Source organism: Acinetobacter sp. 1130196 (assembly GCF_000588095.1).
GTDB classification, from domain to species: Bacteria; Pseudomonadota; Gammaproteobacteria; order Pseudomonadales; family Moraxellaceae; genus Acinetobacter; species Acinetobacter nosocomialis.
In genome coordinates this window covers 1-45,247 of record NZ_JFWX01000034.1, presented here as the reverse complement: position 1 = coordinate 45,247, position 45,247 = coordinate 1, and the positions used below count along the sequence as shown (strand labels likewise).

General features: G+C 39.0%; 40 protein-coding genes, 2 tRNA genes, 1 other RNA gene and 2 pseudogenes. 28 read left to right on the top strand and 17 right to left on the bottom strand.

The window, feature by feature from the left end; genetic code table 11:
• Together J671_RS19260 and tpgA are read left to right on the top strand one after the other, a co-directional pair.
• Positions 1–2,876, top strand: a 2,876-nt coding sequence (locus J671_RS19260; protein ID WP_031983116.1) for a YadA-like family protein, incomplete at its 5' end; no start/stop codon positions are given.
• Between the two features lie 57 nt (positions 2,877–2,933).
• Entirely contained in the window at positions 2,934–3,716 is a 783-nt protein-coding gene (tpgA, locus tag J671_RS19255) for a trimeric autotransporter adhesin/peptidogylcan-associated protein TpgA (protein WP_004888180.1), read from the top strand.
• A 98-nt stretch (positions 3,717–3,814) separates the two neighbouring features.
• Here the strand turns inward: tpgA and J671_RS0104875 are convergent, their stop codons facing one another.
• Positions 3,815–4,399 (bottom strand): 5-formyltetrahydrofolate cyclo-ligase, encoded by a 585-nt coding sequence (locus J671_RS0104875; protein WP_002049562.1) that lies wholly within the window; start codon positions 4,397–4,399, stop codon positions 3,815–3,817.
• A 233-nt stretch (positions 4,400–4,632) separates the two neighbouring features.
• On the opposite strand from J671_RS0104875, the gene J671_RS19250 reads away from it, so the two are divergent.
• The 3 genes from J671_RS19250 (at position 4,633) to J671_RS19245 (ending at position 5,548) form a co-directional block, all read left to right on the top strand.
• Positions 4,633–4,974 carry a hypothetical protein gene (locus J671_RS19250; RefSeq protein ID WP_004710011.1) on the top strand — a complete coding sequence of 114 codons (342 nt, stop codon included), beginning with the start codon at positions 4,633–4,635 and terminating at the stop codon, positions 4,972–4,974.
• A gap of 107 nt (positions 4,975–5,081) precedes the next feature.
• Positions 5,082–5,195, top strand: coding sequence for a hypothetical protein (locus tag J671_RS26185; protein ID WP_099143572.1), 114 nt, complete (start codon positions 5,082–5,084; stop codon positions 5,193–5,195).
• 32 nt (positions 5,196–5,227) lie between these two features.
• On the top strand, positions 5,228–5,548 hold the full coding sequence (locus J671_RS19245) for a hypothetical protein (protein WP_004710010.1): 321 nt from the start codon (positions 5,228–5,230) through the stop codon (positions 5,546–5,548).
• A 110-nt stretch (positions 5,549–5,658) separates the two neighbouring features.
• Here the strand turns inward: J671_RS19245 and ssrS are convergent.
• The 3 genes from ssrS to J671_RS19235 all read right to left on the bottom strand — a co-directional run bounded on the left by ssrS (position 5,659) and on the right by J671_RS19235 (position 6,876).
• Positions 5,659–5,843: non-coding RNA, 6S RNA (gene ssrS, locus J671_RS24850), on the bottom strand.
• A 191-nt stretch (positions 5,844–6,034) separates the two neighbouring features.
• Positions 6,035–6,319 carry a cell division protein ZapA gene (locus J671_RS19240; protein ID WP_002049540.1) on the bottom strand — a complete coding sequence of 95 codons (285 nt, stop codon included), beginning with the start codon at positions 6,317–6,319 and terminating at the stop codon, positions 6,035–6,037.
• Complete coding sequence (locus J671_RS19235) at positions 6,316–6,876, bottom strand: hypothetical protein (RefSeq protein ID WP_004710008.1); 561 nt, start codon at positions 6,874–6,876, stop codon at positions 6,316–6,318. Before J671_RS19235 ends, J671_RS19240 begins: the two co-directional genes overlap by 4 nt.
• A gap of 64 nt (positions 6,877–6,940) precedes the next feature.
• On the opposite strand from J671_RS19235, the gene J671_RS19230 reads away from it, so the two are divergent.
• The 5 genes from J671_RS19230 (at position 6,941) to J671_RS19210 (ending at position 11,893) form a co-directional block, all read left to right on the top strand.
• Positions 6,941–7,573, top strand: coding sequence for a UPF0149 family protein (locus J671_RS19230; RefSeq protein ID WP_002049531.1), 633 nt, complete (start codon positions 6,941–6,943; stop codon positions 7,571–7,573).
• 67 nt (positions 7,574–7,640) lie between these two features.
• On the top strand, positions 7,641–8,963 hold the full coding sequence (gene pepP, locus J671_RS19225; RefSeq protein WP_004888177.1) for a Xaa-Pro aminopeptidase: 1,323 nt from the start codon (positions 7,641–7,643) through the stop codon (positions 8,961–8,963).
• Between the two features lie 31 nt (positions 8,964–8,994).
• On the top strand, positions 8,995–10,203 hold the full coding sequence (locus J671_RS19220; protein WP_004888175.1) for an FAD-dependent monooxygenase: 1,209 nt from the start codon (positions 8,995–8,997) through the stop codon (positions 10,201–10,203).
• The gene (locus J671_RS19215; protein WP_004888173.1) at positions 10,200–11,432 is read left to right on the top strand and encodes an FAD-dependent monooxygenase; all 1,233 of its coding nucleotides are present in this window, start codon (positions 10,200–10,202) and stop codon (positions 11,430–11,432) included. The genes J671_RS19220 and J671_RS19215 overlap by 4 nt, the downstream gene beginning before the upstream one ends.
• Before the next feature lie 209 nt (positions 11,433–11,641).
• The gene (locus J671_RS19210) at positions 11,642–11,893 is read left to right on the top strand and encodes a hypothetical protein (protein WP_002049530.1); all 252 of its coding nucleotides are present in this window, start codon (positions 11,642–11,644) and stop codon (positions 11,891–11,893) included.
• A gap of 52 nt (positions 11,894–11,945) precedes the next feature.
• Here J671_RS19210 and J671_RS19205 read toward each other — a convergent pair whose 3' ends face one another.
• Positions 11,946–12,347 carry a MerR family transcriptional regulator gene (locus J671_RS19205; protein ID WP_004888171.1) on the bottom strand — a complete coding sequence of 134 codons (402 nt, stop codon included), beginning with the start codon at positions 12,345–12,347 and terminating at the stop codon, positions 11,946–11,948.
• A 65-nt stretch (positions 12,348–12,412) separates the two neighbouring features.
• On the opposite strand from J671_RS19205, the gene J671_RS19200 reads away from it, so the two are divergent.
• Positions 12,413–13,054, top strand: coding sequence for a cation transporter (locus J671_RS19200; RefSeq protein WP_004888170.1), 642 nt, complete (start codon positions 12,413–12,415; stop codon positions 13,052–13,054).
• A 60-nt stretch (positions 13,055–13,114) separates the two neighbouring features.
• Here the strand turns inward: J671_RS19200 and J671_RS19195 are convergent, their stop codons facing one another.
• Positions 13,115–13,717 carry a LysE/ArgO family amino acid transporter gene (locus J671_RS19195; protein WP_004709994.1) on the bottom strand — a complete coding sequence of 201 codons (603 nt, stop codon included), beginning with the start codon at positions 13,715–13,717 and terminating at the stop codon, positions 13,115–13,117.
• A 106-nt stretch (positions 13,718–13,823) separates the two neighbouring features.
• Between J671_RS19195 and J671_RS19190 the strand changes: the two genes are divergently transcribed.
• On the top strand, positions 13,824–14,714 hold the full coding sequence (locus J671_RS19190) for a LysR family transcriptional regulator ArgP (protein ID WP_004888167.1): 891 nt from the start codon (positions 13,824–13,826) through the stop codon (positions 14,712–14,714).
• 2 nt (positions 14,715–14,716) lie between these two features.
• On the opposite strand, the gene J671_RS19185 is transcribed toward J671_RS19190, so the two are convergent.
• Together J671_RS19185 and rsmI are read right to left on the bottom strand one after the other, a co-directional pair.
• Positions 14,717–15,103, bottom strand: a complete 387-nt coding sequence (locus tag J671_RS19185; RefSeq protein ID WP_004888165.1) for a hypothetical protein — start codon at positions 15,101–15,103, stop codon at positions 14,717–14,719.
• 92 nt (positions 15,104–15,195) lie between these two features.
• Positions 15,196–16,032 (bottom strand): 16S rRNA (cytidine(1402)-2'-O)-methyltransferase, encoded by an 837-nt coding sequence (gene rsmI, locus J671_RS19180; RefSeq protein WP_001275992.1) that lies wholly within the window; start codon positions 16,030–16,032, stop codon positions 15,196–15,198.
• 193 nt (positions 16,033–16,225) lie between these two features.
• Between rsmI and J671_RS19175 the strand changes: the two genes are divergently transcribed.
• From J671_RS19175 to J671_RS19165, 3 genes are all read left to right on the top strand, one after another.
• Complete coding sequence (locus J671_RS19175; RefSeq protein ID WP_000959396.1) at positions 16,226–16,627, top strand: YraN family protein; 402 nt, start codon at positions 16,226–16,228, stop codon at positions 16,625–16,627.
• Between the two features lie 78 nt (positions 16,628–16,705).
• A complete protein-coding gene (locus J671_RS19170; RefSeq protein ID WP_004709989.1) occupies positions 16,706–17,416 on the top strand; it encodes a BON domain-containing protein in 711 nt (236 codons plus the stop codon).
• A 3-nt stretch (positions 17,417–17,419) separates the two neighbouring features.
• Positions 17,420–18,283, top strand: coding sequence for an alpha/beta hydrolase (locus J671_RS19165; RefSeq protein WP_004888162.1), 864 nt, complete (start codon positions 17,420–17,422; stop codon positions 18,281–18,283).
• Positions 18,284–18,307: 24 nt separating this feature from the next.
• Here J671_RS19165 and nudC read toward each other — a convergent pair whose 3' ends face one another.
• The 3 genes from nudC to dnaQ form a co-directional block, all read right to left on the bottom strand.
• Positions 18,308–19,051: an NAD(+) diphosphatase gene (gene nudC / locus J671_RS19160; RefSeq protein WP_004709985.1), complete on the bottom strand. Its 744-nt coding sequence runs from the start codon at positions 19,049–19,051 to the stop codon at positions 18,308–18,310.
• Positions 19,051–20,694: a hypothetical protein gene (locus tag J671_RS19155; protein ID WP_004888161.1), complete on the bottom strand. Its 1,644-nt coding sequence runs from the start codon at positions 20,692–20,694 to the stop codon at positions 19,051–19,053. Before J671_RS19155 ends, nudC begins: the two co-directional genes overlap by 1 nt.
• 133 nt (positions 20,695–20,827) lie before the next feature.
• Positions 20,828–22,207, bottom strand: coding sequence for a DNA polymerase III subunit epsilon (gene dnaQ, locus J671_RS19150; RefSeq protein WP_031983115.1), 1,380 nt, complete (start codon positions 22,205–22,207; stop codon positions 20,828–20,830).
• A 232-nt stretch (positions 22,208–22,439) separates the two neighbouring features.
• Between dnaQ and J671_RS19145 the strand changes: the two genes are divergently transcribed.
• From J671_RS19145 to J671_RS19120, 6 genes are all read left to right on the top strand, one after another.
• Positions 22,440–25,664, top strand: a complete 3,225-nt coding sequence (locus tag J671_RS19145; RefSeq protein WP_004888159.1) for a lytic transglycosylase — start codon at positions 22,440–22,442, stop codon at positions 25,662–25,664.
• Between the two features lie 15 nt (positions 25,665–25,679).
• Positions 25,680–27,515, top strand: coding sequence for an extracellular solute-binding protein (locus J671_RS19140; RefSeq protein WP_004888157.1), 1,836 nt, complete (start codon positions 25,680–25,682; stop codon positions 27,513–27,515).
• Positions 27,516–27,544: 29 nt separating this feature from the next.
• On the top strand, positions 27,545–28,597 hold the full coding sequence (gene yejB / locus J671_RS19135) for a microcin C ABC transporter permease YejB (RefSeq protein WP_004888156.1): 1,053 nt from the start codon (positions 27,545–27,547) through the stop codon (positions 28,595–28,597).
• Positions 28,597–29,607 carry an ABC transporter permease gene (locus J671_RS19130; protein WP_004888153.1) on the top strand — a complete coding sequence of 337 codons (1,011 nt, stop codon included), beginning with the start codon at positions 28,597–28,599 and terminating at the stop codon, positions 29,605–29,607. Before yejB ends, J671_RS19130 begins: the two co-directional genes overlap by 1 nt.
• Positions 29,585–31,174, top strand: a complete 1,590-nt coding sequence (locus tag J671_RS19125; protein ID WP_004888152.1) for an ABC transporter ATP-binding protein — start codon at positions 29,585–29,587, stop codon at positions 31,172–31,174. Before J671_RS19130 ends, J671_RS19125 begins: the two co-directional genes overlap by 23 nt.
• Positions 31,175–31,359: 185 nt before the next feature.
• The gene (locus tag J671_RS19120; protein ID WP_004888149.1) at positions 31,360–32,604 is read left to right on the top strand and encodes an NADH:flavin oxidoreductase/NADH oxidase family protein; all 1,245 of its coding nucleotides are present in this window, start codon (positions 31,360–31,362) and stop codon (positions 32,602–32,604) included.
• A 5-nt stretch (positions 32,605–32,609) separates the two neighbouring features.
• On the opposite strand, the gene J671_RS19115 is transcribed toward J671_RS19120, so the two are convergent.
• Together J671_RS19115 and J671_RS19110 are read right to left on the bottom strand one after the other, a co-directional pair.
• Positions 32,610–33,293 (bottom strand): glutathione S-transferase N-terminal domain-containing protein, encoded by a 684-nt coding sequence (locus tag J671_RS19115; protein ID WP_031983114.1) that lies wholly within the window; start codon positions 33,291–33,293, stop codon positions 32,610–32,612.
• A gap of 205 nt (positions 33,294–33,498) precedes the next feature.
• A pseudogene (locus J671_RS19110) lies at positions 33,499–34,911 on the bottom strand (TonB-dependent receptor); the annotation flags it as partial.
• Here J671_RS19110 and J671_RS26180 point away from each other — a divergent pair.
• Positions 34,902–35,120: pseudogene (locus J671_RS26180) on the top strand (hypothetical protein); the annotation flags it as partial. The pseudogenes J671_RS19110 and J671_RS26180 sit on opposite strands and share 10 nt — an antisense overlap.
• A gap of 85 nt (positions 35,121–35,205) precedes the next feature.
• Here J671_RS26180 and J671_RS19105 read toward each other — a convergent pair.
• The 3 genes from J671_RS19105 to pyrC form a co-directional block, all read right to left on the bottom strand.
• Positions 35,206–35,281 (bottom strand) — tRNA-Glu (locus tag J671_RS19105).
• 18 nt (positions 35,282–35,299) lie between these two features.
• Positions 35,300–35,962: a ribonuclease T gene (rnt, locus tag J671_RS19100; protein WP_001982681.1), complete on the bottom strand. Its 663-nt coding sequence runs from the start codon at positions 35,960–35,962 to the stop codon at positions 35,300–35,302.
• Positions 35,947–36,981 carry a dihydroorotase gene (gene pyrC, locus J671_RS19095; RefSeq protein ID WP_001084867.1) on the bottom strand — a complete coding sequence of 345 codons (1,035 nt, stop codon included), beginning with the start codon at positions 36,979–36,981 and terminating at the stop codon, positions 35,947–35,949. The genes rnt and pyrC overlap by 16 nt, the downstream gene beginning before the upstream one ends.
• Before the next feature lie 149 nt (positions 36,982–37,130).
• On the opposite strand from pyrC, the gene J671_RS19090 reads away from it, so the two are divergent.
• Positions 37,131–38,393, top strand: a complete 1,263-nt coding sequence (locus J671_RS19090) for a GGDEF domain-containing protein (RefSeq protein ID WP_004888139.1) — start codon at positions 37,131–37,133, stop codon at positions 38,391–38,393.
• 60 nt (positions 38,394–38,453) lie between these two features.
• Here the strand turns inward: J671_RS19090 and argG are convergent, their stop codons facing one another.
• A complete protein-coding gene (argG, locus tag J671_RS19085; RefSeq protein ID WP_002049558.1) occupies positions 38,454–39,797 on the bottom strand; it encodes an argininosuccinate synthase in 1,344 nt (447 codons plus the stop codon).
• A 218-nt stretch (positions 39,798–40,015) separates the two neighbouring features.
• On the opposite strand from argG, the gene J671_RS19080 reads away from it, so the two are divergent.
• The 5 genes from J671_RS19080 (at position 40,016) to J671_RS19060 (ending at position 45,220) form a co-directional block, all read left to right on the top strand.
• Positions 40,016–40,354, top strand: coding sequence for a hypothetical protein (locus J671_RS19080; RefSeq protein WP_004888134.1), 339 nt, complete (start codon positions 40,016–40,018; stop codon positions 40,352–40,354).
• Positions 40,355–40,481: 127 nt separating this feature from the next.
• Positions 40,482–42,512 (top strand): NADPH-dependent 2,4-dienoyl-CoA reductase, encoded by a 2,031-nt coding sequence (locus J671_RS19075; protein WP_004888131.1) that lies wholly within the window; start codon positions 40,482–40,484, stop codon positions 42,510–42,512.
• Positions 42,513–42,597: 85 nt separating this feature from the next.
• A tRNA-Ser gene (locus tag J671_RS19070) sits at positions 42,598–42,687 on the top strand.
• A 423-nt stretch (positions 42,688–43,110) separates the two neighbouring features.
• Positions 43,111–43,989, top strand: a complete 879-nt coding sequence (locus tag J671_RS19065; protein ID WP_004888128.1) for a MetQ/NlpA family ABC transporter substrate-binding protein — start codon at positions 43,111–43,113, stop codon at positions 43,987–43,989.
• A gap of 298 nt (positions 43,990–44,287) precedes the next feature.
• Positions 44,288–45,220 carry an IS5-like element ISAha3 family transposase gene (locus J671_RS19060; RefSeq protein WP_004812228.1) on the top strand — a complete coding sequence of 311 codons (933 nt, stop codon included), beginning with the start codon at positions 44,288–44,290 and terminating at the stop codon, positions 45,218–45,220.
• Positions 45,221–45,247: the final 27 nt, after the last annotated feature.

Here is a 45,247-nt window from a genome sequence, read left to right as displayed (position 1 = left end):
ATGCTTTGGGTAACAGCACGGCCAACAATCTGGGTGGTGGGGCAAGCTATGACAGTACAACAGGTGCGGTAAGCTCACCGACCTATACCGTAAATGGCAACAATGTGAATAACGTGGGCGATGCGATCACTGCATTAGACAAAGGCTGGACACTACAAAGCAATGGTACCAATGCGGCTGCAGTAAAAGCTGGAGATACGGTTGATATTGGTACGGTTGCAGGTGAAAGCAACCTGAAAGTGAGCAAGACCGGCAATACGATTCAGTATGGCTTAAATCGTGATCTGAATATTGATAGTGTAACGGCAGGGGACAGTAAGCTGGATACGAATGGTTTAACCATCACTGGTGGACCAAGTGTGACCAAGACAGGTATTGATGCTGCTGGCAACACCATCAGTAACGTAGCAGCGGGCACCAATGCCACTGATGCAGTAAACAAAGGCCAGCTTGATGCATTAAGTACCTCAAGCAATAACAAGACTGATGCCTTGGGCAACAGCACCGCCAATAATCTGGGTGGTGGGTCAAGCTATGACAGCACTACAGGTGCAGTAAGTTCACCAACCTATGTCACTACTAAAACTGATGGTACGACCGTTAATGCCAACAATGTCGGTGATGCCTTAACTAACCTGAACAATGAAGTGGTTAAACCGATTACCTTTGCGGGTAACAGCGGCAGTGTTGACCGTAAATTGGGTGAAACCTTAAATATCACAGGTGGCCTGACAGCATCTGGCTCGAACTCGAATGTGAAGACGGTCATCAGTGGCAATACCGTTGACATTCAACTTGCAGATGCACCTGTGTTTGCAGGGAAGTTGACAGCGAATGGACTGGATGCGAATGGCGAGAAAGTTACCAATGTCGGTGCGGGTACAGCAGCTACCGATGCAGTAAACAAAGGCCAGCTTGATGCATTAAGCACCTCAAGCAATAACAAGACCGATGCCTTAGGTAACAGCACCGCCAATAATCTGGGTGGTGGGCCAAGCTATGACAGTACAACAGGTGCGGTAAGCTCACCAACCTATACTGTGAATGGCAACAACGTGAATAACGTGGGCGATGCGATCACGGCATTAGACAAAGGCTGGACACTACAAAGCAATGGTGCCAATGCCGCTGCAGTAAAAGCTGGAGATACAGTTGATATTGGTACGGTTGCAGGTGAAAGCAACCTGAAAGTGACCAAGACCGGCAATACGATTCAGTATGGCTTAAACCGTGATCTGAATATTGACAGTGTAACAGCAGGTGACAGCAAGCTGGATAGCAATGGTTTAACCATTGCAGGTGGCCCAAGTGTAACCAAGACTGGTATTGATGCGGCAGGGAACACGATCACTAATGTAGCAGCGGGCACCAATGCTACCGATGCAGTAAACAAAGGCCAGCTTGATCATGTAGATAATCGTGTAACACAGGTTACAAATACAACTGCAAGTATCTTTGGTGGTGGTGCTAAAGCTAATACAGATGGTTCAATTTCTAACCCGACTTATAATGTTGCAGGTACAAGTGCAAACAATGTTGGTGATGCTTTAACAGCACTTGATAAAGCAGTCACTGATGCAGGTACAGCAGCGAATGCAGGCTGGACAATTTCAGCCAATGGTGATGCTGCTACTGCTAAAAACATCAAACCAAATGGTAAAGTGAATTTTACGGGTGATGATAACTTAACTGTTGCTCAGACTAGTCAAACGGACAATGAAGGCAATATTAAAGTTGCGCTAAACAAAAATTTGAAAGTTGATAGTGTCACGACTGGTACTACAGTTATCGATACGACTGGCGTAAAAGTTGGTGATAACGTTCAGTTAGGAACAACAGGTCTAATCATTGCTGGCGGTCCGAGTATCACTACTTCTGGAATTAGTGCTGGTAATAAAACGATAAGTAATGTAGCCGCAGGTGTTTCTTCTACAGATGCGGTAAACAAAGGACAACTGGATAGCGCAATAAGTAGCATAAACAATAATGTTGGTGCTCTTGCTAATAGTGCTGTGCAGTACGATAAAAATAGTGATGGATCAGTTAACAAAGACTCTATTACTTTAGCTGGCGGTGCTAATGGTACAACCATTAAAAATGTAGCAAACGGTACTATAGCAGAAGGTTCTAAAGATGCTGTTAATGGAGGCCAGTTATGGACTGTTCAACAACAGGTCGACAAAAATACAGGTGATATCTCGAACCTTCAGACTGACATCAGCAATATTAACAATGGTAAATCAGGTTTAGTTCAGCAAGCTAATAAAGATGCTGCGATTACTGTTGGTAAAGATACTGGCGGCACCCAGGTTAATGTTGCAGGAACAGCAGGTGACCGTACGGTGACTGGTGTTAAAGCGGGAGCGGTTACAGCGACTTCAAAAGATGCAGTAAATGGTTCTCAGCTTAATACAACAAATCAGGCACTTGTAAACTACTTAGGTGGTGGAGCAGGTTATGACAATATTACCCAAAGCTTCTCAAATCCGACATATAACGTAGGTGATAAATCTTACAACAATGTTGGTGATGCGATAGGTGCATTGAATCAAGCTGACCAAACATTAAATACCAAAATTGATAATGTAAGTAACAAGCTTGAGCAAGCATTCTATGCGACAAATCAACGTATTGATGATGTCGAGAAAAGAGCGAATGCTGGTATTGCTGCTGCGATGGCATTAGAAAATGCACCATTTGTAGCTGGTAAATATACCTATGCTGTTGGTGCTGCTTATCACGGTGGTGAAAATGCTGTTGGTGTGACCTTACGTAAAACTGCTGATAATGGACGTTGGTCACTGACTGGTGGTGTAGCTGCAGCTTCTCAAGGTGATCCAAGTGTTCGTATCGGTATTAGTGGTGTAATTGACTAATTTCGCTAGGCGAGGAAGGCATAGTCCTTCCTCATTCTCCATTTCGAGAGTAAAAATATGAAAAATACAGTTAAAGCGTTATTTATTGCTGTTCTTTCTGGCCTAGCAATGGTTAGTTATGCACAAGAAGAAGCAGTATCTCAAAAAAATGTCACATTTCCTAAAGTATCAGATAGCTATCTTAAGCAAGTTAAGCGTTATGAGTACGATGACGTTGCGCGCTTGGATTTAGGGCTAAATAAAGACCAAATTCGAGCTTTACTAGGCAATCCACAATTTAGTGAAGGACTTTTTGCAGTAAAAGTCTGGAACTATGTACTAGATATACGTGTACCAAATAGTAATCAATACCAACGTTGTCAGTTACGCATTGATTTTAATAAAAAATATTTGGCTGAACGTTTATCTTGGAAAGGTGAAGCATGTGAAGGGTTGATGGCTTGGGGCGAAAATAATCAGCCTCCTGCAAGTAGTACTGCGGTTAATGGACGTACAGCGAGCGTTTTATTTGCTTTTGATCGATCTGATGCTAGTGCAATACAGCAAGGTTTAAACAATATAGACAACGTTGTCGATCAAATTAAGCAAAGCCCATCAACAGCACCTATTATTGTTTCTGGATTTGCAGATCCATTAGGTAAATTTAGTTATAACCAAGAGTTATCATCTAAACGAGCGAATACGGTGGCAAAACTACTTGTCAAACAAGGTGTAGATCCGAACCGTATTCAAATCCATGCGAATAGCCAGACTGATTTATATCAGCAATGTTCGGGTGGACATAATTCACAACTTATTCAATGTTTAGCACCAAACAGACGTGTTAATATAAGTTGGTAACAGCCTGTCACGTAAGAGTAAGCATCCATAAGGTGGTTACTTTTTCGTTTTAAGAGGCTAAAAAAACAAAAGAATATATTTAAATTTTTATATAAAAATCATCTCTTAAAATTATAAAAGTGCTGTGGCGTGAGTAAACCATCTAATGGTTGATCCCAACTTTGACGTTCTAAGGTATGTTCAATAAATTGAAATTGATGAGCCAATCCTAAACGATAAGGTTTATGCTTTGCACTTGCTAATGTACGATCATAATAACCACCACCCATACCAATACGTGTTCCGTAGTGATCACAAGCTAAAAGCGGCATAAGTAGCAAATCAAGCTGTGACACATGTCTTCCTCGCGTTGCCATAGGCTCCTTCATACCTAAAGGATGGTGAGAAAAGCGACGACTTAAATACTGGTTTTTATTTATCTTTATCCACACTAAACGTTGATTCATCGAGCAAATCATTGGTAAATAAACTTGTTTATTCTTTTTAAAACAGAATTTGATAAGAAGATCAGTATGAATTTCACCGAAAGCGTGCAGATATAAACCAATTTTTTTGGATGAATGAAAAATAGGAAGGTAATTTAGGTAGTGTAAAACATTAAGCTGAGCCTTTTTTTGCTCAAATTGGGTTAAAGAACGTCTTTTAGATCTTAAATTTTTTCTAATAAAGCTGAGTTCATTCATGGATAAATCTAACAAAGACTTGAGATGATTCGTGCAAAATTATATCCATTTTTCTTTAGCTTCACCGAACTTTAAACGTTATAAAAACAGTCTAGTTGAATCGAAAATAAAAATAACTGTGTTCCTAAAAAGCCTCTATATAATATTTTTTAGTTTTTTTACGTATTTACAGTATTTATTTACATTTAATCAGGATAAGTATATTTAAAGATGAATATGAAACTTTAAAGTCTATGAAGTTAAAAATTTTATTGATGATGCTATGTGCTGCTTTGCTCAGTGCGTGCACGAAACAGGCAGAATCTGAGGCTCCTCAAGTTGATTACAAGACTCAATTCGAAGAGTCTGATCGAAAAATTGGCGAGTTTTTAGATCAATTAGATAGTCCAAAGACACCGCAAGAAGTTAAAGTTAAAATTTTGTGCCATGATTATCCTGATCTCTACAAAAAGCAATACATGCCTGCATTAATAAAAATTTCGCCTAAGCCTTATACCGAAGAAAAATTACTATCAGATCTGAAAAGCGCAACAGATTACTATAAGGGAAGTTTAGGAATAAAATGTGATAATTAAAGTTTGTTGTTTATCACGTAAAAATTAATAATTGTGAGTTGATTGGCATTATTTAGTTGTGCTAAATTTCTTTCTGCTCCTTATTTAAATTTTTCGCTGGACTTAAGATGCAAATATTAAAATTTTTGCAGAGTTTTAATACGGTCGGTAGCTATTTAACACTTGCCTCTATCTTGCTAGCAAATATGCAGAATTACGAAGGGAAATCGTTTTTTAACTAAGTGAAATTTAATAATTAATGTAAGGTAGAGATATGAAATTTAAAATATTATTACTCAGTTTTATTGCCACAGGTTGTTATGCTAACGATAATATAAATGATCCTGATATTTGTAATATCGTAAAAAAAGTCGCTTATAACGTAATGGAAGCAAGGCAAAAAAAAGTACCTGCACAAGATTTACAACAAATTGCTGATGGCCTTACAGAAGAAAAAGCAAAGCAGCTTTATCAAGACTTAATCAACTCAGCTTATGCTGCTAAAGTATTCAAAACAAGCTTCTTTAAACGTAAAGCCATCGAAGATTTTCAGACAGGGTGGTATCAAGAATGCTTACATCGAAATGAGCAATAAGTAGCAACAGAAATATATTTAACTTTTAAGTTTAGCTAATGAGCTAGAAAGGCAAAATACTAAAAATAGACTGACAGGTCTGTCTTTAAATTATAATTATATAATAAAATTAATGCTCCGAAGATGCCGCTGCATGTGTCGTTACCCTGAACCCGACGAGTTCAAGGTGGACGCGACGTATACTTGCTGGGTTTCCTACTCTAAGGTAGGCATACACTCTAAATATACAGAACGCAATCCATAAGTTTAAGTATCGGCAGGGGAATAGACCCGCTGGCGAACATCCCAGAGATAGCTTAAGTATAACCGATCTGGTTCCATTGGCAATCATCTGAGTTTATTGAACTGTAAAGTTAGGCTTCATTTGATGAAGCTTTGTACACTAAAAGTATATATAACAATCATGTGGTACATAAGATAGGTCAATACAAAAATGCCCTGCACTATAAATGAATAGAGCAAGGCATTTTTATTGATACAAGTCGATTAAACAGTTTGTTCAACATCTTCCAAAATAGCCTGTAATAGGCGTTCACAGTGTGTATATTCTTGCAAAGATTTATTTAAACTTAACACTTCTTGGGTAAGCTGTAAGGCAACCATAATAACAAGCTTATTGTGCTCAACACGAGGGGCACTACGGCGCATATCGTTGAATCTCTCATTAAGAAGTTCAGCTGCACGTTCAAGCTCATCTTTTTTATCTGATGTTGTTGCAAGTCTAAATGTTTGCTCAATCAGACGAAGCTCTACCATGACTTGTTCACTCATGATTGGGTCTCCTCACCAGCTTCAGCATTTGGGTGAGCAAGTTGCTGAATTTCTTGCGCGTGTTGATCTTGAGCTGTACCTAAAATTGCTAAACGTTGAATAATTGCTTCAACCTTTGCTTTGGCAAGTTCATTTTTTTGTAACAAACGGTCACGGTCTTGCTGCAAGTCGTGTAACTCTTGTTGAGTTTGACGTTGGTGTGACTGAAGTTTTTCTTTGGTAACGCGTAACTCATTACGCTCAGCCAAAATTTCTTGAAAACGATTTTTTAAATCGGTCGTACTTTTTTCTAGGCGGCTGTAACGCTCGGCAAGTGTGTTAGCATCTTGATTCAATTGTTGAAATTGACCTTGTAGCTGAGTGAGTTGCTCAGTTAGTGTCTCAATTTCCTCTTGTTTTTTAGTGATGATGCTATTTTTTTGCACAACTTGTGCGTGGTGCTCTGTTTCAGCCAGTTCTTTAGCTTCCAAGAGAGTAGAATTTTCACTCTCTAGATGATGTAAGCGTGTTTTTAAAACGCCAATATGCGCTTGTAGCCGCTGTAATTGTTCTAACATAACGAGGTCGCACAGAATTGCAATCAAAGGTAATATATACGAAGTATAGAGATTGGATAAACGAATGCAAGACGATATTTCAGGCTGGACAGAATGGAACGCTCATTTTGAAGGAATTGAAGAAATTTCAAGCCCTAGTGAGTTACATGGTTTACTAACAGGTATTGTTTGTGTGACAGAAGCGCCTACGCGTGAAGAATGGACACAAATTTTAACAACTCTTAATGTTCCTGATTTAAATGAAGAAGCTTTAGCGCTTTTAACCGATGAAACAGAAGATGTAGCACATGCGTTGTCGGAAGATGAATTGGATTATTTGCCAATGCTTCCAGACGATGAACATACGCTTCAAGATCGTGTGCAAGCATTATCAGACTGGTGTGCTGGTGTTGTTCTTGGCTTTGGTTTGGCATCAGGCCATGTTCGTGCTGATGAGCGCGAATTAATTGAACATTTGCAAGATGTGGCAGCAGTAGAGTTTGAAGACTCTGATAACGACGAAGAAGGCGAAAGCAGTTACGAAGAATTGTATGAGTTTGTACGCCTTATTCCAGTGAGCTTATCTATTGGTAGAAAGAAAGTAACAGTGGCTGAAAGTTCATTGTTGAAAAACTTTTATGCAAAAAGTAAAACTTCTACTGTAGGCACTCTAGATCAAAATATTGTAGAAATGTTTACACCACATCGCCCAAGTTAATTGAGGCGATGTGTTATTGGCTGTGTTTAATTTTTTGACTTTAAAATTCTAAATCAAGTAGATCATTATGAAATTGCCTCAAGCTGATTTTCAACATCGCAGAAACCGTCTAGCAGAAAAAATGGGCCCAAACAGCATTGCGATTATTGCGACGCGTGAGGAAATGTATCGTAATCGTGATGCGGATTATAAATTCCGTGCCGATAGTAGTTTTTTCTATTTAACGGGTTTTGCAGAGCCTGAGGCAGTTGCTGTCATTGAAACCTTTGATGACGTTACAGACTATAGCTATAGTCTTTTTTGCCGTGAACGTAATCGCGAGATGGAAATCTGGAATGGATATCGTGCGGGAATTGACGGCGCAATTGAAGAGTACGAAGCAGATGAAGCTTATGCAATTGATCTGCTTGATGAAGAAATTATTGAAAAATTATTAAATAAAGAGCGTCTTTATTATCGAATCGGACACAATGCTGCATTTGATGCCAGAGTAAGCCAATGGATCAAAAAAGCGAATGCCGAGCATCGTCATGAAGCCGCTCCAGCCCAGTTAGTTCAACTTGATCGCATTATTGATGAAATGCGGTTAATTAAATCACCGCAAGAAATTGAGTTGATGCAAATTGCCTCAAAAATTAGTGCTAAAGCACATACCCGTGCGATGCAAACTGTTCGCCCTGGCATGATGGAATATGCACTAGAAGCCGAACTCAATTATATATTTGGGCAAAACGGCTGTGTGCCTTCATATAACAGTATTGTTGGTGGTGGGGCTAATGCCTGTATTTTGCACTATGTTGAAAATAACCAACCACTCAAAGATGGTGATTTAGTTTTAATTGATGCTGCTTGTGAATATGAGTTCTATGCATCGGACATTACCCGTACCTTTCCTGTAAATGGAAAATTTAGTCCCGAACAAAAAGCATTGTATGAGGTGGTATTGGCCTCTCAATATGCGGCGATTGATGCAGTACGTATTGGTAATTCGTACCGTGAGCCTCATGAGGTTGCGGTCAAAATTTTAACGGAAGGCTTAGTTGATTTAGGTTTGCTCAAAGGTGATGTGAGTGAACTGATTGAAACCGAGGCATATCGTCAATTTTATATGCATGGTACAGGCCATTGGTTAGGTATGGATGTACATGATGTCGGTTCTTATAAGAAAGATGACGACTGGCGCCAATATGAAGAGGGCATGGTTGTTACTGTTGAGCCAGGTTTATATATTGCGCCCGACGATGAAACAGTAGATAAAAAATGGCGTGGTATTGGTATTCGTATTGAAGATGATGTAGTCGCAACTTCAAAAGGCCCACGAGTATTAACGGCCGACGTGGTTAAAGATATTGCAGATATTGAACATTTAATGGCGCAAGCTAAAGCATAATTAAACGTATTCGCCAAAGGAGCAAAACTCGATGCAACAACAAGTGATTATTGTAGGTGGGGGTATGGTGGGTTTAAGCCTTTCCCTCATGCTGGCGAAGGCTAATATCGCGGTAAAGCTATTAGAAGCTGTGAAATACCCAAACTATGATGATCAAAATGTTGCCCCTTATCATTCCAGTTTTGATGCACGTAATACGGCTTTATCGCGTCGTAGCGTACAGATCTATCAGAAGCTAGGGTTATGGGATGCATTACAACAGCATGCCACTCCAATTTTGCAAGTTCACATTACTGAGCAAGGCAGTTTTGGTAAAGCACGTTTAGTTGCAGAACAAGAAAAAGTCGAAAGCTTTGGACAAGTCATTGAGAATGCGTGGCTTGGTCGAGTTTTGTTAACGCAAGTACGCCAACAACCTTTGATTGAACTGATTGATGGCGTACAAGTAACCGCTTTAACTCAAGACGCTGAACAGGTACATATTGAAGCTCAGCGTGGTGATGAACTTTTAAAGCTTGAGTCAAAATTATTAATTGCAGCAGATGGTCGTGATTCTTTCTGTCGTCAAGCAATTGGTGTGGGTGTTGATGTCCACGACTATGATCAGGTTGCGATCGTTACGACTGTTCAGACTTCAAAACCGCATGAACAGGTAGGGTTTGAACGTTTTAGTGCATTAGGACCTTTAGCTTTATTGCCGTTACCAGGTGAATATCGTCGCTCAGTGGTATGGCCTGTTAAAAAGGGCACTGAATATGAGTGGTTGGGCGAAGAAAATGACCAACACTTTTTAGATGCCTTGCAAAAAACTTATGGTGACAGAGCGGGTAAATTTGAAAAAACAGGCAAACGCTTTAGCTATCCGCTTTCACAAGTACTTGCGCATAAACAAGCTGTTGGACGCGTTATTTTAATGGGTAATGCAGCGCATACAATCCATCCGGTTGCAGGGCAAGGTTTTAATTTATGTCTGCGTGATGCAGATGTATTGCTTCGTTATTTAGTAAATCAGTTAAGTACATCTGATGATATTGGTAATCCAGATAATTTACTTGCCTATGAACAAGCCCGTTTATCTGACCAACAGCGCGTGATTAAGTTCTGCGATGCGGTCGTTCGGGGCTTTAGTAACCAAAACCCATTATTAAAATTAATCCGTAATACGGGATTAATTGCATTTGATGTCATTCCGGGTGTTAAGCCATTGGTAGCGAACTATGCAATGGGGTTAAAAGCATGAGTGAAGTGTTAGATGTCGTCATTGTTGGTGGTGGACTGGTTGGTGGCTTAACTGCTTTATTACTTGCACAAGGTGGAGTACAGGCTACCGTGCTTGATGCTGCCCCTGTACTTGATGTTGAAAAGACATTGAGCGTGATGAATCCGCGTGTTTTAGCGCTCAGCCAAGCGACGATTCATTTACTTAAAACAGTGAATGTTTGGGATGATCTGGCACGCCAAATGCCTTATACCGGCATGCAAGTGTGGAACCTAAATGGCTATGGTGAAATTAATTTTTGCCATGAGTCTGTACAAAGACCAATGCCAGAGCAAGCTTTGGGCTCTATGGTTGAGCCAAGTGTATTGAATGTTGCTATTCAACAAAAAATGCTTGAGCAGCTAACAGATTATCGTACTCAAGTCCGCGTGACACGTATTGAGCAAGGTGTTGGGTGTTGGCATATTCAATTGGCAGATGGCACAACACTTAAAACTAAACTGCTTATTGGCGCAGATGGCGCCAATTCATTTGTACGTGAACAAGCCTTTATTGATCTAGACGTACTAGATTACAAGCAAGCAGCGATTAGTTGTGCAATTAAGACTTCTAAGCCTCATCACTATGTTGCTCGTCAAATCTTTTTACCTAGAGGCCCTTTGGCATATTTGCCGATGGCAAGTCTTGAAGAAAGTGAAAACGGCTATTGGCAGTCTATTGTCTGGACACTGCCAGATGATTATGCAGATGAATATTCGGCTTTAAGTGATAGCGAGTTTATGCAGCTTTTAACTCGAGAAAGCCAACATATGTTGGGTGAAGTGTTAGATGTTCGTTCAAGAGCACAATTTCCATTGAAAGCGCGCGCTGCAAAACAATACGTTAAAGCTGGCCTAGCCCTAATCGGTGATGCAGCTCATGTGATTCATCCACTTGCTGGACAAGGGGTGAATATTGGTTGTTTAGATGCAGCGGTACTCTGTGATGCACTATTGCATGATTTAGGCCGTGGCGTATGGGCGCATGAACAAACCTTAATGCGTTATGAACACCGCCGTAAAGGACAAAACGATGCGATGATGCATAGTATGTCGGCTATCGGTTGGTTGGAAAGTTCTGAGCTATTTCCATTGATTTGGGCCAGAAATGCCGGACTCAAGCAGGTTGAACAAATTTCACTCTTAAAAGAGCGTTTTATGCAACAAGCAAATGGTTTAGGGGCTTTACAAAACACCCAGTATAGTCGTTAAAATAATTACGAAGTTTATGCTCTACTGGTCTAAATAAATATCAGTAGATATTTTTTAAACAATCATTTATATATCATTACCAAATCGGTCAGAAAAGATACGGATTTGACCAATTTGGCTCTTTGCTAAATGCAAAGAGATTGCTAAATTTCTGAGGTCTCAAAGACCATAGCGATGATGCAATACAAATCATTGTGGGGAGTGTAAATATGACAGATATCAATGATTATGAAGATGCAGAAGATTCTGCTGTAGATGAAGATGAAGCCAAAGCGGCTGAGAGTGGCGCGGCTGACGAAGAAGCAGGCAACTTAACTGATGCTGATCTTGCTGAAGCAGAAACGCTTACCGTAACTGCGAAACAAAAACAGCGCCAAGCATTGGAAGATGAAGTTGCTGCATTTTTAGCTCGTGGTGGGAGAATTACTGAAGTTCCGCCAGATGAACATAGCGACCTTTAATAATAAAAAAGCATCACATGAGTGATGCTTTTTTATTGGCTTTTAGGTTGAGTTAAAGGTTGTTTTGCAGCTCTTTTAAAATGCCGCATTCGTCTACTGTACGGTCGGTCGAGCAATGTTGTTTTAAATCGATGAGTGTTTCTTTTAAAAGCAAAAGTCGTTCAATTTTTTCCGATACTTCAATCAAATATTTATTCACCAAATTATCAATTTCCGTACATGCCTGCTTTGGCTGAGCTTTCATTTCTTTTAACGTTTTAATATCACTAAGAGAAATATCTAATTCGCGGCAATGTTTAATAAATAATAGGTCCGCAAGTGTTTGATCTGTGTAAACACGATAATTATTTTCTGAGCGTTGAATACGGTCGAGTACACCTACTTTTTCGTAATAACGAATAGTGTCGATTGGAACATCTGCTTTTTTTGATAATTGGCCAATAGAAAGACTCATAAGACTTGACTCTGGAGCTACTCAAGGGTTTTTAATGACTATAAAAGAGTTCTTGAGGAAATAAAATGGCCGGATGTGGATGTGCTTCAACATGTTCACCTACAAAGAAAGTCAGCCCACGCTTTAAAAAAGCGCTATGGATTGCACTTGTGATTAATGCACTCATGTTTGTAGTTGAAATTGTAGGTGGCTACAAAGCTCAATCTGTTTCATTATGGGCAGATGCATTAGATTTTGCAGGAGATGCAGCAAATTATGCTTTGTCTTTAGTTGTACTCTCGATGAGCCTTTATTGGCGCGCAACCGCAGCTCTTATTAAGGGTATTACGATGGCCGCTTTTGGTTTCTTCGTCATTGCAAAAGTGGTATGGTCATTTTTTCATGGTGTTTCACCTGAACCGATGGTTATGGGGGCAATTGGGGTAATTGCTTTAATTGCTAACGTTTCAGTTGCTTTAATGCTTTATGCATTCCGCGATGGCGATGCGAATATGCGCTCTGTCTGGTTATGCAGTCGAAATGACTCTATTGCCAATATTGCTGTAATTTTAGCGGCGGTTGGCGTATTTGGAACAGGCACTGTATTTCCGGATTTATTAGTAGCCTTTGTGATCGCATATTTAGGTGTTTCTTCGGGTTATGCTGTGATTAAGCAGTCATTACAAGAAAGAAAACAATCAAAGATAATGTTGAGCTCAGAAGCTTAATTTTGATCGTATAAACAAAAAAGTACCATTTAAGCATGGTACTTTTTGTTTTTGAATGCATTAGATGAGAATTGATATTGCAATACTCCACATAACGCAACCAATAATAAAATCTAAAATTTTCCAAGCTTTGGGATTGATAAATAATGGTTTTAGGAATCTTGCACCATAACCCAAACTGAAAAAGAAAATCCAAGAAGCAAGTATGCTGCCTAAAGCAAAACTAATTTTATCTTCTAGCTGTGTTGCAACCGAACCAATCAGCACAATAGTATCTAAATAAACATGTGGATTGAGCCAAGTAAATGCCAGACAAGTCACAAGTGCTTGGGTTAAAGTCTGCTTTTGGCTGCTATCAAGTTCCATGCCTTGATTCGTTTTAAACGCGGCATAGAAGGCTTTTGCACCATAGACAAATAAAAACGTTGCTCCTAAATATTTCGCGACTGTAATTAAGATAGGTGAAGCTGTCATAATTTCGGCAAAACCTAATACACCGCAAGCAATTAAAATCGAATCGGACAGTGCGCAGATTAAACATAACCAAAATACATATTGCTGTTTGAGCCCTTGTTTTAGAACAAAAGCATTTTGAGCACCAATCGCTACAATTAGGCCGCTACCAATACCTAAACCTTTAAAAAATACACTCAGAGAAAGCATAACCATTAAGTAGAAAAAATCAGATGCGGGAATTATCTGTCTTTTTATAAAGAAATAAGTAAAATTAAGAATATTTAGGTTTGGCTAAAAATAATTTAGGTTTTATATGTTGGATAGTAAGCAGTGTGAAGCTTTTCTTGCGGTTGCAGAAGTCGGAAGTTTCGATGCAGCAGGAGAACATTTATGTATCACTCCATCTGCTGTATCACTACGTGTACAAGCACTAGAAAAATATTTAGGGCAGATTTTAATAATACGTGGCCGTCCATGTGTGCTTACACAAGCAGGGCAAACCTTGCTACAACATTTAAGGCATACAAGATTAATGGAGCAAAATCTATTACAGGGCTTAATGGGAAAATCATCCGAATCGGAATTTTATAAAATTGCGTTGGCTTCAAATGCAGACTCATTAGCAACTTGGCTTTTACCCAGTATTCAGCAAACACTTTTTAAAGAAAAAATAGTGTTAGAGCTAAAAATTGATGATCAATCACACACACATACTTTGCTAGAAACAGGGCAGGTCAATGCATGTATTACAGCAGAAGAGCAAGTGATGGCGGGTTGCTTAGCTCAGCCTCTTGGTAAAATGCGCTATAAAATGCTGGCATCGGCCGAGTTTGTAAATCGGTGGTTTAGTGGTGGAATTAACCGAGAAGTTTTAAGAAAAACACCGGCGGTTATTTTTAACCATAAAGATTTAATGCATTCAGAGGTTTTATTAAAAGGATACGGTTTACCAATGCAGAGTTATCCTTATAGTTTTATTCCGGCAACAGATGCTTTCGTTAAAGCAATTCAACTAGGTTTAGGTTATGGCATGGTGCCCGAGCTTCAGGTTCAACCATTACTCGAAAATGGAACACTTATTGATATTATGCCTGAGGCTCAACTTGATGTTCCTTTATATTGGCATCACTGGAAAAGACAGTCGAAGCAACTCGATGTACTGACTGAAACGATTGTTCAGTCAGCAAAAGAGATATTGAGATAATTTTAGATCTTAGTTCTTAAATGACGATTTGAGATGTGTTGAACATAAAATTCTATATCTTGTACTGAGTAACCTAAAAGTTGTCCGATTCTACGGTCGAGTTCTAGGCGCTCTTCAAGTTGAGTTGCTTTTAATGAATTTTCAATACATAACATGAGTTCATTCAAATCTGCTAAAGAAGCATCTTTATAGATCAGCATAATTGAAAAGGGGAAAGGCAGAGAAGTTTCAATGTCTTTACTGATCATAGATAAAGACCCTTGCTCAAGATGTTTTATAAATTCAATAGGTAATAACTCATAAAAATAAGCGATAGGTTTTTTGCCTGAAAGTAATAATTCTAGTTCTTGCCCTTCATGTGGGCCAAGCTTTCCAAGTGACTCAGTCATATCACTACTCTTGTTTTTATCTTTAATATTGTTATGCAAAATTCATGCACGGTGATGACATAGGCGTTGGTCATCACCGTTTAGTTAATAAATTAAGATTGTGTTAACTCAAGCGCACGTTGATAAGCGACTTTTTTCTTAATACCCGTTAAATCGGCAGCCAGTTGAGATGCCGCTTTAACTGATAAGTCTTGAAGTAAGCGCTTTAAAAGTTCATCTAGTTTTTCTTGTTCCAGATCTGTTTTTTCTGGTGCACCGCCAACTACAAGAACAATTTCACCTTTTTCTTGGTTATGGTCATTTTCAATAAAACTGACCAGATCTTTTAAGGTCATTTTTTTGATCGTTTCAAAAGTTTTGGTAATTTCACGTGCGAAACCCACAGGGCGGTTTTCACCAAATACTTCAGCCATATTTTTGACGCATTCTAAAATACGGTGTGGTGCTTCATAGAAAATTAAGGTCTGAGTTTCATTTTTAAGCTTTTCGAGTTGCGAAATACGTTGAGAAGCTTTTGATGGCAAAAAGCCTTCAAAACTAAAACGGTCACTTGGTAAGCCCACAGCACTTAACGCAGCAATTGCAGCACATGCACCCGGTACAGGCACAACTCTAATGCCATTTTCTTGAGCAGCTCGAACCAGTTTGAAACCTGGGTCACTAATAAGTGGTGTGCCTGCATCACTAATCAAAGCAATATTTTCACCAGCAAGTAGCTTTTGAACTAACTGCTCAATTTTATTACTTTCATTATGGTCGTGGCATGCGGTAAGTGGGGTAGATATATTATAGTGTTTGAATAATTGAGCTGACTGGCGTGTATCTTCGGCAGCCACAACAGAAACTGATTTTAAGATATCAATTGCACGGAAAGTCATATCATCTAAGTGCCCGATTGGGGTGGCTACAACAAATAACTGAGCACTCATTTGGTTTTTACTCCGTACAGATAAACAATTTTAATCGGTTAGTGTACCCGAAATTCTGTTTTTGGCGTGAACAATGTCAGTAGGCTTTTTATTTTTCAAAACATTTGCTTTTGATTTACTCAATTCAAAATATAAAAACGCAGAATCGGTATTAAGAGCATTTACATTTAAAAAAGGGGGAAACAAAAAAATCATGTTAGTTGCACAGCAGTTGGGCCAATGGGCTGAACAAACAGCACTAAAACTTTTAAAAGAACAAAATTATGAATGGGTCGCTAGTAATTATCATTCACGCCGTGGAGAGGTCGATCTGATTGTAAAACGCGGTAACGAATTGATTTTTGTTGAGGTAAAAGCGCGAGGGCAGGGAAATTATGGTCAAGCTTGTGAAATGGTGACTTTAAGTAAACAGAAAAAAATAATTAAGACGGCGATGAGGTTTTTACAGCGCTACCCATCTTATCAGGATTTTTATTGTCGTTTTGATGTGATTTGTTTTGATTTTCCACAGAAAATTGCAAAAACAGTACAGCAAGACTTTTCGAAATTCCATTATGATCTGCAATGGATCGAAAATGCATTTACTTTGGATTAAGAGTTCATTACTCTTTTGAGCAAATTAAAACCGATGTTTATGATCAAGCCAAGAAGAGATTGATAGGAGTCTGGTGGAGTGTTGAAACGTATTGCTGTAACAGCGCTTTGTGTCGCAAGTTTGTCAGGTTGCGCAAGTTTTATTTCTGGTGGAACAGGTACAGCTCCAGTTGGAACAGATAGTGGTGTACGTAGCTTAGGCCAAGTATTTATTGATTCTTCAATTAAGCGTACAGCGAATATTAACCTCTATAAGCTTGATCAGCGTTTTAAACAATCTCGTATTAACATCGAAAGCTTCCATAGCACAGTATTGTTAACTGGTCAGGTGCCAGATCCATACTTGAAACAGTTGGCAGAAGATAACGTTAAAGCCATGAGTGATGTGAAAGCTGTACATAACTATATTACAGTGGGTAACAAAGTAAGCTATAACACGATCATGCAAGATGCTGGGGTAACCGCAAATACACGTGCTTTATTAATGAAAGCGCCAGTTGTATCGGACAGTAAAGTACTTGTCCATACCGAGGATGGTGTTTTATATGTAATGGGTCGTTTAAACACAGCTGAAATTAATGACTTAAACAATGTGCTGCAAAATGTCGGTAACGTGACTAAGATTGTAACGCTTATTGATAACATTGATTTAGCGCCTGCTCCGGCAGCATCGACTGGCAACACAACAACTACGCCGGTAATTAATAATGTTCTTGCTCAACCAACAGTTCAAACTCCTGTTGCAATTGATCCGGACCAAACAGATCCAGCATCATCTACTGCACAATAAAATATGAACCTGATTGAACAATTACAAAGTAAAATTGAGCAGGCGAGAACTCTTTATAAAGAGTTCCGCCTGTATGATTTGGGGAGCTTTGCTTTAAACCGTTTTACACCAAAAGATGGTTTTGAGCAGGTTTTAAATGTGCGTTATGGCTTAAAGCCTCGCCATCGTCTAGATATTTATCGTTCTACTAAACGCTTAGCTCATCGACCACTCATTGTTTTTGTACACGGTGGTGCTTGGCAACATGGTAATAAACGAGACTATTTATTTATTGGCGAAGCATTTACAAAAGAAGGTTATGACGTTGCTGTCATTAACTATCAACTTGCGCCAAAAAATATTTTTCCAAGTTATGTAGATGACTTAACGCAAGCGTTAAATTATTTGCATCAAAATCAGGAAAAACACGAAATCTCGACTGAGAATATTGTGCTTATGGGACATTCGGCAGGTGCATTTAATGTAATGTCGGCTGTTTATCACCCTGACTCACCTAAGATTGAATGTTTAGGGAAAATTAAGGCAATAGTCGGATTAGCTGGTCCGTATCATTTTGATTATAAGGGTGATCCGCTTGCTGAAGATGCTTTTGATCAAGGTGTTTCTTATAAAGAGGTGATGCCTTATTATCTTGTAAAACAAAATAATATTAAGCATTATCTACTCATGGCTGAAAATGATCAGCTCGTAAAGCAGCATAATACTTTGGATATGGATCAAGCCCTTAGAGAGAAGGGAAATCATAGTCATATTGCTATTATCCCTAAAACTGGCCATATAACGATTTTGGCCAGTCTATCGAGTTTTGTAAGTCACTACTTCAGAACAAAACGAACCATTTTGCACTTTCTTGATGAAGTATTCTAAAACATCTGTTTGAGAGCGCGCAGATTACTTTGCTTGAGTAATCTGCGTAATCATTGCGTGTGCAATACTGCCTTTAAATGGAATTTCAGGAAGCTGATCAAATTTAAAGAACTGCGCATCGGCAATTTCATCTTCCTGCAAAGAAATTTCACCTGACTCATATTCAGCTCTAAACGCAATCATAAGATTACTTGGAAACGGCCAAGGTTGACTTGACATATATTGGATATTTTTGAGTTTAAGCCCCACTTCTTCTAAAGCTTCGCGTTGAACAGCTTCTTCAAGAGTTTCGCCAACTTCGACAAAACCTGCAATCAAACCATACATGTTGGTTTTATTGTGAATTGATTTTGCTAATAAGATTTCATCATCACCTTTAGTAATGATAGTAATGATACATGGGTTTACGCGAGGGTACTGATGATAACCGCAAGCAGGGCATACCATTGCATATTCGGTTGAGTGGACTTCGGTAGCGTGTCCACAGTGGCTACAAAATTTGTGATTACGTCGCCATTCGAGCAACTGTACAGCACGACTTGCCTGTAAAAATTGCTCTTTTGACCAGTTGGAAATAAGTTGACGAATTGGAACGAGTTGCAGACCTTCCGGTATAGCTTCTTCACTCAGCAGGTCACGTGCAATGACCTGTTCGTCATGAGTGAAAAGCAGATCACTTGCTAACTTTTCGACTTTGGGTAATTGGAAGTTTTGGTCAACCAATAATTGTTGGTGATGAAAAATATAAGCAAGTGATAATTCAGACATTAAGCTGCCTTTTTTTGAAGTTGTTGACTACTTAGCAATGCTACATCAAACATGGATTGTAGAACAGGCTGTTTATTTTTTAAATTGTCAACTAACATATCTAGTCCAGCTAATACGTTAAAAATACAGTGAATCTGGTCGTGACTAAAAGGTTGGTTCTGTTCGATTTGCTGCTGTACAAATTTAGCAGTTTCAAGCAGAGCATTTTGTTGAACCGTACTTCCTAAAAATTCAGCCGCGCCAGCCAATTCTTTTAATGAGCCTGCAATCGCTTCAATATTTTGAGTTTGATCGTTGGCATATAAGGTCAAACTTTGGCATACAAAATCGATTAAATTTTTTGTCTCATTTAATAACATTTCATGTGCTTCATCTAAGCGATCTAAAGAAATATTAGTGTTGTTCACACGAATTTGTAGACGGTTGGATGAATAATTGCGTACTAAAATACCAATAGCGTTCATAGCAGATAAAATGCTCTTCATGAGCTGCTGAGCATAGTTTTCATTACTCAATATATTGATTTGACTTAAACTGCTGGCTTGTTGGGAAAGCTCTGAAGCAGCTTCATTTAAGTTAAGTAATTTAAAAGTATGAGCAAGTTGCATAAGGCTGCTTTGAAGTTGCTGAGCCTTTTCTGGCGACATGTTTTGGTAGTTATATTCAATATCATTACGAACTTTATTCATTTCGCTTAAGATTAATTGACTGACCGTTTGCATGGTATCAAAGTCTGGTCCATACAAATGTTGGCTCAGTGCTTTAAGTTGAGTGTCGGTGAGAAACTCATGACCAATGTTTAGTTGCCCACGAATTTGCTTTGCGAGGTGATCTTCTTGTCCAATTACAATACTGATGATATCTGCTAATGCAGTTAATTTTGCTTCAAAGCTTTCTGGCGATGCTAAAAATAGGCCTATAGCATTTTCAAGATTAATCAATACACGTAAGCGAGCATCATTTAAAACAAGTTCATCAATATGATTAAAGGTGGAGTTCACTAATTGCCAATATTGTTGGCTTGGTTGACCATGAGCCATACTGATTAAATAGCTACCAACAAGTTTGAATGCCTGAAAGTCTCGAGCACTTTCAGTTTTATTTAAAAACTGATGCAAAGATAATTTATAAAGTTGATGGATAAATTGAGTTTTTTCATTGATGAGCACTTCGGGTAACGGTAACTCAAGTGAAGTTGTTGTAAGGTTTGAAGCAATCTGCTGGCCAGATGAAGTTAATGGCTTGTTTAAGGCTTTTTCTAAATTGTTTAGAGTGTCCAAAAGAAACTGAGGGACTTCAACTTCACGTAAACAAATAAACTCAATATAGCGTTTCACCATAGTCGTGCCTTCACTTAGAGCAACAACCTCATCGGTGTTGATGTGTTCGGGCTTAGCCATAATTTTTTGCATCAACTCGGTTGAATATTGAGTGATTTTTGCTAAATAGGGGATATCAATGAGGCGTAATACTTGAGTGCATTGTTTAAATTGTTCTAATGCATCATCAATACCAAAAGGGAGAGCCTGCTCTTCAATTAATGTACTTACAGCACCTTCCACCAGTTTTATTGAGTTATCAATTTCATTCTTGATAATAAGTAACGCTGTTGGATCAAATTGGATCGAATTATGCTCAGACATAAAAATTCCCCTTTGCAAAAAAAATCAATTGTTATATTCGTCATGGCTCAATATTTTGAGCTAAAAATCTATATGACTAATATAACTTAACTTGCAAAAGGGGAAACTAAAAAAACATTAGAGAATCAAAAATTTATTTTGCAAAAAAGCAAGGTTCTCCATGTTTTTTCTCAAATTCTTTGACCCAAGTCTCATGTATGTTCAACTCTTCATCTGAAGGGTAAATAACGGGTAAATCAATTTGAATTCTAGCTTTGGTTGTTTTTTGTTGATCACTTTCGCTTTGAGAGAGCGCATCCATATCAAAGGAAACTTGACCACCAGTCATTGCCAAGTAAACATCAGAAAGAATTTCAGCATCGAGTAACGCACCATGGAAGGTACGGTCGCGCGCTGGAATTTCATAACGTCTAACTAAGGCATCAAGTGAGTTTTTCTGTCCAGGATGCTTATTTTTGGCTAAAGCTAAAGTATCGGTAACTTCACAAACTTCTGAAAGAGCAGGTAACCCAACACGTCTAAACTCCATATCTAGGAAGTTCATATCGAAGGTTGCGTTATGAGCGATAATTTCTGCACCCTTTAGATACTCAAATAAAGTATCTGCAATGTCCGCATAGACAGGTTTATCTTTTAAGAAATCATCACTGATACCGTGAATGTTTTCTGACTCACCCACTGGTTTTTCAGGGTTAATATAAATATGAATCGAACTGCCTGTAAGCTTACGGTTAATCATTTCGATGGCGCCGACTTCAATAATACGGTCGCCATCTTGGAAATAAAAACCAGTCGTTTCAGTATCGAGAATGAGCTGACGAGGGCCTTGTAATTTAAGCTTTGCTTCGGTAACAATAATTTGAGGATGAATATTGCTACTTTGTTGCTTTGTTTCTTGCTCTACAGCTTCAATCTCATTTACTTCTTCGTCTAAAGTATTCATCTCAACTTCTTGTGATGGTTCAAGAGCCACATCTTCATCTTCGCTTGTTTCAACCAGATCAAACCCGAAAGGATCATCTAGCAACCAGTCCTGTTCAGGCTTTTTTATATCTTGCGGTGCAGCCACAGACTGTGGTTGCTTGATTTCTTGAGCTGTTTTATCTGCACCTAAATTTGCAAGTTGGTCTGCCATTTCATTGCCAGGATGTCCTGCATGACCTTTAATCCAGTTCCATTCAATATTTCTACCTGCGCAAACAGCATCAAGTTTTTGCCATAGGTCAGGATTTTTAACATCTTTCCAATTTTTCTTTTTCCAGCCATGAATCCATTCTGTAATGCCTTGCTTTACATAATTTGAGTCTGTCCAGACAATTAATTGTGCATCAGGAGGGCAAAAAGAAATTCCTTCAATAGCCGCAGTAAGTTCCATACGGTTATTGGTTGTGTCGGGGTCGCCGCCAAATAATTTATGTTCACCCTGTTCGGTAATGACATATGCACCCCAACCACCTAAACCGGGATTGCCACGACATGCACCATCAACATACAGTGTGATTGTTTGAGACATAAATCGAAACCTAAACTGAAAGAAAAAGAACTGAATATGGTGTATTGTATACGCAAAAAGTTCGGTTCCATCGTTACAAAGCAAGCTTTTTTTAATTTCTTGTAACATTTCCATGCAAATGACATTAAATTATTGCCTTGTCTATCTTGCATGCTTTACTACAATGGCATCGAAGACCTAGGGTTTGTGGGCAGACCCCAAGAAATATTACGCGAGTTGTTTGGAAGTTTTTATGTATAAACCAACCACATTTGTGTGGCAGCCATCTGCAGCATCATTATTCAAAATTACAGTACTTAGCTCTGCTTTAGCTGCGTTGGGTATTACAACAGGCTGTTCTTCGACTCCGCAATCTGCAAAAACCTCGAAAACAAAACAGGTCAGTGGAGCAGGCTATCTTGATGCAAGCAGTCTGGACTCGTTAGAAGATTTACTTTCAGCAACGGATATGCGTGCTGTAGAAGGCGACCGTTTACTTATTTTAAAACACGGTGACGTCTGGAAGCGTATGGCTGTAGGCTTCAAAATGGACCTCAATCATTGGGATCCACGCATTGAAGCGCAGCGTAGTTGGTTTATCTCACGTCAGCCCTACCTTGACCGTTTAAGTGCTCGCGCAAGTCGTTATTTATATCATACTGTGAAAGAAGCAGAACGCCGTGGTCTTCCAACCGAACTTGCATTATTACCCGTGATTGAAAGTTCATATGACCCTGCTGCAACAAGTAGTGCAGCAGCAGCAGGCTTATGGCAGTTTATTCCAAGTACTGGTCGTATTTATGGTTTACAACAAACGGGTATGTACGATGGTCGTCGTGATGTTGTTGAATCTACACGTGCTGCGTATGAGTTTTTAGGAAGCTTATATAACCAGTTTGGTTCATGGGAGTTGGCTTTAGCAGCTTATAACGCTGGTCCGGGGCGTATTCAACAAGCGATTAACCGAAATCAGGCTGCAGGTCTACCAACGGACTACTGGTCACTAAAACTTCCACAAGAAACCATGAACTATGTTCCACGTTTCTTGGCAGTTGCTCAAATTATTAAAAATCCGCGTGCTTATGGGGTTTCATTACCGCCGATTGCAAACAGACCCCATTTCCGTGAAGTCACGTTATCTGCACCATTGTCTTTAAATGAAATTGCATCAGTAACTGGTCTTAGCCGTGCTGAGCTATATGCATTAAACCCAGGCTATCGTGGTGAAACAGTAGACCCTGCAAGCCCAATGCGTATTTTAATTCCAGCTGATGTAAGCCCGTCAGTTGATAACAAATTAAAAGCCATGAAAGCTGGTGGTAGCAGTTCAGGTTGGTGGGCAAATGTCACATCTCCATCTAAACCAACTACAACCACCTCAACTTCAGTTACTGTTAAAACTACACCGGCGACACAGGTTCAGCCTGTAAGACCAACTACACCTACCAAAACAACCGGTAGCTCTGTAACGGTAAAAACTTCTACACCTCGTGGATCTGATGCTTTAGCTGCTTTTGCCGCCTCAGCTGATGTACCGAGTGCACCACGTATTCCAGTTGCAGTCACACCTGCGACCAATGTAAAACCTGTAAGAACAGAACCGCCAATTTCAGCAGTTGAGCGTGAGAAAATTTTAGCGGCAGTTCGTGCTGAAGGTGAGAAAGAAACAGTTGAGCAAGCTTTACAGCCGCAAGCTACACAAGCTGAAAAAGACCAAGTGGTTGCCGAGCTAAAAGCAATTGCACCGCAAGGTACCGAAATTGTTGATCCTTATGACGGTAAAATTAAGCTAACTGCGATTCAAACGAGTTTGTCAGTTGCTGAACAGCAAGGTAAAGAATTAAGTAAAGGCTTTGCTTACCCGAAAACTTTAGCTGAAGATGCAAGTGTTGCGAACTCTGAAGATGGTCAGCGTAATAAAGATAAGCCTTACATTAAAACGGATACTGATGTTGTTGTTGTACAGCCTAAAGGTAAGCGTAGTACCTATACCGTACAACCGGGTGATACATTAGCAATTATTGCGATGAAAAATGGTGTGAACTGGCGCGATGTCGCTAAGTGGAACCAGATTGATCCTGAAAAGACATTATTTGTAGGAACTAGCCTGTATTTGTATGATGCTAAACCGCAAGAGGTTGAATCTACTGCAAAATCGGCAGCTAAACCTGATGTATATGTTGTTCAAGCAAATGACAGCTTAACGGGAGTGGCAAATCAATTTAATTTGTCTGTGAAACAGCTTGCTGAATACAACGATTTATCGGTAAGCGATGGTCTATTTGTTGGCCAAAAGTTGCATTTAAAAGAGCCTAAAGGCAACCGTACTTCTGCTAAAGCAGAACAACCTAAAGCAGTTCAGGCAAGTACACGTCGTATTGCAACAAAAAGCTATACAGTTAAACGCGGCGAATATTTGAAGTTAATTGCAGATCGTTACGCATTATCTAACCAAGAATTAGCAGAGCTAACGCCAGGATTGTCGGCTGGTAGTAACTTAATGGTTGGTCAGAAAATCAATGTACCTGCAAAAGAAGTTACTGTCGATGAAGTTGATGATAATAAAGCTTCTGGTAAATATGAAAAACTTGCAGCAGGACCGTCGTATAAAACTGAAAGCTATAAAGTGCAGCGTGGTGATACATTATCAAGTATCGCGATCAAGTCTAAAATTAGCCTAGCTGAACTTGCTGAACTAAATAACTTAAAAGCCAATAGCCATGTACAGCTTGGTCAAAACTTAAAAGTACCTGCTGGTGTAAGTGTTCCAGATCACTATGTTGTTCAATCTGGCGATAGCTTGCATGCGATTGCAGCTAAATATAACTTACAAACCAGTTATTTGGCTGATTTAAATGGTTTGTCGCGTACAGCAGGTGTTCGTGCTGGTCAGCGTTTAAAATTGACAGGTGAGGTTGAAACACCAAGCAAGACTTCTACTAAAAATGTCAAAGAAGAAACGCCAGAGACTTATACGGTCAAATCTGGTGATAGCTTAGGGAATATCGCCAACCGCTATCATTTGCAGTTAGATTACCTTGCCTCATTGAATGGTTTATCTCGTAACAGTAATGTTCGTGTTGGTCAACGTTTAAAATTAACAGGTGATGTGCCACCAGTAGAAACAGCAAAAGTTGATACGGCGAAATCAGCAGCTAAACCTGTTGCAGCCGGAAAAAATACTGAAAAGTATACGGTTAAAGCTGGCGAGTCGTTACATACGATTGCAAGCCGTGCAGGTATTTCAGTTCGTGAACTTGCTGAAATGAATGCATTAAAAGCAAATGCAAACTTACAGCGCGGACAAAATATTGTAATTCCAAAAACTGTTGTGGAATACAAAGTTAAACGTGGTGATACTTTAATTGGTCTTGCAAGTAAATATGGTTTAGAAACTACTTTACTGGCGGAACTCAATAACTTAACACCGTCGACTCAATTACGTATTGGCGATATTATTAAAGTGCCTAATTTATAGAATAATTAGAACTTTATGCAAAAGTTATATCCTCAACTGAGCCTGCTAGTCGGGCTCAGTGTCTTTTCACAAGTTGTATTCTCTGCACAGCAAATCACGCCTTATATCGCAATTCACTCTAAGCCTAAATATTTAACAATGGCTGCAATGCCTTATGCCAATCCGAATGCACCAAAAGGTGGAGTATTGAGTCGGGCTGCGCAAGGGACTTTTGATAATTTAAACAGCATGAACGGTAAGGGGAACGCGACAGAAGGAGTAAATTATCTTTTTGATACTTTAATGACTCAGTCACTCGATGAAGTTGGAGTTTTATATCCACTTTTAGCTGAGAGAGTTTCCTATGATCCAGAAAGAACGCAATCGATTACCTTCTATTTAAATCCCAAAGCACGCTTTAGTAATGGACAGCCTTTAACAGCAACGGATGTAAAATTTAGCTTTGATATCTATCAAACCAAATCTAATTTTGGCCTACAAATGTATCTTGCCGACTTGGCAAAAACAGAAGTTATAAATCCTCATCAAGTTAAATTCACTTTTAAGTCTAGCCATAATCCAAAAATGCCATTTGTTGTGGCGAGCTTACCGATTTACTCAAAAGCAGACTGGCAGAACCGTGACTTTACTCGTATTACTTTGCAACCGATTATAGGTTCAGGGCCGTATGTGGTTGAGAAGATTGATGCTGGACGTAGTATTAGCTATAAACGAAACCCAAATTATTGGGCAAAAGATTTGCCTATTAATAAAGGGCGCTATAACTTCGACCATTTAAAATATGTTTATTACCGAAATTGGGATATTGCATTCGAAGGTTTTAAATCTGGGCAATATACCTTGCATGAAGAAACTAATCCTAAAAAATGGGTCACTGACTACAAGTTTCCAGCGGTAAAATCAGGTTTAATCACGCTATATAAGTTTAGACACCATAATCCGATTGCAACTGAAAGTTATGTGTTTAACACACGACAAAAACCTTTAAACGATATTCACTTTAGACAAGCCTTAACCTATGTCTATGACTTTGAATGGCAAAATAAAGCTTTGTTTTATGGACAATATCTAAGACTACAAAGTTATTTTGAAAATAGTGAGTTGTCAGCAACAGGACGTCCTTCAAAGAGTGAGCTCACTATATTAAAGCCTCTTTTGCCAAAGCTTTCTCCAGTCATGCAAAAAGCTGTTTTGACAGACTGGAAATATCCGGTCTCGGATGCCAGTGGTTTTAACCGTCAAAACTTATTAATCGCAAGACAATTACTCATTCAAGCAGGCTATAAAATCAAAGAAGGGCAGTTATATACTCCTGAAGGCCAGCCTGTAAAAATTGAGTTCCTCATTCAGCAAGATGGCAAACAAAGAACACTGATGCCATTTGTAAGAAATTTAAAAAAATTAGGAATTAATATTAATTTACGGCAGGTTGATGCGCCGCAATATTTAGAGCGTACACGCCGTTATGACTTTGACATGACTACGATGAATTTGCCGCAATCTTTAAATCCGGGCAATGAACAGGCTCAGTTCTGGGGAAGTGCCGCAGCAGTTCAAGATGGTAACTATAATTACGCTGGTATTCGTAATCCGGTTATTGATGAAGTCATTTCAAAACTGGTGACTGCCAAAGACCGTGATCAGCAAATCACTTATACTCATGTTCTTGACCGATTGCTTCGCGCAGGATATTACCAGATCCCGACTTATGGGAAAGGGGATTATTGGTATGCGTACTGGAATATGTATCAGCAACCTAAAGTGAAACCTGTGCTCTCGGCTGGTATAGAGTATTGGTGGAGTAATCCAAACCAAGCCAAAAAAATTGCCCAATATTTACATCAACAATAAAAGCACGTATCTAAAGGAAATCCTGTTATATGGGTTCATATATTCTTAAGCGACTTCTTTTAATGATTCCAACGTTGTTCATTATTTTATTGATCAACTTTGTGGTCGTGCAAATTGCACCGGGTGGACCTGTAGAACAAGCAATCCATGAGGTAGAAAGTGGCGTAGGAGCAGGGCGGATATTAGGTACTGAAATGTACTATCAGGGTGCTAAAGGATTAAGCCCCGAAATGGTAGAGCAAATTAAAGCACAATACGGTTTTGACCATCCTCCAGTAGAACGTTTTTTACTGATGTTAAAGGGCTATTTGACTTTAGACTTTGGACAAAGCTTTTTTAAAGATAAACCAGTAGTTGAGTTGCTTTGGGAAAAAATGCCTGTGTCGATCTCGATTGGGCTATGGAGCACTTTGCTGATTTATCTTATTTCAATTCCACTTGGAATTAAAAAAGCGAAACAACAAGGTTCTTGGTTTGATCGTTCCACTTCTTTATTGCTAGTGGTGGGTTATGCGGTACCCAGCTTTGTCTTTGGCATACTGCTTATTGTTTTTTTTGCGGGTGGGTCATATTTTCACTGGTTTCCATTGCAAAGCCTGGTATCAGATAACTTTCATCAATTGAGTTTTTTTGGAAAAATTACGGACTATTTATGGCATATGACTTTGCCACTTATTACGATGGTCTTAGGTGGTTTTGCGAGCCTAACTTATTTAACTAAGTATTCATTTTTAGAAGAACTCAATAAACCTTATGTCTTGGCAGCTTACGCAAAAGGCCTAAATAGCCAGCAAGTTTTATATAAACATGTATTTCGCAATGCCATTTTAGTGGTACTCGCCGGATTGCCGGAGACTTTGGCAGGTATTTTCTTTGTCGGAAACCTTTTCATTGAAATTATTTTTCACCTAGATGGTGTGGGATTATTAGGTTTTGAAGCGATTGTTCAACGAGACTATCCGGTTATTTTCGGCGTATTGTTTTTCTTCACGCTGTTTAGTCTACTTTTACGACTTATTTGCGATGTGCTGTATCAATGGATTGATCCGCGTATTCACTTTGACGCACAAGGAGGCAAATAATGTCTTTAATTGTGCAGTCACGGCTGCAAAAGTTTAGGCAACATAAATTAGGTTGGGCAAGCTTTGTTTTGTTTAGCCTCATTTTGGCGATGTCTTTAGCTGCTGAGTTCATTGCTAACGATAAACCATTGTTGGTGAAATATGAGGACGCTTATTATTTGCCTGTTTTTAAATCATATCCCGAAACTACTTTTGGTGGCGTGTTTGAAACAGAAGCAGATTATAAAGACCCCGCTGTACAAGAGCTTATCAATCATAACGGATGGGCAATTTGGCCCCTTATAAGATTTTCTTACCAGACTCCTAATTTAGACTTGGCTGTACCTGTGCCATCGCCACCTTCTAAGCAGAACTGGTTAGGGACAGATGACCAAGGGCGAGACGTGCTTGCACGTATTCTCTATGGGCTTAGAGTCTCATTACTTTTCGGCTTGGCTTTAACAGCTTGTGCAGCACTACTTGGTATTTTTGTGGGTGCTATACAAGGTTACTATGGTGGCTGGGTTGATTTGTTGGGGCAACGACTGGTAGAAGTCTGGAATGGTTTACCCATGCTCTTTATGGTCATGATTTTAGTCAGCATGTTTACCCCAAATGTATATTGGCTATTTTTTATTATGCTGTTCTTTAGCTGGACTGTACTGGTAGGAATTGTCCGTGCCGAATTTTTAAAAGCGCGTCAACTTGACTATGTGCGTGCGGCTCAGGCTTTAGGTGTAACTGATAGAGCAATTATCTTTAAGCACATTTTGCCAAATGCCATAAGTTCTAGCCTGTCGCAATTACCTTTTATTTTGACTACTAATATTATTGCTTTAACCGCACTCGATTTCTTGGGCTATGGTTTACCGCCAGATGCTGCCTCTTTAGGTGAGTTGTTGTTGCAAGGTAAAAATAACTTAGATGCACCGTGGTTGGCTTTATCGGGCTTTTTTAGCTTGGCTTTTGTGTTGTCATTATTAATTTATATTGGGGAGGCGGCACGCGATGCATTTGACCCAAGAAAATAACTTAAATGTAGATGCTACATTGCTAAATATAGAAAACCTTTCAATCTCTACACAAGATCAGCTTTTATTGGAGGGTCTCAATTTAAATTTGCAAGCTGGAGATACGCTTGCAATTGTAGGGGAAAGTGGTTCAGGTAAGACAATAAGCTGTTTGGCAATGATGGGATTATTACCAGAAAAATTAAAAACATCTGGTCGTATTATTATTGATTCAAAAAATATTTTAGAAACAGATGAAAAGACAAAAACACATATACGTGGCCGCCAAATTGCCATGATTTTTCAGGAGCCTTCTACGGCTTTAAACCCATTGCATCGTGTTGAAAAAATTGTCGGTGAACATTTCATTTTACAAGGTTGGTCAAAGGCAAAAGCTCAGCAGCAGGTAATTCAATTATTAAAAGACGTAGGAATTGCTAATCCAGAGTACATTTTAAAACGTTATCCACATGAGCTTTCAGGTGGACAAAAACAGCGGGTGATGATTGCGGCTGCGCTAGCGCTTCAACCTAAAATTTTAATTGCAGATGAACCAACTACCGCGCTTGATGTGATTTTACAGACGCAAATTTTAGAGTTACTGAGGTCTTTGCAAAGTAAATATGGCATGGCGCTAATTTTGATTAGCCATGATTTAAATTTGGTACGCCGTTATGCCAATGAGCTGATTGTATTACACGAAGGACAAGTTGTAGAGCAAGGTCAGCTTCAGCAAATCTTTAAAAATCCTGCGTCAATTTATACTCAGCAACTGTTAGATCATGATCTTGGTTTTGCTGAGCAGCCTTCAATCAGTCATAACATTTTATCTGTTCAACAACTCAATGTTAAATATCCAATTCGACGTGGTTTCTTTAACCGTATTCAGGGTTATACCACTGCTATTGAAAATGTAAGCTTTGAGCTTGCCCAAGGCGAAGCATTAGGCGTTGTGGGGGAGAGTGGTTCGGGTAAAACCTCATTGGCTTTGGCTCTGGTTCGATTAATTAAAAGTGAGGGGCAAATTATCTTTTTAGGGCAAGACATAAACTACTTAGAACAAAAAGCTTTGCGTAAGATTAGGTCAGACTTACAAATTGTTTTCCAAGACCCATTTGGTAGTTTAAACCCGCGTATGACGGTAGGGCAGATTATTGCTGAAGGCTTAAAAGTGAAAGCTGTAGCCGATCACGAGATCAAACAGCAAGTTAAATCTGCTTTAGTAAAAGTTGAGTTGGCTAAAGACTTTCAACACCGCTATCCGCACGAGCTTTCGGGTGGACAACGTCAACGCGTTGCTCTAGCACGAGCTTTAGTGGTTCAACCTAAACTTTTAATTTTAGATGAGCCAACGTCCGCCTTAGATCGAACGACTCAAAAAGCCATGATTCAATTATTGCGACGTTTACAACAAACTGAGCACCTAAGCTATATTTTTATTAGTCATGATTTAAATGTGGTTAAAGCACTGTGTCATAAAGTGATGGTATTACGGCATGCAAAAGTTGTTGAATATCAGCTGACTGAACAGTTATTTAATGACCCTAAAACTGAATATACCAAGCAATTAATTACGGCGAGTCTTTAATTTATTTAAATAAGTCTATGTTTTATAATAATAAATATTATTTAAATTTTTTATGCAAAAAGTTGCATTTCTCTATACTTTTTAAATTTGACATGTGCTATTGTCAGTTATCGATTTTCCCTTGACATGACCTATAACTCATCTAAATTAGAGTAATTACTCTAAAGTATTAAAAGAGGTTAACCATGAGCCAGATTGCACAACCAATCACAATTCGAAATACCACATTTAAAAACCGAATTATTAAAGGTGCAATGAGTGAGGCACTTGCAAACTATGAGGGGCAGCCAAATGATTTACATTTAGGTTTGTATGGTGCATGGGCCAAAGGTGGTTTGGGCTGTGCGATTACTGGAAATGTTATGGTCAATGTAGAGGCTAAAAACGAACCAGGCGTGGTGGTGATTGAAACCGAGCGTGACCTAGAGCGTTTAAAAGAATGGGCAGCGGTTGGTAAACAATATGGAATGGTACAGCTCATTCAATTGTCTCATCCAGGCCGTCAGTGCCCTAAAGGCTTAAATAAAGAAACAGTTGCACCTTCGGCAGTTCCTTTTAGCCCAGCTTTAGCGACTATGTTTGGTACGCCACGTGCGCTTACACATGAAGAAATTCTAGATATTATTAAACGCTTTGCAACAGCTGCCCGCATTTGTGAGAAAGCAGGTTTTGAAGGGGTGCAGTTACATGGTGCACATGGCTATTTAATTAGCCAGTTTTTATCACCATTAACCAATAAGCGTACAGACCAATGGGGTGGTTCAGTTGAAAACCGTACTCGCTTTTTACTAGAAGTTTATAAGGCTGTACGTGAAGCAACCTCAGAGAATTTTATTATTTCAGTTAAGCTTAACTCGGCTGACTTCCAGCGCGGTGGTATTAGCGAAGAAGATGTGATTTCAGTATTTAAAGCCGTTGATGAAGCCGGAATTGACTTAATTGAAATTTCAGGTGGAACTTACGAAGCACCAGCAATGGCTGGCGTCAAAGCTGATAAACGTAAGGCAAGTACCATTGCACGTGAAGCATACTTCTTAGACTTTGCTGAAAAAATCCGTCAGCATGTAAAATGTAAACTTATGGTGACAGGTGGCTTCCGTACAGTCGAAGGTATGAATGCTGCTCTGGCAAGTGGTGCATGTGACTTTATTGGCATTGCTCGTCCACTTGCAGTCGAAACGGATTTAACTGATCGTTTAATTGCAGGCCAAGACGTTCGCTATGCCGTAAAACCAATTAAAACAGGTTTGCCTTTTGTCGATAAGATGGCGATTATGGAAATCATTTGGTACGCAGCACAATTTAAAGCTATTGGACAAGGTAAAAAGCCAAATCCTAAACTGTCACCTTTAATTGTGTTTTTAAATTATGCCAAGGGCAATATTAAGGCTGTTGTTCAAGGACGCGTGAATTCGCGTAAATCTGCATAAATAAATTACCAAGCAATAGCCCAGTAAGTTTGAAAAGTAGAAGCAGACCATTGACCTTTAATTAGAGCATTTTTAAAGGCGGGGCTGTTTTCTATCTGGGCAAGATAACGCTGTATATGTTTAAAGTGGCTGTAATTTGGTGAGCAAGCCAATAATGGAAACCACATCAAAATATCAGCAGTAGTAAACTGATCTCCCGCGAACCATAAGTGACGTTCTAAATGTTTATCAATCATGCTCATGTGTCTTTGTAATGATTGATTGAGATAGCCTTGATCAAATCCATATTTTAAAAGCTTAGGAACGAAACGGACCAGAAAAGGCGTGCGTTCTGCAATTTGGTGAAAGATTTGCTTGAGTACCAGATCTGGAATGAATGTCGCCTCACAATAATTCTTCCAATAATAAAAGTTTTGAAGTTGTTGGCTTAGTAAATTGTTCTGGCTCAGTTGTGGGTGTAAATGAGAGAAATAATCTAGAATTGCTGAGGTTTCAGCCAAAATTGAAGTTTGCTCTTGTTCAATAATTTCGAGAGTTGGAAATTTTGATAGTTGATGCGGTGAGTTATTATTTTTGTCTTCGTCCGAATGATATTTAGTGATGAGATCATAGTTGAGCCCTAATTCTTCTAAAAACCAAATAATGCGTTGAGAGCGTGAATTTTGTAAATGAAATAATCGAATTTGCATGTCATGTTCAAATTATAGTTTTGATCTATTTTTAGTATAGGGTAGAACATAGCTTAAGTATAATAAAATATTTATAAATCATAAATTTATAATATTTTATATGAGGAAATAAAGGCCACCGTATTTTTAGACAGTGGCTTTTTTAATGACTAATATCCCTAGTGAGATCTTACGCGGTAAAAGGCTGATGTTTGGTTCTTTTAATTTAGAACGTATAGCTTATACCTAATTGAACAGTACGTGATTCACCAGGATAGGCATATAAATTAAAAGCACTTTCATCATAAACTCTGTCAAAAATATTCTTCACGTCTAAGTTAAGGCGTAATTTTGGCGTTGCCTGATAATAAGACACGAGGTCAGTAACTGCATAGCCTTTCATGGTGTAGGTACTAATGGCTGTTTGACCTGCACGTTTATCAATATATTTTTGATTGATACCTAAGCCCAACCCTTGTAAAGGCCCATTCTGAAATTCATAAATATTTAAAAGATTAAAACTATTTTTTGGAATGTTGGCTAGAGCCGTCCCTTTTTGCAAGCTATTGTCTTTAGTTACTTCTGCATCTGTATAGACATAGCCGCCAATAATTTTCCAAGCAGGCGTAATTTGCCCTGCAATATTTAACTCTATACCACGGCTACGAACTTCACCTGCTGCTACTTTATAGACTGAATCAACAGGATCTAGGGTTAAGACATTTTCTTTGTTGGCATAAAAAATAGCGGAATCAATTGATAACATATTATCAAGTGCTTGCCATTTAAAGCCTAACTCGTAAGCTAAGCCTTCTTCAGGATCAAACCCGTCTCCATTACGGCTAGCACCAGTGTTTGGCTTAAAAGATTTTGCAGCATTACTGTAGATGGAAAGATCGTCACTGGCTTTATAGACTAAACCTAAACGTGGAATAAATGCATTATGACTGGTATTCCAATTTGCGGTATTCGGTAATAGGTTCTTATAGTCATGCTCATAATGTTCAAAACGTAAGCCTAGTAGCGCGCTTAAACGCTCATTTAAATCGACTTGGTCTTGTAAAAAAAGGGCAGTGGTTTTTAAGTTTTCACGGTCATGTGTAGTTACACGATAAAGCTCAGGCAGAGGCTGCCCTAAAACAGGGTTGTAGATATTAATAGGGTAGCTACCGACATCTCCACTTGAGCGAATAATGTATGACTTATAATCATAGTTTTCATATTCAAGCCCAGTCACTAAGGTGTTTGCTAAACCCAAAAACTGGAATTTACCTGTTAGGTTAATTTGAGCATCGGTATCTTGCCACTTTAGTTCACGGTAGTTGTAATTTCGACTTAGCGTTTCCCCATCATTTTGAATTCCATTTGCTTCTACTGCATAGCCATGTAACTTGCCATTTAAATATTGCACACCAGCATTGAGCTTCCAGTCATTTCCAAGCTCGTGTTCAACTCTTAATTGAGCCATATTGTTGTCATTGTAAAGTCGGTTGTTGTCTTTACCCGTTTCCCACAAATAAGTGTCTGGTGAACTAATAAAAGACTTCTGACCTGCATAGCGTGTTTGGCCACGGTCAAGCGGATGTTGGTTCCTTAAAATATCGGCTTCGAAGGTAACTTTAGTCATGTCTGAGGCCTGCCGGTTTTAAAGTTATACGCTATAAACGAACACCAGAACTGGCACAAATACATCGTGATTTTAATATTGCATCAAGTTCATTAGCTCCAGTCCCAATAGAACCAGATTTAACAAAAACAAAGTTAATTGCTGATGCAATAATTATTGAGAGAGATGAGCCAACTATGCAACCTGCACAACATATTAATGAAGTAAAGTTGAAGTCTTGATTTTGAAAATACGGAACTTATCTCATGGATAAAATTTGAAGTGAGATAAAATAATTTGAAGCGATGATTCTTTGTAGAAAGAATATGGCGTCCCTACGGGGATTCGAACCCCGGTTACCGCCGTGAAAGGGCGATGTCCTAGGCCTCTAGACGATAGGGACGTTGAGGATGGCGGTATCTTAAGAAGCCGCCACCAAACTGTCAAGGAGGTAAGGTGACAGTTTGTTCAAAATATAGCAAAACAGTTCAGCAGTCTTCTGGGTATCGTATAAAGCAGAGTGTGCTTCTTTACCATCGAACTCAATTCCAGCTTGAATACATGCTTTTGCAAGCACTGTTTGTCCAAACATTACTGCACTTAAAGTAACTGTATCCATGACTGAAAAACTATGGAACGGGTTTTGGTTTTTTGTACCTGAGCGAGCAATCGCTGCTTGTAAAAAGCCAAGGTCAAAATGCGCGTTATGGCCTACGAGTACTGCATGAGTACAATGTTGCTGTTTACGAACTTCATTGACCGATTTAAAAATACGACGTAAAGCGGTTCGCTCATCTTCAGCCATTGCAATACGCATTGGGTTGAATGGATCAATACCAATAAAGTCGAGCGAACGACGATCGAGGTTAGCCCCTTCAAAAGGGTTAATATGTGCATGAAATGCAGGACCAGGGACAAATTGTCCCTGAGCATCATACACAATTGGAATGCACGCGATTTCTAGCAATGCATCTGTCTGGGCATTAAACCCTGCCGTTTCAACATCGACAACAACAGGTAAGAAGCCACGAAAACGTTGGCCAATGACCGGGACAGAATTTTCTTGTGTCACACTTTTCTCCATTGCAGCGTTTTCCCGGCATGCAGCGGGATGATTTTTTGATTATCTAAATAATCAAAAGATTCGGGAACGAGATTATCTTCTTTAACCAAAGTAATGGTAGAAGTATTACGTGGTAGACCGTAGAAGTCTGCACCAAAATGGCTAGCAAAACCTTCTAGGCGCTCTAATTTACCGACTTGATCAAACGCTTGTGCATAAAGCTCAATTGCGTTTGGTGCACTATAACAGCCTGCACAGCCACAAGCATTCTCTTTTGCATTTTGTGCATGAGGTGCGCTGTCTGTACCTAAGAAAAACTTAGGATTACCGCTTGTTGCAACTTCAAGTAAAGTTGTTTGATGCGTTTGACGTTTTAAAATTGGTAAACAGTAGAAATGCGGTTTAATACCACCGACCAACATATCATTACGGTTAAATAATAAATGTTGTGGAGTGATTGTTGCCGCCACATTACGGTCTTGTTCTAAAACAAAGTGTGCTGCATCACTAGTCGTGATGTGCTCAAGCACAACCTTAAGTTTAGGGAACTGTTTCAATAAAGGTGATAATACCTCATCTAGGAAGCGTTTTTCACGATCAAAAATATCTACATGATTGTGAGTCACTTCACCATGAAGTAATAACGGAACTTGGTGCTCTTCTAATTGCTCAATAACTGCATAAACTTTGCGAATATCACTCACACCATTGTCAGAGTTTGTGGTCGCACCAGCAGGATAAAGCTTAATCGCATTGACATGTTCTGATTCTTTAATTTTACGCACTTCATCTGGTGAAGTGTGGTCAGTAAAATAAAGCACCATACGAGGGTCAAAATTATTGCCTTCCGGAACATGAGCAAGAATGCGCTCGCGATAAGCTAAAGCTTCTTCTACTGTTTTTACTGGCGGTACAAGGTTAGGCATACAGATCGCGCGGGCGAATTGTTTAGCCAAATCTGGAACAGTACGTTTTAATGCTAAACCATCACGTAAATGTGCATGCCAATCATCTGGCTGGAGCAGGGTAATAGAGTTCAAGGCAGTTCAAACTTCGAAATAAAACAAATGATAATCGATAAAGTGTGAAAATGGTAACGAGAATTACGGACAAATGGCAAAATAAAGCGCAGGGAGCTTTAAAAAATAATGTTATATTTTGTTAACGCGAAATATGTAGGAATCGACTAGTGGCGAATAGGGGAAATGTCCATCAATTACTCAAATCGAAAGAAGAAATCGAGTATTTGGTCACACTACATACCCATCGTTACGCCAATATGCCTTTACCAAAGCAGCTAGAAAAAAAATTCTGGTGTTTAAACCTTGATCGTACTCGGCAAAACATCTCTAAGTTTCTAGCAAGTGGAGTACTTACTTATTTAATTTTTATTTTACTGGCCCTTCCAACTGACTACTTGGTAATTGGTGAAACATATATTACTTTAGACTTTATTCATTGTTTGTTGAGTGCAATGAATATTGCACTTGCACTCTTATTATTTTGGATTTTTGCCAAATTTAAAAAACTCTCTAATCACTTTTATTTCGCTGCCTGTGGCATTGTTTTCTTCTCAATTATTACAAGTGCCATGTTGTTGCTCAGTGTCGAAAATATGGCACTTAAAAATCAGTCGATGTTGCTTCTTTCATTTTTATATATGCTTGGTTTTATTCTAAGTGGCATCAAACCATTACATATGCTGTACGTTGGCTTATCAGCAGCAATATTGGTTTTTGTTTTTCTTAATTTATTGAATGTAAATTGTGATTATATTGCCCTCGGTCGGGCCTTGTTCGGCACTTGTATTTTAGGTTTCTCAATTAGCACTATGCTCATCTCAAGAGAGCGAAGTCTTTTTTTAAATAACCAACTTGCTGAAATTAATGAGCAGATTTTACGGATTGAAGCATCTGAACTTCTGCATTTAAGTCAGCAAGATGCGCTTACTCAAATTTCAAACCGTCGTACCTTTGACGAAATGTTTGACTTCTTCTATTACCGTGCAAATCAAGAGAAACGTCCGTTAGCTGTTTTATTTATTGATATCGATTTTTTTAAAAACTATAACGATTTTTATGGACATCAGATGGGGGATAAAGTCATCTCTAGTATTGCGGCAGCAATTAAAAACTCGATTCGTCATGTCGATTTTGTTGCGCGTTATGGTGGTGAAGAGTTCGTTGTACTTTTACCTGAAACACCGGCACAGGGTGCATATGCAGTGGCTGCAAATATTTATAAAGCAATTGAACGGCAAGCCATTCCTCATGCTGCTTCGTTAGTGTCAAAGTATGTCACGATCAGTTTAGGATTTACCGTATATACAGGTGGATTAAAGATGGGACAAGATAAATTGATTCATGCCGCAGATCAGGCTTTATATAGAGCAAAGCAGCTTGGCCGTAATCAAATTTATTATCAGCCTCTACAAGTTGCAGAAATTGCTTAGCTTGAAATTAGACTTAAAAAAGCCACCTATAGAGGTGGCTTTTTTGACGTTATAAGAAAATTATTTTTTCTTATTGTCTAATTGAGGAATCGCAGAACCTTGACCGATTGAAAGCAAACCAGCATCTGTATAGATACCAAGTTTTGCACGTGTATCGGTAATGTCGAGGTTACGCATAGTCAACTGACCAATACGATCCATTGGCGTAAACATTGAATCGCCTTTTTCCATTGTTAAACGTTCAGCTTCATACGTTAAGTTTGGAGATTCAGTGTTCATGATGGTGTAGTCATTACCACGACGAAGTTCAAGGGTCACTTCACCAGTAATCGCTTTAGCAACCCAACGCTGTGCAGTTTCACGAAGCATAAGCGCTTGAGAGTCGAACCAACGACCTTGATAAAGTAAACGACCTAAACGTAAACCATTAATGCGGTATTGTTCGATCGTATCTTCGTTATGAATACCAGTAACCAAACGCTCGTAAGCAATATGAAGAAGAGCCATACCCGGTGCTTCATAAATACCGCGAGATTTCGCTTCGATAATACGGTTTTCGATTTGGTCAGACATACCTAAACCATGACGACCACCAATACGGTTTGCTTCAAGAATAAGCTCAACTGGATTGTTAAAAGTTTGACCATTTAACGCAACAGGAACACCTTCTTCAAAACGTACAGTTACTTCTTCAGGTTTAATTTCAACTTCTTCTTTCCAGAAAGCAACGCCCATAATTGGATCAACGATTTTGATACCTGCATTTAGGTATTCAAGATCTTTTGCTTCGTGAGTTGCGCCCAACATGTTTGAGTCAGTTGAGTACGCTTTTTCTTTTGACATTTTGTAGTCAAAACCGTTGTCGATGAGGAACTGTGACATTTCTGCACGGCCACCAAGCTCATCAATAAAGTTTTGATCTAACCAAGGCTTATAAATTTTAAGATTTGGGTTAGTTAACAAACCATAACGATAGAAACGTTCAATATCGTTACCTTTATAAGTTGAACCGTCACCCCAGATGTTTACGTCATCTTCTTTCATAGCAGTAACGAGCATAGTACCTGTTACTGCACGACCGAGTGGAGTCGTATTGAAATAAGGAACACCACCTGTACTGATATGGAATGCACCACACTGAATTGCAGCAATACCTTCAAGTGCCAATTGTAAGCGGCAGTCAATTAAGCGAGCTTTTACAGCGCCGTATTGTTCTGCTTTCTTTGGAATTGCATCGTAGTCATCTTCATCTGGCTGGCCTAAGTTTGCAGTGTATGCATAAGGCTCAGCGCCTTTTTGTTTCATCCACAATAAAGCAGCTGAAGTGTCTAAGCCTCCGGAGAAGGCAATCCCAACTTTTTTGCCTACTGGTACATGCTGCAAGATCGTTGCATTATCAGTCATTGCTAGTCCTAACTATTTCGAAATAGGCACCCTAATACTTCGGTGACCAAGAGAATTTATTCGCTCAGTACTATATCACTTTTCAAATCGATTTTTTTTCTGTTAGGAAAGGAATTCTTTTTTTTTAATTTGAAAAATAGATTAATATTGGAAAAATATAAAGTTTTACGATAAGTATGACAATTTAGACGAAATGCTAAAAAGGAAAAAAACAAAATATGTTGATTCATCACAATCAAATTTTATCGACATTGCATCGTATTACGGGGTTTATTGTAATTTCAGATCTTATCTATGCGATTTACAATATATTTGTGCATACGCCCAAATACTTTATTGGTAGTATTTTAGGGCTTATTGCAGCAATCGCTACACAGTTCTTATGCGCTAGAAGTGTTAAGACTGGAACTACAAGCAGCCGTATCGGTTCAATTGTGATATCTATCTTAATGCTTAATATGTTCCCTATAGGAACTGTAATTGCTGTTGTGATGCTATTTTTCTCTTTATTTAAATGGGAAAAAGATTCAACGTTTCAATTACCCATAAAAAATTAGATGAAGGGACACAAGCTCGAATAATTGACAATTTCAACACGTAAAAAAATATGTGTGGTCATCCTAACATTTTAAAAAAGTATTAAAGTACTATGCAACAAGTTGCAAAAAATTATTGGGACGCAGCATGACAAGTTACGCCAATTTATTAAAACCATTACATTTAGGCTTTACCACTATTAAAAATCGTGTGGTGATGGGTTCCATGCATACGGGACTTGAAGATCGTTTTTATAATTACCCAAAACTTGCAGCTTATTTTGAAGAGCGTGCAAAAGGTGGGGTTGGTCTGATCGTGACGGGAGGTATTTCTCCAAACCGTCAAGGCTGGTTGGCTCCAGCTGGCGGAACGATGAATAGCTTATTTGACATTCCGCAGCACCGTTTAGTGACTCATGCTGTCCATAAGCATGGCTCAAAAATCTTAATGCAAATTTTACATGCGGGCAGATATGGTTACCAACCGTTTGTAGTGTCTTCAAGTGCTATAAAGTCACCAATTTCACCATTTAAGCCACGTCAACTTTCTGAAAAAAATATTCTCAGCACCATTGAAGACTATGCACAGTGCGCTGATATTGCCAAAAAAGCAGGCTACGACGGCGTTGAAATTATGGGGTCGGAAGGATATCTGATTAACCAGTTTTTAAGTCGCCATGTAAACCAGCGTACTGACCGTTGGGGCGGTGAAATTGAAAACCGTATGCGTTTTCCGGTTGAAATTGTTAAAGCGATCCGCGCAAAAGTTGGTGAAAAATTTATTATCTGTTTCCGTTTATCGCTACTCGACCTTGTGCATGACGGTAACACCATGCAAGAAGTAGTCACTGTTGCTAAAGCTTTAGAAAAGGCGGGTGTCACTTTATTAAATACGGGTATTGGTTGGCATGAAGCACGTGTGCCAACTATTGTAACGTCTGTACCTCGTGCAGCGTTTGTCGATTACACGGCTCATGTAAAACAGCATATTTCAATTCCGGTAATTGCATCTAACCGTATTAATATGCCTGAAACTGCCGAAGAAATTTTGGCAAAAGGCAAGGCAGACATGATTCAAATGGCACGCCCATTATTGGCCGATGCTTTTTGGGTAAATAAAACTGCGACCAACCGTGTTGATGAAATTAATACGTGTATTGCCTGTAACCAAGCATGTTTAGATCATGCATTTAAAAATAAACGTGTGTCTTGTTTAGTGAACCCTCGTGCAGGCCATGAAACAGAACTGGTTTATTTAAAAACTAAACAGCCTAAGCGTATAGCAGTTGTTGGTGGTGGTGTGGCAGGGATGTCTGCTGCCACTGTTGCTGCAAGCCGTGGTCATGCTGTGACCTTGTTCGAAGCCAATACAGATGTAGGTGGTCAGTTCAACTTTGCCAAGGTTGTACCAGGTAAAGAGGAATTTCACGAGACAATTCGCTACTTTAAAGTACAGCTTCAAAAAACAGGTGTAGATGTACGTTTAAACACTCGTGTAAATCGTGAACAACTTGAGCGTGAAGGTTTTGACGAAATTATTGTGGCAACGGGTGTAATACCACGTGCTTTAAAAATTGAAGGAAGTAATTCACCACAAGTTCTTTCCTATGCTCAAGTTTTACAGGGTGCAGAAGTAGGACAAAAAGTCGCAGTGATTGGAGCTGGTGGTATTGGTTTTGACGTATCAGAATTTTTACTTAAACCACCACATCAACCACAGCCTCAACCTTTAGCCGAGTGGCAGCGCGAGTGGGGTGTAGACCCAGATCCGAACTACATTTCTGAAGGAGGGATGCAACCTCCTATAGTTGAACCAGCGATACGCGAAATTTATTTACTGCAACGTAAAACAACACCACTCGGTATTGGTCTTGGTAAGACCTCGGGTTGGGTACATCGCGCCCAGCTTAAAAAGCATGGCGTACGTATGCTGCGCGGCGTGCAATATAAAGCAGTTACCGATGAAGGGCTGTGGATTGAACATAACGGTCAAGACCAGCTTTTACGTGTAGACACTGTTGTGGTGTGTGCAGGTCAAGAGTCTGTAAAAGACTTGATGCCAAAAGAAGGTGAGTCGACTATAGCGAACTACCATATTATTGGTGGTGCAAAGCTTGCAGCAGAGCTAGATGCGAAGCGTGCGATCAAAGAAGGAGCAGAATTAGCCGCTCAACTGTAAAATTGATGAAACAATATGCACTTGAACACAAAGCGATGATATTTTTCTTGAATAAAATGAATAAGCTTTGTATTCTTACGCACATGGAAGCGTGGCAGAGCGGTTTAATGCACCGGTCTTGAAAACCGACGAGGGTGTGAGTCCTCCGTGAGTTCGAATCTCACCGCTTCCGCCAAATTCGAAAAGCCCCTGTTAATAGCAGGGGCTTTTTTTATGCCTAAAATAAAAATTACAACTCTATTTAGCTTAAATATTGCTAATAAATCCTAAAAATTTCATATAAATCAAATATGTATGTTGTATTTGAAAAATGTTTATGTTTTCAATATGTTGCTGTGAGCATGACTATATATCAGAATTGAACAAGTTATTTGTAGAATATTCACTTGTTGATATATGATGATCCCATATTTAGAGGCTGTTTCAAAACATAATTCTATTGTTTAGCGAGCAAGTTCAAGGAATGAATAGTGCTGAATTCAGGCTTCTAAACCCTATATCTGGAAATTATTTCTGGCCAAATATTGCATTTCGACCCAATGGTTGGGAATGTCTCACTCTTTTGTAGGGTAGGCGTTTCCTATTTTAGGATGTACCTATGAAAAAATTATTTAGTGTATTGTTCAGCGCATCTGTACTAACACTGACTGCATGTAATAAACAACCTGCACAAACTGAAAATACTGCAACAACCAAAGACAAAACTGAGTCTGTTCGAACAATTAAACTGGTTTCAACAGGTTCAGATACGGATGTATGGAAATATGTTGCAACGCTTCCTGAGACTAAAGAAGCGGGTATTAAACTTCAAGTTACCAATTTGACTGACTATGTTGTGCTCAATACATCTGTTGCAAATGGTGAACAAGATGTAAATGCGTTCCAGTCGTTCAACTATTTGGCAGCATACAATGCTTCAAATCAAGCTAAAGTTGCTGCTGTTGCAACAACTTACTTGGAACCAATGGGTATTTATGCAGATAAAATTAAAACTGTTGATGAATTCCCACAAGGCGCGACCATTGCAATTCCAAACGATACTGCTAACGAAGCTCGTGCATTAATATTATTACAATCTGCTAAACTGATTAAACTTAAACCAAACTTTGATCCTGTAAAAGGGACTACGAACGACATTGCTGAAAACCCTAAAAATTTACAATTAAAACCAATTCAAATGACTACAGCGGTTCGTGTTAAAAACGATGTAGATGCAATTGTGCTTGGTAATACATTGGCACTTGAAGGTGGCCTCAATGTAATGAAAGATTCTATCTTCCGTGAGCCAATTGATCAGTCTACTAAACTTTATGTCAATTTATTGGGTGTAGCTGAAGCAAACAAAAATGACCCAATCTATACGAAACTTGGTGAACTTTACCACTTACCTAAAGTACAAAAATTCGTGAGTGAAAAATTTGGTGGCACAAAAGTTGAAGTGAACAAACCTGTTTCTGAATTTGCAGACATCAAATAAGTAATTTCTTAATTAGAATTATTTTTAAAAGCTAAGTCACGCTAATCGGGGCTTAGCTTTTTATTTATAATGTTGTTTTTAAGCTAACTTATAATAAAATATTTATTAACTTCATTAGAAAATTAAGTAGGGAAGATATTTAAAGTTAGTTGTTGTGTTAGTATTCATAGTCTGAGAAATTAAATTACTCATAGAGTGGTTTTTTTAAATATATAACTTTTGGAATTGGAAATTGATAATAAGGGGCTTTGTTGCACAAAGCTATTCTTGAAGGCTTCTTCAGTAATATAATTTCCAGATGAAGAAGCCTACACCTAAAATCTATCGTACAACCAATTGGTCCTCGTATAACCAAGCTTTAATCAAGCGAGGAAATATTTCAATCTGGTTTGATCCTAAGACGCAATGGTATGCACAACCACAAGGCAAGCAAGGACGAAATCAAACTTATTCCGATACAGCGATTCAATGCTGTTTAATGATCAAATCTCTATTCCGTCTTTCTTTACGTATGGTTACTGGCTTTGTTCAAAGCCTGATTAAACTCTGTGGCTTGAATTGGACAGCACCCGATTACTCCACCCTTTGTAGACGACAAAAGCATATTGATATTGCGATAAGCTATCAGAAAAGTCATGATGGGTTACACCTACTTGTCGACTCTACGGGTTTAAAGTTTTTAGGTGAAGGCGAATGGAAGCGTAAAAAACATCAGCCTGAATACCGTCGGCAATGGCGTAAACTGCATATTGGTATAGATGCTGAAACACTGCAAATACGTGCCGTTCAGCTTACTACAAATAATGTCAGTGATTCACAAGTACTAGGTGATTTACTGGATCAAATTCCACTAGATGAGCGAATAGATTCTGTCTATACCGATGGCGCGTACGACACGAAGTGCTGCAGAAAAGTGATTTCAGATCGTCAAGCACATGCAGTAATTCCACCCAGAAAGAATGCCAAGCCCTGGAAAGATTCTAAAATAAGTTCAATAGAACGAAATGAGTTACTTCAAACGGTTAAACATTTAGGCAGAACCCTATGGAAAAAATGGTCGGGTTATCACCGTCGTAGTTTGGTGGAAACCAAGATGCATTGCATCAAATTATTAGGTGATAGGCTGACGGCAAGACATTTTCAAAGTCAGGTCAATGAAATTCATGCGCGTGTGGCAGTTCTGAATAGATTTACGGAATTAGGTAGACCTCGCACCCAAGTTGTGTCTTAAATTTGAATGGATTGGGGAGAACTCAGC

Bases quoted from the DNA above. Each gene is read 5' to 3' on its own strand.
- J671_RS19145 (WP_004888159.1), top strand. From the start codon at position 22,440: ATGTATAAACCAACCACATTTGTGTGGCAGCCATCTGCAGCATCATTA.
- J671_RS19115 (WP_031983114.1), bottom strand. From the start codon at position 33,293: ATGCAAATTCGATTATTTCATTTACAAAATTCACGCTCTCAACGCATT.
- J671_RS19140 (WP_004888157.1), top strand. From the start codon at position 25,680: ATGCAAAAGTTATATCCTCAACTGAGCCTGCTAGTCGGGCTCAGTGTC.
- tpgA (WP_004888180.1), top strand. From the start codon at position 2,934: ATGAAAAATACAGTTAAAGCGTTATTTATTGCTGTTCTTTCTGGCCTA.
- J671_RS19220 (WP_004888175.1), top strand. From the start codon at position 8,995: ATGCAACAACAAGTGATTATTGTAGGTGGGGGTATGGTGGGTTTAAGC.
- J671_RS19165 (WP_004888162.1), top strand. From the start codon at position 17,420: ATGAACCTGATTGAACAATTACAAAGTAAAATTGAGCAGGCGAGAACT.
- J671_RS19205 (WP_004888171.1), bottom strand. From the start codon at position 12,347: ATGAGTCTTTCTATTGGCCAATTATCAAAAAAAGCAGATGTTCCAATC.
- J671_RS19185 (WP_004888165.1), bottom strand. From the start codon at position 15,103: ATGACTGAGTCACTTGGAAAGCTTGGCCCACATGAAGGGCAAGAACTA.
- J671_RS19210 (WP_002049530.1), top strand. From the start codon at position 11,642: ATGACAGATATCAATGATTATGAAGATGCAGAAGATTCTGCTGTAGAT.
- nudC (WP_004709985.1), bottom strand. From the start codon at position 19,051: ATGTCTGAATTATCACTTGCTTATATTTTTCATCACCAACAATTATTG.
- dnaQ (WP_031983115.1), bottom strand. From the start codon at position 22,207: ATGTCTCAAACAATCACACTGTATGTTGATGGTGCATGTCGTGGCAAT.
- J671_RS19250 (WP_004710011.1), top strand. From the start codon at position 4,633: ATGAAGTTAAAAATTTTATTGATGATGCTATGTGCTGCTTTGCTCAGT.
- J671_RS19080 (WP_004888134.1), top strand. From the start codon at position 40,016: ATGTTGATTCATCACAATCAAATTTTATCGACATTGCATCGTATTACG.
- J671_RS19120 (WP_004888149.1), top strand. From the start codon at position 31,360: ATGAGCCAGATTGCACAACCAATCACAATTCGAAATACCACATTTAAA.
- J671_RS19075 (WP_004888131.1), top strand. From the start codon at position 40,482: ATGACAAGTTACGCCAATTTATTAAAACCATTACATTTAGGCTTTACC.
- J671_RS19155 (WP_004888161.1), bottom strand. From the start codon at position 20,694: ATGTCTGAGCATAATTCGATCCAATTTGATCCAACAGCGTTACTTATT.
- J671_RS19130 (WP_004888153.1), top strand. From the start codon at position 28,597: ATGTCTTTAATTGTGCAGTCACGGCTGCAAAAGTTTAGGCAACATAAA.
- rnt (WP_001982681.1), bottom strand. From the start codon at position 35,962: ATGGAGAAAAGTGTGACACAAGAAAATTCTGTCCCGGTCATTGGCCAA.
- argG (WP_002049558.1), bottom strand. From the start codon at position 39,797: ATGACTGATAATGCAACGATCTTGCAGCATGTACCAGTAGGCAAAAAA.
- pepP (WP_004888177.1), top strand. From the start codon at position 7,641: ATGAAATTGCCTCAAGCTGATTTTCAACATCGCAGAAACCGTCTAGCA.
- rsmI (WP_001275992.1), bottom strand. From the start codon at position 16,032: ATGAGTGCTCAGTTATTTGTTGTAGCCACCCCAATCGGGCACTTAGAT.
- J671_RS26185 (WP_099143572.1), top strand. From the start codon at position 5,082: ATGCAAATATTAAAATTTTTGCAGAGTTTTAATACGGTCGGTAGCTAT.
- J671_RS19235 (WP_004710008.1), bottom strand. From the start codon at position 6,876: ATGTTAGAACAATTACAGCGGCTACAAGCGCATATTGGCGTTTTAAAA.
- yejB (WP_004888156.1), top strand. From the start codon at position 27,545: ATGGGTTCATATATTCTTAAGCGACTTCTTTTAATGATTCCAACGTTG.
- J671_RS19245 (WP_004710010.1), top strand. From the start codon at position 5,228: ATGAAATTTAAAATATTATTACTCAGTTTTATTGCCACAGGTTGTTAT.
- J671_RS19175 (WP_000959396.1), top strand. From the start codon at position 16,226: ATGTTAGTTGCACAGCAGTTGGGCCAATGGGCTGAACAAACAGCACTA.
- J671_RS19195 (WP_004709994.1), bottom strand. From the start codon at position 13,717: ATGCTTTCTCTGAGTGTATTTTTTAAAGGTTTAGGTATTGGTAGCGGC.
- J671_RS19060 (WP_004812228.1), top strand. From the start codon at position 44,288: ATGAAGAAGCCTACACCTAAAATCTATCGTACAACCAATTGGTCCTCG.
- J671_RS19240 (WP_002049540.1), bottom strand. From the start codon at position 6,319: ATGAGTGAACAAGTCATGGTAGAGCTTCGTCTGATTGAGCAAACATTT.
- J671_RS19200 (WP_004888170.1), top strand. From the start codon at position 12,413: ATGGCCGGATGTGGATGTGCTTCAACATGTTCACCTACAAAGAAAGTC.
- J671_RS19125 (WP_004888152.1), top strand. From the start codon at position 29,585: ATGCATTTGACCCAAGAAAATAACTTAAATGTAGATGCTACATTGCTA.
- J671_RS19230 (WP_002049531.1), top strand. From the start codon at position 6,941: ATGCAAGACGATATTTCAGGCTGGACAGAATGGAACGCTCATTTTGAA.
- J671_RS0104875 (WP_002049562.1), bottom strand. From the start codon at position 4,399: ATGAATGAACTCAGCTTTATTAGAAAAAATTTAAGATCTAAAAGACGT.
- J671_RS19065 (WP_004888128.1), top strand. From the start codon at position 43,111: ATGAAAAAATTATTTAGTGTATTGTTCAGCGCATCTGTACTAACACTG.
- J671_RS19190 (WP_004888167.1), top strand. From the start codon at position 13,824: ATGTTGGATAGTAAGCAGTGTGAAGCTTTTCTTGCGGTTGCAGAAGTC.
- J671_RS19215 (WP_004888173.1), top strand. From the start codon at position 10,200: ATGAGTGAAGTGTTAGATGTCGTCATTGTTGGTGGTGGACTGGTTGGT.